Origin of the sequence: Rhizobium leguminosarum, assembly GCF_004123835.1 — a bacterium.
Taxonomy (GTDB): Bacteria; Pseudomonadota; Alphaproteobacteria; order Rhizobiales; family Rhizobiaceae; genus Rhizobium; species Rhizobium leguminosarum_M.
The window spans coordinates 1-57,671 of the sequence record NZ_MZMU01000025.1; the positions used below are offsets into that span (position 1 = coordinate 1).

Here is a 57,671-nt window from a genome sequence, read left to right on the forward strand (position 1 = left end):
GCCGACCTGGTGGTTATGGCGGGGTGGCTGCACCCGTTCCCTTTCCGAACACGGCCGTGAAACGCCCCTGCGCCCATGGTACTTCGTCTTAAGACGCGGGAGAGTAGGTCGCTGCCAGGTCTGCAAAACGCAACTTAACGCATGCGCCCGAAGCCGTCAGGCTTCGGTAAGCTGCATGCGTCAACAAAGATAATCTTCTCATTCACAGCCAACGGCCCAAAGCCGAAACAAAGGGCCGCTCACAAAGCGGCCTTTCGTGTTATAATACTGCAGCAAATCCCAAGGATTTGCGCTGGCGCGGGGTGGAGCAGCCCGGTAGCTCGTCAGGCTCATAACCTGAAGGCCGCAGGTTCAAATCCTGCCCCCGCAACCAAATCTTCCAAATAGACCACCATAGACACAAACACCAAAAGCCCGCCTCGTGCGGGCTTTTTGAATTAAGCCAAGGCTTCATCGCGCAGATCCGATCCTTCAGCCCAATCCGTTCTGAGCCAGGAAGTCCGCTGCCTGCATTGTGTCCAAGGCGCCGGCCGTCTCTCTGAAGTAAGGCAGGCCTTGCCAGAGGTTGCGATCGCCGACGATATAGAATCGCCGCTGGGCGCGGGTGAGGGCGACGTTCAAGAGGTTTGGCTTCGATGCGGCCCAGCTCGCCGCCCCGTGATGGTCGGCATCGGCGCCGAGCACCATGAAAACGATGTCTTCCTCCTTGCCCTGGAAGGTATGCACCGTGCCGATCCGTTCCTGCAGCCATTTCGATAGTCTCGGTGGAGACGACCGCGTATTTCCGTTCCAATCACCCCATGCTGCATGGGCCAGAGCCTGCCTCAGACTGTTCTTGATCTCCTTGAACGGCGAGATGATATAGAGATCCGGCAATGCGCCGTCCCGGCGATAAGTGGCAGTGAGGAGATCGACAATGAAACCCGTCTGTTCTGGAACGGCCTGTTTGCCTGACACACTTCCCTTGACGTCGATCCAGGCGCTGTCGCCATAAAACGGTGGAGCGTCGCCGGCCGGCCGGCGCTCTTCCAGCCCGAAGACCATCTTGTTCTGATAGGCGATCTGGTTGGCAAGACTGAACATCGGGTCGATGCAGCGACGATGGACCCTGAGGGGGCTGCCGATCCAGAGCCCGTCCGCTTCCTCTCCCTGTACGGTCGTTCCATAGCGGTTGGCGGCATCGGCCAGCATCTGCACCGACGCCCTGTTCGGCGAATATTGTCCAGTCGCCGTGTGGGGCGAGAGCGCCGAGGTGGCGGTGATCAGCGCACTGGGAAGCGTGAAGACCGGTTCGATCTGCTGGGGATCGCCGATCACCATGACGCGACGCCCCCGCAACAAGGCCCCGACGGCCGCTTGCGGCACCGCCTGACCGGCTTCATCGATGAAGACCCAGCCGATCGAGGCGGCTTCGAGACCGCGGAACTGCCGGGCAAAGGAGGCAAACGTCGTCGACACGATCGGAACGATCATGAAAAGGCTCTGCCAGATCAACGCAATGTACTGGCTGTCGGCGGGACCGTTGTTGGAAAGCAGTTTGTTGATGGCGACGATGTTTCCGCCAAAACCTCCGCCCTTCTGGCCAACATCCGCCAGCCACGCTTCCTGCAGCGTCAACGCTGCTTCCAGCAATGCCGAACGCAGACCTGCCAGCTCGTCCTGATGCCACAGGCCGTCAATCTGGAAACGGTCGGTTTCGAGATCGGCGAGACGCCCGGGTAGGGTGGGATGACCGAGAATCGTCCCGAGACGACCGAATTCTTCTCTCTTCCGGGACCAGATTTCCCGTTGTGATCTGAGCGCCAGTTCGGCCCGCTGATGTCCGCGCAACGCCCGTTTCAGCGCAGGTCCATGAGTTTTTGCAAGTTGACGCTCGCATTCCGCCAGTGCCTTGCGCAGTTCCAGCTGCCCGCGCGCATTGGCGCCGACATCTTGCCGATGCTGCCGGGCAGGAGTGGTCGGCAACACTCTCTCCCACCACGCAGGAGCGCTGCGGTCGAGCAACTGTTCCTCCTCTTTCAGATGAGACAAACCTTCCCTGATACGAAGTATTTCGGCTTGGACCATGTCGCATCTGTCCTGCGCTTGCCGAAATTCGCTTTCGGCTGCTCTGACCCCTTCAAGGGCCTCGCGGCAGAAGGTATCCTGCGAAACCAGGGCGATCTCGTCATAGAGATCGGCATAGCGTGCACATTGGCCGATCTTGTCGCGGACCGCGCCGTCGGCGGCATGAAAAGCCGCCGACGCTTCGGCAAAGGTCGGTCCTTCATAGCTTTTCAGCCATTCCCAAATGGTCTGTGGCTTGTCACTGCCGGACCAGCCGGGCTTCGGCCTGTCGGCGATCTCCATGAAGGCAAAACGTTCCTTGAAGGCTCGGCGGTTCCTGGAGTTGCCGAGCGCACAAGCGATCAGCCCCCATGGGCGGTCGTCGTCGGAGAGCTTGACGGTGGCACCATTGTCCTTCTGGCAAGCGATCTTGTGTGCGACCGTCTGCAGATATTGGAATGAAGACGTGTCCGCGATCGCGCTCCGCTTGGGAAGGTCGCGCGAGATATTCTCCACGGCGGCGTTGTTGGAGGAGGCGACGACCATTTCGAAACCGGCAAGGGCCGGGATCAGCGCCGATATGGAGCTCGTGCTCCGGTCCGCGAAAGTGACGCGGCGCGCCGAACCGCCAAAGGCATCGCGCGCCGTCTTCAAAGAGGAGAGCACCCGGGCGCGCCGAACGATATTATCCGCGAACATGTCGCGAAGCAGGGTCGTCTTTCCCGTCCCTGGCGGGCCGTTGACCGAGGACAGTCCTGCTTCCGAAAGGTCGCCAATCGCCGAATTGATCGCAAACTGCTGCATGAGGCTCATTGCGTGGTGAGGTTCGCTGAGCCAACGTCCGCGGTTGAGTTTTCCAGGATGCAAGGCCCGAACGATCGCCCGGCGTCCCTCCTCCGAGTAGAGGTCGATCCGTTTCTCACGCGCCAGCGGGGTGAGATATTGCCTGAGCGGCGCGGGGATATCGCCATGCGTGACGCGTATCATCGCCTGCTCGATGTCCTCGATGAAGAAGCTGTTCAGGATCCCGATCTCTTCTTCGGTGTTTGCACTCTCGTCCTCCTCGTCGTCGGCATCGGGCACATTGCTCTCCTGTGGTGGCGGCAGGGAGAGGACCTCGGGTTTTTCCACCCCGTCTCGATAGCGTATTTCGACGGCGGCGATGGGCTTTTCCTGGCGCGAAGCAAAGCCGGCCCAATCGCAGAGCAGTTCATGCAGCGTCAGGATTTCGCCGGCGTCGATCGGCTGATCGTCCGTGTCCTCGGAAGATGAAGATCTCAGATGCCGCTGTGCCCGAAAGTTTTGGAGTAGTTCCGACAGCTGCCGCTTGCTGTCGGCAAATGCCTCGTGGCTGAGCGAGGAGAGGCCGGATTTGCGCACCCGCCCCAGAGCCCATGGCAGCGTCGAAACGGAAAACGTTTCGAACATCGGCTGTCCCAAGGGGGAGAGCTGCAGGCTGGCAAAGCAGGTATCGCCGTCGAGGTCGCCGCGTTCGGCATCCTCATATTCGGCGATATCGGCTGCAACGCTGTCGAAATGCCTGCGGATGTCGGCAATTTCCGATTTGCTGAAAACGCCGAGGAACAGGGTAAAACCCGTGATCTGCTTCTCCTCGGGGATCGCTGGACGGCTGAGTGCGGCACCGTCATCCTCAAGTGTCTTCGCATGCAGCCAGAAAACAGTTCGGCCTTCACCTGAGGCGATACGACTGGAGAGATCGTAAGGAATGAAGAACTCGATTTTGTGCCAGAAATCGAGAATGGCCAGAAGCCGTTCCCTTTCGGCGCCATCTGCATTCGTCTGCATGACTTCTCACTGAGGAGTTGCAAAAATAGGCTCGCGCTTTCTTTTAGCAACGATTGCAGCTCAAAATCAAAGACCATGGTGACTGCGCGTCCCGGAGCCGCCGGACCGCATTTCCGCACCATGGCAAAACCGCGTCAATGCAGACGCGGTCGGCGTCGTTCGCTGAGTTGCCGTCCCCGGTTCCAGCGGGCGATGGTCTCCGGCACGACGTCCGTCTTGCCAACGGCGGGTTCGCCGATCGAGCGCAGGCGTTCGAGGGCAACACCCGCCTTGGCGGCATATTCGAGCGAGGTCGGATCGTCCGAATGCACGTCCTGGATCGCGGCGAAGACGGCCTCCGCCTCGGTCAGCCGTTTGCTGGCCGCAAGGGCGATGCCACGCTTGTAATGCGCCTGGATGAGATGCGGCCCGATCTCGCCGACCTGGCGGAAAGTCTCCGCGGCCTGGTCGTATTGATGCAGGGCGAGCTGCGTGTCGCCAAGCCGCATTTGGATCGGTGTCGGATCGGGCGCTCGCTCGACGAGAGCCTTGTAGGCAGCCAGTGCCTCCGTCAGCTTTCCTCGGTCGAACAGCAAATTGGCGAGCCCGAATTCCGCACCGGTATGGCCGGGAGCAGATTGCAGGACCTGGTTGAAGGCGATCTCCGCTTTACCACGAGCGCCGTTGCGGTACATGTCGAGCGCCTGCTCGTAGACGAAACGAATGCTGCGTGGGTTGAGCACGCCGTGCAGGTTCTGGCCGTTGCGGGTGCGGAACAGCGTGCAGCTGATCCGCCGTTCCTCCACCCCGAACATATATTTATAGGGTTCGTTTCCGCGCAGGAAATCATAGGTCTTGAAGCCGTGCTCGATCGCCCGCCGGATGCAGTAGCCATGCAGGATGAGGCCGGGAGACGGCGTCTTCCAGTTTTCGTCGCGGCCGGTGATATAAAAGAGGATCGCCTTCTTCTGCCGGTCGACGATATTCGCCAGCGCGCCGAGCGGCTGATCGCCATACCAAAAGACCGGCACTTCGAGATTGCCGCTGTTGAAACAGTCCATCAGCATTTCGCGCGTGGTGATGATCAGACGTTCGGTCCGCTCCGTGCCTTTGCGGGCACTCCACTTGATCCGCCAGAGATTGAAGAGGATGTCCAAGTCCCGATCAACAGTCTCGGCGGTTGCCATCGTGATCCGGTAAATATCACCGCCTTCGACCTTGCGCAGGAAGCGCCGGAGCTTTTGGCGCGTCTGGCTGCTCATGCTCTGTTCGAGATAGTCGTCGAAGCTCGCCGGCAGGGGGACGATCGGGCAGATCGTATTGTCGATATTCTCGCTGTTCTTGGGTGAGCTGTCGCGAAACATCACCTCCGGCCCCTGCAGCGCCTTGATCATCTTCTCGCGCCGGCCGGCGGGGCCGCTGAAATATTCGAGCTTCAGGTCGGTCCAGTTCTGATGTTTGAGAAACGAAGCAAAGCCGGCAATGGCATGCTGCTCGTAATCCGGCCTGACGATGAAACCGGTATAATCGGCCGCAAAATTCCCGGCCATGATGATTTCGTCGTAGAAGAGCCCGGTCTTCTCGTTCAGATGCGTGATGAGGCGCAACGGAAAGAAGGCGACATAGGGTGCTTCGGGATCGCGTTCGCGAAGGGCGAGGATGAACCAGCGGCGCCGGCGGGAGAGATAATTCTTCAGCCATATCCAGGAGAGGAAATGCTGCGCGTCGGGATCTTCCAGGAAGACCTGATCCCAGTTCTCGCGTACCGCCTCGAACCCGGCAATGGTGTCGATAATATCTATGCGCATGTCCGCCCCCCAATACCCCATACGTCACTCGGGAGGTTTCATTCTAGTGGGAAACACCGATCTTCAAATAAACCGTCCGGATGATTTAAGTGGCCTAAATGGGATTAGTCCTGAGCCGGCGCATAACCCAAAATCGCAATCGGTTTTGGTGAAAATGATGCACAGATTCAAAGTGATAGAGCGCAACGCGTCCTGAAGGATGCTGCGCTTCAACGACCTCGCCCGAAAGTGTGCAGCGGTTTTGAGAACCTCCATACATAAGGATTAGATCAGAGCTCGCCGGAGATCTGCGGGCTCGCATGGATGAAGGCCCAGAGCGTCCGGCTGATGGCGACGATCTCGGCGATCGACTTTTCCAGATGCTCGATCTCGCGCGCGTCCATCTGTTCGATCTTGCCGTAGCGGATCTCCTTGTCGTCCTCGACGAGCCGCATCAGCTGCGTGCTCGAAATCTCTCCCTTTTCGTCGAAAGAATAGATGCAGTGATTGTACTTGTTGCGGACCTTGGACTCCTTCTTCAGCCGCGACATGGCTGAAAGGATCGCCTTGCGGTCGGAAGGGGAGGTCGAAGCGAGCTTGGACAGCCGTTCGATGAGATCGATCCTGGCACGCGTGGTGTTGAGCGTCAGGAACACGACGATTGCCGCATCCTTTTCGACCCGGAGAAGATGGGCGATGATGTAGATCAGCAGGCTTTCGGTGTTCGTCCAGACATAGTTCAGGCGGCCGACCCGCAGCAGGACATCGGACATCGCCGCCATGCTTGACCCTTTCTCCCCGGAGGGAATCCCATCCCTCAAGGGATGACATGTGGACATTACATCAGAGCAACGGGCAAGTCCGTCATATTTACCGGATCGCCCATGCCGGATCGCCAGCGATCAGCGCTCCTTGAAAGCCCGGGACATGCTGTCGGTGATCGGTTTGCTCAGATATTCGAAGAAGGTGCGTTCCGACGTCTGAATCAGCACTTCGGCCGGCATGCCGGGAACGGGATGGAAATTGTGCACCCGCGCAATCTCGGAATCGGGTATTCCGACGCGGACGATATAGACGTCCTTGACCGAAGCTCCCGAATTTTCCTCGATCGAATCGGCTGAGACGTAGAAGACCTTGCCCTGCAGAACAGGGGTCGTGCGCCGGTCGAGCGCCGTGAGGCGGATCGAGGCCGTTTCTCCCTCATGCAACTGATCGATCGAGGTACGCAGCACCTGCGCTTCCAGGATCAGCGGCACATGCGCCGGCAGGATCTCCATGATCGGCTTTCCTGTCGTGATGACACCGCCGGCTGTGTGAAAATAGGAGCGCACCACCGTGCCCGACACCGGCGAGCGGATAGTGGTGCGTTCGAGCACGCCGGCGGCCTCGCGCATCTGTTCGCGCACACTGTCCAGATCGGTTTCGGCGGTCTCGAGCGCATCGAGTGCCGCCTGCTTGTTGGAGTTGACGGCGATGACGGCTTCCTGGCGGAATTTGGCGATCTCCGCCTCGCTCTCGTTGAGCTCGCCGTTCAGTCGAGCAATGTCGCCCATCGCATCGGCGATCGCCCGCTCGATTGCCAGCAGATCCGTCTTGCGCATATAGCCGACCTTAACCAGCCGAGCCTTGGAGTCGCGTTCCTCGGTCAGCAGCGACAGCTGCCTTTCGAAGGATTCTCGCTGGCCCCTATAGCCGGCGAACCGGAATTCGAGCGATGCGATGTTCTTCCCGATCAGATTGAGCTGCTCTTCAAGCTTGATCTGCTTGCTGTGGAAGACGACGTTCTGGCTCTGGATGATCGCGTTGATGTCGGGATCGCTGGCCTCCTTCGTCACGATATCGGGAAGCTGGAATTCGCGCAGGCCCTGCGCTTCGGCACGGAGCCTGGCGACGACGGCTTCCAGGCGCAGGCGGCGAAGCTGCAGCATTCTCTCGTTCGAGCGGGATGCTGTGGGATCGAGGGTCAACAGGATGTCGCCTTCCTTGACCGTGTCGCCTTCGCTGACGCGCATCTCCTTGATGATGCCGCCTTCCAGATGCTGGACGATCTTGTTATTGCCGGTTGCGACGAAACTTCCCTGCGCGATAACGGCGGAGGCGAGCGGCGCCGTCGCCGCCCAGAAGCCGAAGCCGCCGAACGACGTGAAGAGAACCGTCAGGCCGACGATGCTGTGCACACGGATCGAGCGCGGCACATCGCTATACCATTCGAGCTGCGCCGGACCGGTTGTCTCCCGATTTTTCCGTCCCATGTCGTTCATCCCTCAATGCGCGGTGCTTGTTGACCGTTATTACTGTTGTTCTTGGAAAGCGCCTGCAGCACCTCGATCCTTTCCCCGAACATGGCGACAGTGCCCTCCTTGAGCACGAGGATCTTGTCGACGCATTGGAGAAGAGCCGGGCGCTGGGTAATGGTGACGGTGGTGATGCCCTGCTTCTTGGCGTGGATCAGCGCCTTGGCAAGTGCTGCCTCGCCCTGGGTATCGAGGTTTGAATTAGGCTCGTCGAGGACCACGAATTTGGGATTGCCGAAGAAGGCGCGAGCCAGCGCGATGCGCTGCTTCTGGCCGCCCGAAAGCGGAGCGCCGTCGGCCGCCACGATGGTTTCGTAGCCCTGCGGGAAGCCTGCGATGAGTTCGTGCACGTCGGCCAGCACCGCGGCCTCGTAGATCTGGTGATCGTCGACGTCGTCGCGCATGCGGCAGATATTGGCCTTGATCGTGCCGGGAAAGAGCTGCACGTCCTGCGGCAGATAGCCGATGCTTTCGCCGAACTGGCGCTGGTCCCAGTTGCGCAGATCCATCAGGTCGAGGCGCACATTTCCCGATGTCGGGACGATCGAGCCGACGAGCATCTTGCCGAGCGTCGTCTTGCCGGACCCGGAATTACCGATGATCGCAAGCGATTCCCCCTTCCGGAGTGAGAAGGAGATGCCGTTGAGAATGACCTTCTTTTGCGGTGGCGGCACGAAGAGAATGCGTTCGACATCGAGCCGGCCTTCGGGATTCGGGAGACGCAGGCGCGGAAAGTTCAATGGGGAATTCAACAGTAGTCCCTTGATCCTGCTATAGGCGGCTGCCGACCGGTTGAACTGGTTCCAGCCTTCGATGGCGCCTTCGATTGGCGCCAGCGCGCGTCCCGAGATAATCGAGGCCGCAATTACCATGCCGCCTGTCAACTCGCCGGAGAGCGACAGATGCGCGCCCCAGCCGAGCAGGGCAACCTGGGTGATCATGCGGCAAGCCTTCGATATGCCGGAGAAGATGATGTTACGGTCCTGCGCCTCGACTTGCGATTTCAGCGATCCCGCCGTTTCCCGGCCCCACATCTTCACGGCCTCAGGGATCATCGCCATCGCGTTGATGATCTGCGAATTGCGCGACATGGAATCGAGATGGAAATTCGCCCGGCTGAGATAGCCGTTGGATTCGGCGAATTGGCGGGCGGTGAATTTTTGGTTCAGATAGGCGATGACGAAAAGCACCACACAGCAGACCATGATGATGATGCCGAGATGCGGATGCACGAAGTAGACGACGACCACGAAGAACGGCATCAGCGGCGCATCGAGAAACGCGATCAGCGTGCCTGATGTCAGGAAGCCGCGCAGCAGCTGCAGGTCCTGCAGCGTCTGATAATCCTTGCCGCTGCCATGCAGCGATGCCCTCGCCGCAGCGCTGAGGATCGGCGCGCCGAGCTGTACTTCGAGCTCCACCGCGGTGCGCATCAGGATGAAGCGACGCACCGAATCCATGAAGGCCTGCAGCAGCACGGCGCCGAGCACGGCAATCGAGAGCATGACGAGCGTGTCGATGGAGCGGCTTGTCAGCACCCGGTCGGATATCTGGAAGAGATAAAGCGGTATCGCCAGCAGAAGGACGTTGATGGCGATCGTAAACATCATGACGACCACCATGTTGCGTCGTACCGCCGCCATGCCGCGCGAGAGGCTGGCGGCGAAATTCACAGGCTCGCTGCGCTTGTGAAAACCGCCGCCGCTTCCGCCGCCCCCGCCCCCGCCGCCCCCGGGATCGGAATCCTTGCCGTTTCCGCCGCCGGTGCGCAGTCGCCTGTCGTTCTCGCTGATCGGACCGCTGTCGCCTTCGATGGTCTTGCCGAAAGGCATCGTCGGGCTCGATTTAAGCTCGGTCTTCTCTTTCGGCAGTTCGGGAGCCACCCGCGCTTCGATCTGCGGTTGGGCCGGCGCTTCCGCCGGTTTTGCTGTCGCCGGGCCCTGCGCCACCGCGACAGGAGGTGCCGTTTCTACTTTAGCTTCCGGCACCGCCGTCTTTTCCGGGAGGGGCGCCTGCGTTGCGCTTGCGCGTCCGGTATCGGCAGCCTCGTTTGCCGCAGCTTCGGACGTCTCCTTGCTGCCATCGGGAGGCGAAGCAGCGGCGCCGCTCAGCCTGCGAAGGTTCTCGACCGCCTCGTCGATCGCGGAGATGCAAAGATCGGTCATCGCCGTTTCCGAGGCGGCAGCGGAGGGAATAGTGCCCGACCTCAGATCGAGGGCGCTGCCTGCCGCAAAGACTTGTTTCGAAATCTGGTTCATCGTGGTTCCTTCGCAATACTCAAGGTCACGCGACCATGGCTTGCATTACGTCGGCGGGATGCGTCGACGACCATGAAAAATCCTGCCCGGCATTGATGACGCCGTCAGCACAATCGCAGCCTGCCGGATCGTCGTTGTCGAGAAAGGCGATGACCTCGTTGGCGAGCCTGTCGTCGGCCGGCTGCGGCTGTGTCGTGTCATGCTCCACCAGCCCGCCCTGAATGAGGATGGCGTCTGAATAGAGCTGGCCTGCCAAATAGGTCGTCTGGCCGAAACTGTCGTAGTCGACGATCTCGGCGACGTTGACGACCGCATTGCTGCCCGTGTCGATCGTAACCGTTGCATCGGGATTATTGTCGAGGAGCGTCGATGCCGCCTGGGTGACATCGTCGGAATCGCCGAGGACACTGACCTGCTTTATGATTGTCATGTCATAGAAATTGCCGGTGATGTAGAGCACGTTCAGCCCGGCATATCCTTGGAAATTCGCATCGAACGACAGCCCCTCCGGCATATTGGGATCGCGATCTTCGATCGCCTTCTGCGTGTCGACCATGTAGTCGGGCATGGTCTCGAACGGGCCGCCCGTTCCGACATTGTGGATCGAGGCGAAATTCCAGATCAGGTTGTTGCCCGTTTGTATGTCGGCGCCGGGATCGAGGTCGCCCTCTGCCCGCACCCAGTCATTGTCGTAGAGCAGCGAGACCTGGGTGATGCTGTTGATATCGAGCACATTGCCGCCGATGATCACCAGATCATATTGCAGGCCCATCTGGAAAAAGGAGGAGAAATTGATCGAAGTATTGCCGCCCATCAGAACCGTGGCTTCGGACCCTGAGGTGGTGACCGTCATCGTGTCGTTGTCGGTGACGAAGTGATACTGCTCGATCCACTGGACGAAGGAGACGTCGCCGTCGATGACGCTGACGCGCCAGCTGTTGGGGAACGTCGGATCGGCATGATCGGGTTCGGCATAGCTCGATGCTTCGAAGGTGCTTTGTTCGAAAACGGCGATGTTCTTGGCGATCGTTCCGGCTTCCTCGGCCGAGTGAACGGATGAGCGCAGCGCCGAGGCGATCTCGTCATTGTCGCTATAGACGAAGGCCTGGGAGACCGCGTCGATCTGATGATAGTTGCCCATGACGGCGGTGACAGACGCAATGACGCCGGTATGGATCACGGAGGCGACGTTGACGACGACGTTCGCACCGGCAGTCACCTCAAGGCTGTTGCCGCTGGGGTCGTTCTGCTCGACGGATGTTTGGGTGTCGTCGGGCTCTTCGGGGAGCTTGGCGAGACCGCGATCGGGCAGGAAGTCGTCGAGGACCGGTATATCGGTCTCGGCCTTGCCGTTGATGTAGACGGTGTCGTTGACCTCGGGGTCGAGGCGGACAAAATCATGCGGCGCGTCGGTGCCGAGCGAGGTTGCGCCGCTATCCTCGGTATTCTGGGCATTCTGGATATAGTTTTTGAGATCCTCGGCGATCTTCAGGGCACCATCATACGTATCCGTGCGGTGGAGGCTCGCAAAAGGCGTGAAAATCTCGGCCTTGGTGCTGAAATCCGCCAGCCGCTCGATGACGAAACTCGTGTCTCGAGGCGCATGGACGCCGTCGGTCATATCGAGATAGTCGTCGTCATAGAGGGCGTTGACCTGGAGGACATGACTGATCGCCGAACCAGGCCCGGCAAAGATTGTCAGTTCCGGCTCATCCGTGAGCACGATATCCGTAGGATCGCCGAAATGCGGTAACGGGATGTCCTTTCCGGCAATCGCCGCCAGCTTCTCGAGGCTCTCTTCGAAGACGCGGCCGAAATGGCGCGTCGGGCCATATTCGATTTCGTAGCTGCCGCTTTTGTAAATGATGCCCGGATCGTAGTCCTTGAGCTGGAGATCGGAAGAGAAGGCGGCGGTAAAGGCATCCTGATCCGGCAGAGCCGGTCCATCCGCGCCCGGTCCTGCGCCTTCGGCATAGTTGGTGCGTAACCTCATCTCGTCGGTCGTCATCTCGAAGAGACCGATGAAGTGCGCAATGATTTCCGAAATCTTCTCGATATGCATGGTTCGGCCCTCCCATTCGAAATGACGATCGGCCTTGGAGGCACCCGCCGGGAGGCGTGGTGTGGTCGTCAAATCGTTTTCAAGCAGTCAAACTGCACCGGCTTGAGCCGGTGCAGTTCGTCTTGGTCGCTGGAGGTCAGTGTCAGGTGCTGGTATCCTCGCCGACGTCGGAGGCACGAGAGTTGCCGCCGATGACGCTGGAGTCGACCGTATTGCTGAGCAGGTTCGCACCCTGAACGAGCTCAAGGTGGAAGCCGGAATTGGCAAGGATCGCCGAAGCATCGGCCGCGCTCGAACCAGCGGCGTCGTCGCCGGCCTTGAGATCCCAGCCTTTGCCGTCCATTTCCATGCCTTCTGCGCTGTCGGCGGTGCCGCCATTGGCATTCAGGTGGTTCTGAGCTCCTGCGTTGTCCATCTTGGTGTTCCAGGCGCTATCCTGGTCGGCCAGATGGTTCGCCTGGACGGCGCTGAAGCCGCTGTCATTGCCTTCGCCGGTCAGCGAATTGTTCAGGATGCTGTCGACGTCGAGAGTGAAGGAGAAGTCGTCCCCGAGGTTGAAGGTGAGGTCGTGTCCGGCAACGCCGAGATTGGAGTCCTTGACGTCCTCGATGACGGCGAAGTCTGTGTCCGTCTTGTTGAAGCTGTCGGAGGTGTTGAAGCTGTCGGAGACCGTCTTCGTATCCGTCTCCGTCTCCGTAACGGTCTTGATATCGGTGTCGGTCACGGTCTTCGTGTCGGTGTCCGTGATCGTCTTGGTGTCGGTGTCGTTATCGCTGTACGACTTGCTGTCATAGCTCCAGTCGTAGTCGGTCTTGGTGTCGGTATCGGTGATCGTCGTGGTCTTGGTGCTCGTATCGTCGTCGGACTTGTAGCTCCAGTCGTATTCGTTGTCTCGGTTGTCGCCGTTGTTGGCGGAGACATCGATCTCAGCCTTGACGTCCACGTCGACGCTGTTGTCTTTATTGTCGCGATTGTCGCCATTGGCGACGCCGACATAACCGGTCGAGCCGTCGTCGACTTCAGTTGAATTGACAGCGCTGTTGGCAAAGCCGTCGGCAAGCGCCCCGACCTTCGTGATTTCGGTTTCGTCAGACATTCAAGTTTCTCCAGAAAAAAACCGGAGCAGCTTTTCGAAATCCCTCTCATCTCAAATGGGATTTTACTCGCGCTCGCTCCGATGCGGTTAACATCGGCAGATGTATTCGATACTAGTCATCTGCAGCTTCTCGCGATTTGTTGATCAAACCGTTGGTATTGGGAACGTACGTACTCAGTACAAGGCCGCACATATCCGGCTCCGAATCCTGAAAAGGATAGGGAGTAGTCAGGTGTTCTTTTCGTTGAGTTGCCCTATATGGAGGCCGTGTATCAAAAACGCATGCCGATACATGGCTTTTCCATGCCGCCACTTGGACGACGACCACAGAATGCTGGAAAGAATGTGGATCCGATAGATACCAATTCGGGCTAAGGCCGATTTGCCACGTCCGGCTAGCCCCTGTCGTTGGTTGAGACTTCTTCGGCCGGGGCGTCGCTAAGCTGCGAGAATCCAGGACTTCCGGCATTCGCCGCTGGGCTGAGGAGCAGCTTTCGACGTCTGCCTGTCTCATATCCGACACTTCATGCATGACGAAAATATAACAATCTGTACTGAAATATTACATTCAGCTCTCATCTATAGTGAGCGCAAATATAGCCTCGAAGTATATATCGCAGTAAGAATGCAACCAATGCTTGGTATCGTATCGCTTTTAGTCCGCTAAAACTAATTATTTTGGGCCATTTCCTTCCTTCTCAATCCGTATTAACATAATTAAGAAATGTCTAAAAAATAAAGCGATGACATCCGGGGTCGGCATTTCTTACTATCTAATACCCGCCATCGCACCAAGTTGAGTAAAGTGTAACGCTAGGGGAGGCGTATATGTTCATGACAGGCTCAGGAATGGAGAATGCGGACCAGGGAAGGAAGTTGGGTTCGTCCGGAGATACTATACTAGTGGTGGCCAAGGCGGATCTGTTTTCAGAATGCATGGTAGAAGCACTGGCAAAGAAATTTCCGAACTGTGAAGTGGCAAGCATAACGAGTACAAAGCCGATACTGGAAAAAGATGCCAGCGATCTGAAACTCGTTTTATTCTATCATATACCCGGCCCGGAGCTTCATGAAGCGCTGCAGGCTGCCCGCGAAAACCACCCTGAAACCTCGATCGGACTTGTCGTCGAAGCTATCGACATGCTCGAGCCCTATGTCAGCCGGCTGGTAGAAGCGCGGATCATCGATGGCGTCCTGCCACTCAACCTGCGGCTCGATGTCTTCATGGCTGCAGTGGATCTGCTGATGAAGGGCGGCGAACATTTTCCGTCAGCACTTCTGAATCGTCTCACCAACAAAAACGCCCAGCTGGAGCCTTCGCTCTATCAGACAAAATCGGTCGATGCGGCCCGCAGCAATGCGCTCAAGCTGAGACGCGACAGCATGTCCGCTTTGACCACCCGGGAGGTTCAGATCCTGGATCTCATATGCAAGGGCACGCAGAACAAGATCATTGCCGACAAGCTGCATCTTTCCGAAAATACCGTGAAGGTTCACGTCCGCAACATCTACAAGAAGATGAACGTCCGAAACCGCACGGAAGCAGCATCCCGTTTCTTCAACGAGCATCCCGCCGGTGATGACGATATGTCCGGCCGTTGGCGCAATTGATCTGACGCTTTTGCTTCAGATCGAGGGGCGTGCAAAGCAGCGTGACTTCTGTCCGAAGCCGCTTGGAGAGCAGATATAGGGCGCCGAGCCATGATAGGCTACGGTGCGGACCGTTGCCCCCGCCGGGCGCGCGGCCCGATTTGCCGGATAGGCATAGGCCTTGGAAACGCGCGGCGCCTCGACCACGGCGATATTCTTCTTCGCGACGACCGCGATATCGTCGTCGACGACCGTGCAGGCCGTCAGTCCGATCGCAAGAAGCGCCGTTCCCCAGGCAAACATCGCCGAGCGGATACGCCGGCCTTTCAGCTGCGCTGCATCTTGTTTTTTCAACATGCCAAAACCCCTCGCATATGGCGCTTCCGGATGCAAGACCAGCGGTGCAGTTGAGCTCGGCCAATCTCCCGCCTTCCCTTTTATATTAGCTGCATTGAGTGAAGCTTGAGCGGCAGGTGAAAGCTTTGTGGCGGAGAAGAGTTAAGTGTGATTAATCATTCGTTACCTTGAAGAATACTTGTGTAATTATTTTGGATACTAGAACTTTTTAAAGTTGACCTTCACGCTAATCGTCTTATTATTTGAGTAGTAAATCAGTTATCCCAAGAATAACTACAAAGTTATTCATATCTTAATAGGAGAGTTAACGAGCATCCAGACGGATAGGGAAGACTTGAGGCGCATAAATAAATCAAAAGACTAAATACATGGGAAGGAGTTTGTAATGCGTAGTTTCGTTCCCAGCGAAGGCTATTCCGAAGTGTCAGGCATACCGGTAGCGCAAGCGTTGCGCACCGTTCTTGTGAATGGCGGGGGAGGTTTCCTCGGTTCACATCTCTGCGAGAGGCTTCTGCAGCGCGGCCACCGTGTCGTATGCCTCGATAATTTTTCCACCGGCCGCCGTGCGAATGTCGATCACCTTGCGTCGAACACTCACTTCCACATCGTCGAGCATGATGTTCGCCAGCCCTTCGACATCGAAGCGTCGCTCATCTTCAATTTCGCCTCTCCGGCCTCTCCGCCCGACTATCAGCGGGATCCTGTGGGAACGCTGCTCACCAATGTGCTCGGCGCCGTCAACACCCTGGATTGCGCGCGAAAGACCGGTGCGATCGTCGTCCAGTCGTCGACGTCGGAGGTTTATGGCGACCCGATCCACAGCCCGCAGCACGAATCCTATTGCGGCAATGTCAACCAGATCGGGCCGCGCGGCTGCTACGACGAGGGCAAGCGCAGCGCCGAAACCCTGTTTTTCGACTATCACAGGACTTATGGCGTCGACATCAAGGTCGGCCGCATCTTCAACACTTACGGACCACGCATGCGCCTGGACGACGGGCGGGTGGTTTCCAATTTCATCGTGCAGGCCCTGCGCAACGCGGATCTGACGATCTATGGCGATGGCCAGCAGACCCGTTCTTTCTGCTATGTCGACGATCTCATCGAGGGTTTCCTGCGTTTTTCGGCTGCCGGCAGCGCCTGCAACGGCCCGATCAACCTCGGCAATCCAGCCGAAATGACCGTTCGACGCCTGGCGGAAATCATCCGGGACCTGACGAACTCGCGATCCCGGATCGTCCACCTACCGGCGGTCACCGACGACCCCCGCCAGCGGCGGCCGGATATTTCCCGGGCCATGGCCGAGCTGGGCTGGCAGCCCCGCATCGGGCTCGAAACCGGCTTGGCTCGCACCGTCGAATATTTCGACGGCCTGCTTGCCAGCACAGAGAAGGCGGAGGTCGTATGAGATGCCCCGCTACATTCTCGTCACCGGCGGCGCCGGTTTCATAGGCAGTCATATCTGCAAAGCGCTGTCGCGCGCCGGCATGATCCCGGTTACCTACGATAATCTCTCGACGGGACATGCCGACAGTGTCCGCTGGGGGCCGCTCATCCGGGCGGAACTTGCCGACGCAGCCACGCTGCGCCGGACTCTTGCGGAGTTTTCGCCCGATTGCGTCATCCATTGTGGTGCCAATGCCTATGTCGGCGAATCTGTCGACATGCCCAGGAAATATTACCGGAACAACGTCGTCGGCAGTCTGACACTGCTTGAGGCCTGCCTCGACCAGGATATCGACCGGATCGTCTTTTCGAGCAGCTGCGCCACCTATGGCGTTCCCGCCTCGTTGCCGATACGCGAGGAAAGCCCGCAGCATCCGGTTAACCCCTATGGCCGCACCAAGCTAATCTTCGAGATGGCGCTCGAGGATTTTGCCGCTGCCTATGGCATCCGCTATGCCGCGTTGCGTTATTTCAACGCGGCCGGAGCCGATCCCGATGGTGAGCTTGCCGAGCGTCATCAACCCGAGACCCACCTCATTCCGCGCGCCCTTCTCGCCGCCGCCGGCAGGCTGGAGCGGCTCGATATCTTCGGAGCGGACTATGCGACCGAGGACGGAACCTGCGTTCGCGACTATATTCATGTCAGCGATCTCGCGCAGGCGCATCTCGCCGCCGTCAATCATCTGATGGCGGACGGCGGCTCGCTCAGCGTCAATCTCGGCTCCGGTCGGGGTACCTCGGTGCGGGAGATTCTCCAGGCGATCCATCGCGCGAGCGGCTGCGAAGTCCCCGTCCGTTATTGCGCGCGCCGCATCGGCGACCCGCCGATCCTCTTTGCGAATACTGCAAGGGCGCAGGCGGAACTCGGCTTCGCGCCGGTTTTCTCGGATATCGATACGATCATCCGCACCGCTGGTCCCACCTTCGGACTGGAGATGAGAGCATGAGCGACGCTTCGCAAATCGGCCACGGCGTCAGGACGGCCAAAGCCGTCACTGCTGATGCATTCGATCCTGTTTTCACCGGCTGGAACCGGGTCGCCTATGGCTTCGGCATTCTCTGCTGGCTGACGGCACTCGGTTATTTCTGGATCTGGTGGTGCCAGTCCGCCCATATTATTTCCTGGGCCGCCTTTGTGCTCATCACCCTCGTGCTTGCCTGGATCACGCTCGTGCCGGCCTATTTTATCCTGATCTTCCTCGATGCGAGGACGGTCAGCCCTCGCGCGCGGCTGCCGGAAGGGCGGGTGGCTATGGTCGTCACCAAGGCGCCGTCCGAGCCCTTTGCCGTCGTCCGCACCACGCTGCAGGCGATGCTCGACCAGATCGGCGTCGATTTCGATGTCTGGCTCGCCGACGAGGACCCTTCGGAGGAAACCAGGCGCTGGTGTGCGGCGCACGGCGTGCTGATCTCCACACGAAAGGATGTGGCGGAGTATCATCGCACCACCTGGCCGCGCCGGACGCGTTGCAAGGAAGGCAACCTCGCCTATTTCTATGACCACTTCGGCTATGCGCGCTACGATTTCGTCGCCCAGTTCGATGCCGACCATGTGCCGACGCCGACCTACCTCCGTGAAGTTCTGCGCCCCTTCGCCGATCCTGAGATCGGCTATGTCTCCGCTCCGAGCATTTGCGATGCCAATGCCGGGACAAGCTGGGCGGCGCGTGGCAGGCTCTATGCGGAGGCAAGCCTGCATGGTTCGCTGCAGACGGGTTACAATAATGGCTGGGCGCCTCTTTGCATCGGCTCCCATTATGCGGTCCGCACCGCCGCCCTTCGTCAGATCGGCGGCCTCGGCCCGGAACTTGCGGAAGACCATTCGACGACGCTGATGATGAATGCCGGCGGCTGGCGTGGCGTGCATGCCGTCGATGCGATCGCGCATGGCGACGGACCGGCGAATTTCACCGACCTCGTCGTCCAGGAATTTCAGTGGTCGCGCAGCCTGGTCACCATTCTGTTGCAGCATTCGCGCCGCCACATCATGCACCTGCCCTGGCGGCTGAGGTTCCAGTTCGTGTTCTCGCAGCTCTGGTACCCGCTCTTTTCCGCCTTCATGGCCATGATGTTCCTGCTGCCGGTTGCCGCGCTGCTGACGGGCCGTGTCTTCGTCAATGTCACCTATCCGGATTTCCTGCTGCATTTCGTGCCGATGTCGATTGTCTTGACGCTGTTTGCCTTCTTCTGGCGGGCAACGGCAACCTTCAGGCCGCAAAATGCGAAACTGCTCGGCTGGGAAGGGCTTGCCTTCATCTTTCTGCGCTGGCCATGGTCGCTCGCCGGCAGCCTTGCCGCTGTTCGCGACCATATCTCCGGCTCCTTCGTCGATTTCCGCATCACGCCGAAGGGAAGGCAGCAGCAGCGGTCTTTGCCGCTGCGCGTCATCGCGCCCTATATCGGGCTCGCCGGCCTTTCCGCCGCCGCAATGATGTTTGCGACCGATGCCGCGGCCGCCCAGGGTTTTTATGTTTTCGCCATGATCAACCTCTCGGTCTACCTGTCGCTGACGGTACTGATCGTCGTTCGCCATGCGGTCGAAAACGATCTGCCGCGGCTGCCGCAATCGCGCGGGCTGTGGCTTGCGACAGCCACCGGGCTTGCGATTTTTGTCGCCGGCGGCACGCAGGCGGGGAGCCACGGCCTGCGCGGCCTCGAAGCTCTTTCGCACGGCCAGACGTTCGTCAGTTTCACCGAAACGCAATTTGCCGTGGCCGGCGCCGGCCTCGGCGGCGGCAAGACCAGGATCGTGAAATTCCACCTGAGATGGAATGGTTTCGGCAGAACCGGCCGAGACGAACAGGGTGCGTGAGCCGGCGGAACCGGCAAGTGTCGAGTATGGAGGAAGTAATGAGTATCGGATCGAGACTATGGGGAGCAGCGCTTGCTCTCAGCCTGTGCCTGCCGGTGGCAGCGCACGGCGCCGAGGTCGCCAAAAAGAAGGCGCCGACGCCGCTCAGCGCCTATGAGCTCTATCGGATCTACGGCGACAAGACCTGGACCTGGAACACCGGCGGCGGCCGTTTCTTCGATGACGGCCGGCGGTTCGTCGCCTGGAGCAACGACAAGGGGAAGCCATCCTTTGCTGAAGGCAGATGGGTGGTCGACGATCTCGGCCAGCTCTGCATGCGCGCCACCTGGACGAATACCGAGGGCGCGGCCCGCGCCAGCACCTGTTTCGGACATCGCAAGATCGGCAACACGATCTACCAGCGGCGCCAGCCGAACGGCGAATGGTATGTCTTCCGCCACGCATCGGTTCGTCAGGATGATGAGTTCCAGAAGCTTGTTCCCACGGATACCGTGAGCGCGAAGGCAAGCGAACTGAAGCAGATCCTGCTGAGGCAGGAAGTAGCCCGAAAAGGAGGGTGAGCCATGAAGAAACTGATGAAAAAAAACCTCTCGACCGCCGCAATAGCGCTGCTGCTGCTGTGTGTCGCGGATCTGCCGGGCCGAAGCGAAGTGCAATATGCCGGCATTGCTCCGAACCCGGCGGCGGCCGTGCGGACGATCATCGACAAGCGCCCCGTGCTTCATGCCGAAGGCATCAAGTTCGGCGCCTACGATCCGCATGGCGATTTCGGCGCACAGGCGAATGTCGCCACCGAAGCCTTGTTCCTGCCCTGGGAGGACGTCGACCTGGAAACCTTGCGCGTCGCCGATGCCTACGCGCTGGCGAGGGGCCGCAACCTGCTGATCACTGTGGAGCCCTGGTCCTGGGACGTCGATTGGCGGCTGACCTCCGCTGAGCTCCGCGCAAAGGTCCTGCGCGGCGACTACGATGTCAACATGCGCGCGATCACGCAGATGATATCCCAGCTGAAAAGCCCGGTGATCGTCCGCTGGGGGCAGGAGATGGAAGACAAGTCGGGGCGGTTTTCGTGGTCCGGCTGGAGCCCGCAGGACTATATCACCGCCTATAAGCGGATGATGGATATCGTCCGCGAGGAGGCGCCCGGCACAGAGATCATGTGGTCGCCGAAGGGAGAGCCTGGCCTCGAGGCCTATTATCCCGGCGACGATTATGTCGATCTCGTCGGACTCTCGGTCTTCGGCCTGCAGCGCTATGACGAGCTTGCCTATAATGAGCACCGGACGTTCTCGGAAGCGTTGAAGCAGGGCTATGATCTCGTCGCCGGCTACGGAAAGCCCGTCTGGGTGGCGGAACTCGGTTATGAAGGCGGCGACGCCTATATGAAGCCGTGGATCGAAACTGTCACGTTGAAGCAGAGCGCCTTCCCGAATCTGCAGGAAGTGGTCTATTTCAACGACCGGGATGTGCACGCCTGGCCCTTCGATCTCGGCCGGCCGGACTGGCGCGTGGTCAAAAGTCTGGCTAACTGATAGCCAGAATACAAAAAGGCCCGCCGGGGTGTTGCGGGCCTCTCCTCTCATGTCCGGCGACCGATCATCCCTTGATCGTTGCCTTACCCTCTTCGATCAGCCGCGTTGCCGCATCGGCGGGCGAGACCCGTTCGAAGGCGAGTTCGTCACAAATGGGGCGCAGCACGCGCTGGTCGAACTGGGTTGCGCCCATCGGCACCGGCGGCGGATATTCGCCGACCTGATCCTTGAGCATGTTCACGTATTTGACCGTCTCCTGCTCCGTCGGGTTAAGCTGCGGCAGGATGGCTTCGCGCACGGTAGGCGACATTGGCACGCCGCGTTCCACACCGAGAATCTTGCCGGCTTCGGGATCGTTGACAAAGAAGCTGATGAACTTCGCGGCAGCTTCGCCCTGCTTGGTCGTCGCCCCCACACTCCAGATCAGTGCGGGACGGTAATAATGGCCGGATGGACCGCCCTTCTTTTCACGCGGCAGCATGGTGATGCCGAGCTTGTTCTTGATGATCAGCTGATAGCCGATCATCTGGTTTGAATAGGCCATGCCGATCACCGATTTACCGAGACCAAGCGCATTGGTGTCGATGGTGTTCTGATCGAGCGTCTGGACGTCGGCGGCGACGGTGCCGCCCGCCTTGCGCAGCTTCTCCCAGTAGTCGAACCATTCCCTGGCATCGTCGGCCGTGAAGCCGAGCCCAACGCTTTCCTTGGCAAAGAGACTCTTGCCACGTTGGCGCAGCCAGGCATCGAACACATAGGCGTAGCGTGCCGCATAGGGGCCGCCGCTCTTGCCGGAGGACTTAGTGAGTTCTACGGCGAGCTTGGCATACTCATCCCAGGTGAGGTCGGGGGTCGGCAGAGGGATGCCCGCCTTTTCGAATTCGACTGTGTCGAAGAACATCGAGAAGGAGTTGAGCCCGAGGCCGACACCATAGAGCTTGCCGTCGATGGTGGTCAGTTTCAGCATGTCGGCGCCGAAGGACTGGACGTCCAGCGCGGAGGGAACGAATTCATCGAGCGGCAGGCAGGCGCCGCGCTTCGAATAGTCCGAGATTGTCCCCGGCTCGAGCTGGAAGATGTCGGCGATCGAGCGGCCGGCCATCTGCGTTGCGAGCTTCGTCCAGTAGCCGTCGCCCGAAAGCGATTCACCGACGACGGTGACGCCAGGCGACTTCGCCTGATAAAGCTTGGCAACCTCGAGCGTGCGCTTGGCGCGGTCGTTGGACCCCCACCACATGGCGCGTAGCTGTGCGTCTTCGGCAAAGGCCGGAATGGCGCTTCCGGCGCCGAAGGCGAGGCCGGCGGCCGCACCGGCTGAACCCATCAGGAATGAACGGCGGTTGATCTGCATGATATCCTCCTTGTTCCAATATGCCCGGAGCCATCCTCCAATGGCATTACCGGACATTTCAGCAAACAGAGTACGCAAAAAATATTTTATTGCAAGAACCAACCATTTTCTTGCAAATTTGCATTATTTGCATAATGTTTGTTGTATGAACGACCAAAAAATCAGACGGCCGCGTCAGGCCGATATAGCCACATTGGCCGGCGTCTCGGTCTCCACGGTGTCACGCGTGCTCGCCAACGAACCTGGTATCAGCGAAAGCGTGCGCCGGCAGATTTTGAAGGTGGCGGCCGAGAACGGCTATCCTGTCAAGCCCGCTTCCGAAGCCGTTGCGGGGGGACTGGCGCTGATTGCCAGCGACGGCGTCACCGGCACTCTCAGCGTCTTTTATGAAGCGATCGTCGACGGCCTGCGTGTCGGCGCGGCCGAAGCGGGCATGCCTTTCGAAGTCCGGCTGGTCCGCGAGGATCGAACCACGCCGGACGCCGTGCGCGACTATATGCAGACGGCGAGCGCTGAAGGTCTCTTTCTCGTCGGTATCGATCCGAATGAGATGTTGCGCGACTGGCTACAAGCCAGCGTGATCCCCACCGTTCTTGTCAACGGCACCGATCCCAGGATGCAGTTCGATGGCGTTTCGCCGGCTAATTTCTTTGGTGCCTATGAGGCGACCAGCCGGCTGATAAAGGCCGGCCATCGCCGCATCCTGCATTTGAGCGGCTCTCACCGCCATACGATCCGGGAGCGTGTGCGCGGTTTCGAGGCGGCGATCGCCGCCGTCGCCGGCGCCGAGGGCCGCCTCGTGTCCCTGACCCTTCAAGGCAGCGCCAGCCGGGAGGCGCATGAACGCACGGCAGAAGCACTTGCCGAGAATGCCGGTTTTACCGCCGCCTTCTGCATGAATGATTTCATCGCCGTCGGCGTGCTCGAGGCCGTCACCGAGGCCGGGCTGCGTGTGCCGGAGGATTTCGCGATTGTCGGCTTCGACGATCTGCCCTGCGCGCTGATGACCAATCCGGCGCTTTCCACCATGCGTGTCGACCGCGCCGCCCTCGGGCGCGAAGCCGTTTTGCTGATGCTATCCCGTTTCCGCAACAGGACGGCCTCGGCGCGCCACATCTGCCAGGCGGTCGTTCCCATTCCGGGAGGAACCGTTCCGAACACCTAGAACAGGATGATTTAGGCTGAGTCGGCCTAAAATCTGAATCCTGTTCTAAATTATATAGTTAGAGCATGATGTCGTCCGAAAACCGCTCACACTTTTCGGCATCATGCTCTAGAACCCGTGAGTGATGCCGATGACCCATGATCCCGCCAGCGCCAACCCGCTCGCCGGCAATCCGCTGGAAACCCGCGCCGATATGAGCCGCGCCCTGCTTGCGCTCTTCGATCCGCTGCTTGCCTGTTTCTCGAAGGGCAATGCCCGCGTCAGGCTCAATGGCGGCGGCGCCCATTTCGACCGAGCGGCGGCCGATCTCGAAGGCTTTGCCCGCCCCCTCTGGGGATTGGCGCCGTTTGGCGCCGGCAACGGCGACTTCGCCCACTGGCATCGTTTTGCCGAAGGCCTCGCAAACGGCACAGACCCCGCCCATCCCGAATATTGGGGAACGGTCAATGGCCGCGATCAGCGGATGGTCGAGCTTGCCGCTCTCGGTTTTGCCCTGGCGCTGGTGCCGGAAAAGATCTGGGAGCCGCTCGATCAGCGCGCCCGCAGCAATGTCGTCGCCTATCTCAAACATGTCAGGCAGTTCGACTATGCCGACAACAATTGGAAATTCTTCCGGATTTTCGTCGATATCGCGCTCGATCGCCTCGGCGCCGATTTTGACCGCAGCCTGACGCGGCAATATCTGCAGGAGCTCGAAGGCTTCTATATCGGTGACGGCTGGTATCGCGATGGAAACGTGCGCCGTATCGACCACTACATTCCCTTCGCCATGCATTTCTATGGCCTGATCTATTCGAAGCTCGTCGACGACGATTATGCGAAACGCTACCGCGAGCGCGCGGTCCTCTTCGCCCGGGATTTCCGCCACTGGTTTGCCGCTGACGGTGCCACCATCCCCTTCGGCCGCAGTCTGACCTATCGTTTCGCCTGCGCCGGCTTCTGGTCGGCGCTCGCCTTTGCCGATGTCGAGGCTCTGCCCTGGGGCGAGGTCAAGCATCTCTGCCTGCAGCATCTGCGCTGGTGGAAGGATAAGCCGATTGCCGATCGAGACGGCGTGCTGTCGATCGGTTTCGGCTATCCGAACCTGCTGATGTCGGAGAGTTACAATTCCGCCGGCTCGCCCTACTGGGCCTTCAAGGCCTTCCTGCCGCTGGCGATCGCTGAGGATCACCCATTCTGGACGGCGAAGGAAAAGGAGCCGGAGCAGGCGCCTGATGTCGTCCCCCAACGTCATCCCGGCATGGTGATCATGCGGGCGGGCGGCGATGTTGTGGCGCTTTCTTCTGGCCAGGAAAACCTGCAAATGCGGTGCGGCACGGAAAAATACGCGAAGTTCGCTTATTCCGCCCGCTACGGCTTCAGTGTCGAGGCCGATGAGCGCGCCTTTGCGCTTGCCGCCTTCGATTCAGCGCTTGCCTTCAGCGATGACGGCCTGCACTACCGCGTGCGCGAAACGAACGAGGAGGCCAAGATCGCAGGCGAGGTGCTGTTTGCGAAATGGTCGCCTTTTGCCGATGTCGACGTCGAAACCTGGCTCGTGCCCGCCGCACCCTGGCATATCCGCCTCCACCGGATCAGGACAAGCCGGCCGCTGCGGATTGCCGAAGGCGGATTTGCCATCGGCCGCCAGGACTTCGAGCTGGATACGCTGTCCGCTTCGGCTGGGATTGCCTATGCGATCGGTGAAACCGATTTCACCGGCATTCTCGATCTCGGCTCTTCGGTCAAACGTTCGGGCCTCGTCCAGAAGGCAATGCCCAACACCAATGTGATCGTCGCGAAAACCCTGGTGCCGCAGCTGCGCGGGCAGATTCCGGCCGGTGAAACCATCCTGGTGACGGCAGTGCTGGCACTTGACGATCCCGCCGCCCTCTCGTCTGCGTGGACGAGACTGCCGAAAGCGCCTGAGATTGCGGCGCTGGAGGCCCTGGTGAGGGAAAAGGGCGTGACAGTCAGCGCCATCGAAGCGCCCGGACAAATGCCATGAGCCAGCCGGCCATTATCCTTGCCATGCAACCGTCGCGCACGCAGCATGTCCTGTCGGATGAGGTTCTGCGGCGGCTGGGTGGCATCGGTCGCCTGCTGGATTCCAAGCCGCTGCAGCACTTCGACGACGAGCGTGCGAGACGTCTGCTGGCTGAGGCGGAAATCCTGATCACCGGCTGGGGCGGACCTTATGTCGGGCCTGAAATTCCCGCCGCGGCGCCGCATCTGAAGTTCATCGTCCATGCGGCGGGCACGGTAAAGGGCGTCATCGACGACGCCATCTTCGAAGCCGGTATCCCGGTCAGCCATGCGGCCGAGGCCAACGCCGTGCCGGTGGCCGAATTCACGCTGGCGGCAATCATTTTCGCCGGCAAGCGCGTCTTCCGTTTCCGCGATCTCTATGTTGCCGACCGAAACCGCAACCGGACACATTTGATGCAGCGTGAAGCGATCGGAAACTACCGCCGCACCGTTGGCATCGTCGGCGCTTCGCGCATCGGGCGGCGCGTGATCGGGCTCTTGAAACCCTTCGACTATAGGCTGTTGCTCTCCGATCCGACGCTTGATGCCGCCGAGGCAGCCGGCCTCGGAACGGAAAAGGTCGATCTCGATGAATTGATGCGGCAAGCCGATATCGTTTCCCTGCATGCGCCGTCGCTGCCGTCGACGCAGCATATGATCGATGCGCGCAGGCTGTCGCTGATGAAGGACGGCGCGACGCTCATCAACACGGCGCGCGGCATTCTCATCGATGAGGCCGCCTTGCTTTCGGTGCTCAAGACCGGCCGTATCGACGCGGTCCTCGATGTCACCGATCCGGAGATCCCGGAGGCGGGTTCTGCTTTCTATGATCTGCCGAACGTCTTTCTAACACCGCATATCGCCGGCGCCATCGGGCTGGAACGGGCGCGCCTCGGCGAGATGGCGGTGGACGAGATAGAGCGCTTCATGACCGGCCAGCCGCTGCTCTACCAGATCCACCAGGCAAATCTCGAAAACATCGCCTGATGCATGCCTCGCCGAGCGGGCTCATGCGGCAGGCATCAGCGCGACGTCCTCAGCGAATTTGGCGAACCGTCATTGGCAAGTTCGGGCATTAGGTCGGCAATATTGACCACCTTGCCGGTGCGCGAGCTCGTCAGCGCGGCAATGCCGCAGAGCACCGACATGGCGCCCGCCCGCGTGCCGGCGCGCTGGGCAAGCTTGTCTTCCATTTCGGGCTTGAAGATCATGTTGCGCATCCGGTCGTCGCCGCCGTAGTGGCCGCCGGTGAAATGCGGAACGACGATGCGCTCCACAGCCTCCCTGCCGTTCGGGAAATTGCGGATGAGGAGGATCGTGTCCTCCTTGGGCTCTTCCCAGGGCTGAGCCTCATATTGACGAAGCTCGATCCGCCCTTTGGTGCCGTTGAAGGCAAGGTGATGGCCTTCGATCGGCTGGAAGGTGTTCAGCGAATAGGAGACATGAACATTGTTGCGATAACGGAGCGACACCACCATCGTATCGGGAATGTCGATGTCCTCGCGGAAGACGCAGCCGTCTCGGAAGTAGCCGTCGATCTTCGAGGGATCCTCGTAGAGTGAATCGAGGAAGGGATCAGCCTCGAGATCGAGATAGTAGTCGCATTCATGCGCATGCGGACAGAGCTTGCAGCGCGGGCCGCGGAACGGGCCCTTGCGGCCGTAATTCTGCAGGTCGGCGAAGGAGGTAACGGCTTCGGGATCGCTGTCGAGATACCAGTTGAGCAGATCGAAATGATGCGTCGCCTTGTGGACGAACAGGCTGCCGGAATTTTCCATGTAGGCATGCCAGCGGCGGAAATAGTCGGCGCCGTGCTTGGTGTTCAGATACCAGTGAAAATCAACTGAGGTGACCCGGCCGATCTCGCCGGCATTCAGCAATTCCTTGATCTTCGCAGCCGTCGGCGCATAGCGATAGTTGAAGGACACGTCTACCCGGCGACCAGTGCGCTTTTCGGCATCCAGAATCCGGCGAATCTTTTCGACCGAGGTGGTCATCGGCTTTTCGGTAATGACGTCGATGCCGGACTCCAGCGCCCTCACGACAATATCGTCATGCGTATGGTCGGGCGTACAGACGATGACGAGATCCGGCTTCTGCTCAGCAAGCATCGAATCGATATTGTCATAGAGCGGCGCATTGCTGCCGATCATGTTGCGGGCGCGCTCGCCGCGCAGCGAATTCTTCTCGACGATCGCGGTCAGGTCGACATGTTCGCGCCAGCCGGCAAGCAGATCCTTGCCCCACATGGTGGTGCCGCGGTTTCCCGTGCCGATCAGGGCAAAACGGCGTTTCTCCATCGAATGATCCTCCTGCATGCGTGATGAAACAAATACTGAAAATCAGGCCTGGCAGCAGCTCCTGAAGCGCTCGACGCAGGTGGCGATCACTTCTTCGGCCGGGCGTTTCCACCAGTTTTCGGCCGAAAAGATCTCCACCTCCTGAGCGCCGAAGAAACCGGCAGCCTCGATCATCCGTCTTATGCCTTTGAGGTCGATCACACCATCGCCCATCATGCCGCGGTCGAGCAGCATGTCCTTTGTCGGCACCAGCCAGTCGCAGATGTGATGGGCAAAGATGCGTTTCATGCGGCCGGCGCGGGCGATCTGGTTGGCAAGATCGGGATCCCACCAGACATGGTAGACATCGACCGCAACGCCGACATCCTCCCCGAGCTGCTCGCACATATCGAGCGCCTGACTGAGCGTGTTCACGCAGGCACGGTCGGCGGCATACATTGGATGCAGCGGTTCGATGGCGAGCTTCACGCCGGCAGCCTGCGCATGCGGCAAAACGGCGGCAATGCCGTCGAACACCATTCGGCGCGCGGCGACAATGTCCTTCGAGCTGCCCGGCAGACCGCCGACGACGAGCACGAGGCAATCGGCGGAAAACGCTGCTGCCTCATCGATGGCCCGTCTGTTGTCATCGAGGTTTTTCTGCCAGTCGGCGTCGTTCGCCGCCGGGAAGAAGCCGCCGCGGCAAAGGCCGGTCAGCTTGATGCCGTTCGATTTGACGATACGCACCGCCTCGTCGAGACCGACCTTGGCGACCTGGTCGCGCCAGGGGGCGATCGCGGTGATGCCGTGTTTCAGGCAGATATCGACGGCCTGCGCAAAACCGCATTGCTCGCGGATCGTCGCCAGGTTGATCGAAAGTCCTTCGACCTGCATGTCATTCTCCTCCCGTTCCGCGTGCTTCAGTTGACGCCGTGGACGGCAAGCACCTGTTTCATGCGCGTCGTTGCGAGTTCCGGATCGGCGAGAACCCGGGCCTTGTCGGCCAGGCGGAAGAGTTCGGCCAGATGCGTCAGCGAGCGGGTGCTCTGCTGGCCGCCGACCATGGTGAAATGGTCCTGCAGGCCGTTGAGATAGGCGAGGAAGACGACGCCGGTTTTATAGAAGCGGGTCGGCGCCTTGAAGATGTGGCGCGACAGCGGCACGGTCGGCTCCAGCAGATCGAAGAATTCATGGTTGCTCTTGCGGCCGAGCGCTTCGAGGGCTGCCGAGGCAGCCGGCGCGATCGCATCGAAAATGCCGAGCAGTGCGTCGGAATGGCCCTCTTCGTCGCCGGCGATCAGTTCGGCATAGTTGAAATCGTCGCCGGTATACATGCGCACGCCTTTCGGCAGCCGGCGGCGCATCGTCACTTCCTTCTCCTTGGAGAGCAGCGAGATCTTGATGCCGTCGACCTTGTCGGCATGGGCCTCGATCACCTCGAGGCAGGTGGACATGGCTTGGATATGATCACTGTTGCCCCAATAACCCTGAAGCGCCGGATCGAACATTTCACCGAGCCAATGGATGATGACGGGTTCCTTGACCTGGCGGAGGATCCGGTCATAGACGCGGATATAGTCATCCGGCCCTTTGGCGGCGGCGGCAAGCGCCCGGCTTGCCATCAGGATGATGCGGCCGCCGGCCGCCTCCACGGTTTCGATCTGCTCCTCATAGGCTCTGAGGATCGTGTCGACGGTGACGTCGGGTCCAGGCGTCAGATGGTCGGTGCCGGCGCCGCAGGCGATCAGCGCGCCCTTGCGGCTGGCCGCCTCACTGAGCGCCCGGCGGATGAGGTCGCGCGCTTCCGGCCAGCCGAGGCCCATGCCGCGCTGCGCCGTATCCATCGCTTCGGCGACGCCGAGGCCGAGATCCCAGAGCCGGTGGCGGAAGGCGAGTGTGCGCTCCCAATCGATCGCCGGCGTCAACCACGGATCGTTGTCGGCGAGCGGATCGGCGACGACATGGGCGGCGGCAAAGGCGATGCGCGGAAAGGCCTTGGCGTCGCGCTTGGCGAGCGCGATCGGCGTGCCGGTCAGCGTGTAGGGGACGATCTTGCCGTCGAGAGGGAGATTGATCGTCGTCACGGCTCAGAACTCCAGTGCGGGGACGTCGAGCCAGCGACGCTCGGCCCAGGATTTCAGGCCGAGTTCGGCAAGCTGCACACCCTTGGCGCCGGCTTCCAGCCCATAGGGCCACGGTGCGTCTTCGACGACATGGCGGATGAACATTTCCCACTGCGCCTTGAAGCCGTTGTCGAAGGCCTGCGTATCGGGAACCTCATCCCAGGTCTTGTAGAAGTCGATCGTCTGCGGCTGGTCCGGGTTCCAGACCGGCTTCGGCGTGTTGACACGGTGCTGGCTCCAGCATTTCGTCAGACCGGCGACGGCCGAACCATGCGTGCCGTCGACCTGGAAGGTGACGAGGTCGTCGCGGCGGACGCGGACGGCCCAGGAGGAATTGATCTGCGCGATCGCGCCGCCTTCGAGCTCGAAGGTCGCATAGGCCGCATCGTCGGTGTCGCAGTCATAGGACTTGCCCTGCTCGTCGATGCGGCGCGGAATATGCGTAGCACCGAGGCAGGATACGGCTTTGACTTCGCCGAACAGATTGTCGAGTACGTAGCGCCAGTGGCAGAGCATGTCGAGGATAATGCCGCCGCCGTCGCCCTTGCGGTAGTTCCAGGAGGGGCGCTGGGCGGGCACGCCCCAATCGCCCTCGAAAACCCAGTAGCCGAATTCGCCGCGCACCGAGAGGATCTTGCCGAAGAAGCCGGAATCCCTGAGCAGCGCCAGCTTGCGCAGGCCGGGCAGGAAGAGCTTGTCCTGCACGACGCCATGTTTGAGGCCGGAGCCGCGCGCCTTGCGGGCAAGGTCGAGTGCCACCTGCAGATCGTCGGAGACCGGCTTTTCGCAATAGACATGCTTGCCGGCATCGAGCGCCTTGGACAGAAGTTCGGCGCGCATCAGCGTCGTGCCGGCGTCGAAGAAGATTGTGTCGTCGGGATTGGCGAGAGCGGCATCGAGATCGGTCGACCAGCGCTTGATGTTATGCTTCTTCGCCAGCTCTTCCATCTTGGCGCCGTTGCGGCCGACGATGATCGGGTCGATCTCGAGTTTCTCACCCGATTTCAGCGTGATGCCGCCCTGGTCGCGGAAGGCGAGAATCGAGCGCACCAGGTGCTGATTGTAACCCATGCGGCCGGTGACGCCGTGCAAGATGATCCCCAAGCGTGCCATTTTTTCCTCCCAGCAAATTTTTGCGGCGGGAGCGGGCATCCTCGTCCGGTCCTCCCGAGCCGGTAACTAAACAGTTACTTGATGGCAGAAGAGCAACGCGGCTGTCAATAGTCAAATCCGATTTTTGAGATTCAGCGCTTGATCGAGGTCAGCGTGACGTGGACGATATGCCTTTCCCAGGCATTGAGATGGGTCGGCTCCAGCAGGTCGCGGCCGAAGATCGTCGAAAGCGTGTATTGGTTGGACAGGTAGAAATAGCCGAGCGAGGCGATCGTCAGGTAGACATGCAGGGGATCGGCGGTCTGGATGAAGACGCCCTGCTTCTTTCCCTGCTCAAGCACATCCGAAAGCTCGCCGATCAGATGCGAATGCAGTTCCTTCAGCCGGACGGACTGGCGCAGCCAGCGGGCGCGATGCAGATTTTCCGTGCCGAGCAGGCTCAGGAATTCCGGGTGCTGGAGAAAATAACGCCAGGTGAAGAGCGCCAGTTCGCCGATGCCTTCCTCCGGGCTGCGATCGCCGATATGCAGCGCGCGCTCGGCGGTGCGGATGCTGACATAGGCCTCTTCGAGCACTCTGAGGTAGAGCTGCTCCTTGTCGCCGAAATAATGATAGAGCATGCGCTTGTTGGTGCCGGCGCGCTCGGCGATGGCGTCGACACGAGCCCCGCCCATGCCGTTTTCGGCAAATTCCCGGGTTGCCGCGTCAAGGATCGCAGCGCGTGTCCGCTCCGGATCGCGTTGGGCCGTCCGTTCCGCAGGTGGGCGCCGAGACCTTTTCTTTTCCCCGTTCTCGCCGCTGTCGTTCATTTCTCCACCTCCGCCTTCCCATGTTGCGCTCATAAGCCTTCGGTGCGAAATTGTAAAAACCGAATTTGAAAGGCCCGCGAGCGACACCCGCTTGACACGCTCGCCGCTTTGCTCGTAGCTTGTAACCAATTAGTTATTTATGCAAGGGTAACTAGGTTCGGAAGCGTGTGGAGGCGCTTCCCTTTGGAGGAGGAAAAGAAATGACATTCCGTGTAAGCAGACGTAATTTCGTCGCGGGAGGCGCCACGCTTCTCTCGCTTTCGGCGCTGGGAACCAGCGCTATGGCACAGGAAACGCGACTGCGTCTCCTGTGGTGGGGCTCGCAGCCGCGCGCTGACCGCACCAACAAGGTATCGCAGCTCTATCAGTCGAAGAATTCGGGCACCTCGATCACCGGCGAATTCCTCGGCTGGGGCGATTACTGGCCGCGCCTTGCGACCCAGGTCGCCGGCCGCAACGCGCCCGATGTCATCCAGATGGACTATCGCTATATCGTCCAATATGCGCGGCGCGGCGCGCTCGCCCCGCTCGAATCCTATATGCCGGCCAAACTCAACCTCGACGATTTCGACAAGGCGCAGATCGAAGGCGGCAGCGTCGACGGACATCTCTATGGCGTCAGCTTGGGCGCAAATTCGGCGGCTACGGTCCTGAACACCGCTGCCTTCAAGGAGGCCGGCGTCGATCTGCCGACCCAGGCGACCACCTGGGAAGAGTTCGCCCGCATGGGTGCGGAGATCACCAAGGCAGGCAAACGCAAGGGCATGTTCGGCATCGCCGACGGCAGCGGCGGCGAACCGCTGTTCGAAAACTGGCTGCGTCAGCGCGGCAAGGCGCTTTATACCGCCGACGGCAAGATCGCCTTCGACGTGGACGATGCCTCCGAATGGTACGACATGTGGGCCAAGTTCCGTACGGCCGGCGCCTGTGTTCCTGCCGATATCCAGGCTCTCGACAAGAACGATATCGAAACCAACACGGTCTCGCTCGGCAAGTCGGCCGCTGGTTTTGCCCATTCCAACCAGTTCGTCGCCTATCAGGCAATGAACAAGGACAAGCTGGCTCTGACCAACTACATGCGCATCAAACCGGAATCGAAGGGCGGCCACTATCGCAAGCCTTCGATGTTCTTCTCGGTCTCCGCCCAGTCGAAAGCCGTGGATATGGCCGTGGACTACGTCAATTTCTTCGTCAAGAACGCCGAGGCAGCGCTGCTTCTGGATGTCGAACGCGGCATTCCGGAATCGAGCGCCATGCGCGAGGTCGTCGCGGCGAAGCTTGATGAGAACGGCAAGGCTGCGCTGGCCTATGTCAGCGGCCTCGGCGATCTCGCCGGCAAATTGCCGCCGCCGCCGCCAGCCGGTGCCGGTGAAGGTGAGCTGATGTTACGCAACATCGCCGAACAGGTCGGCTTCGGACAGCTGTCTCCCTCCGACGGCGGCAAACAGCTTGTCGCTGAAATCACGCAGATTCTCGCACGAGGCTGATCCCGTATGAGCAATGCGATGCGCACGCCCGCAGGGGCCATCAATGTGGAAAGTTATCAGGGGGCCGTGGCCGAAGGACGCTTCAGGCGTCTCTGGAATGCCAATGCTCCCGGCTATCTCTTCCTTCTTCCATGGCTCATCGGCTTTTTCGGGTTGACGCTCGGGCCGGCCCTGATTTCGCTCTACCTTTCCTTCACCGACTTCGACATGCTTCAGTCGCCACGGTGGGTGGGAATGGCGAATTACGTGCGCATCGCCACGGCGGATCCGAAATTCTCGGCCGCCATGTATGTCACCCTGACCTATGTCGTCTTCTCGGTGCCGTTCAAGCTGACCTTCGCATTGCTGGTCGCCATGGCGCTGAACCGCGGCCTGCGCGGGCTGTCGGTCTATCGTGCCATCTTCTATCTGCCATCACTGCTGGGCGGTAGCGTGGCGATCGCCGTGCTCTGGCGCCAGCTTTTCGCCAGCGATGGCCTCGTCAATGCCGCGCTTTCGTATTTCGGTATCGAAGGTCCGAGCTGGATCTCGCATCCGAACTATTCGATCTATACGCTGGTGGCGCTGTCCGTCTGGCAGTTTGGCTCGCCGATGATTATTTTCCTGGCCGGCCTGCGCCAGATCCCGCAGGATATGTATGAGGCCGCGAGCCTAGACGGCGCCTCCAAGTTCCGGCAATTCTACAAGATCACGCTGCCACTTCTGACGCCGGTGATCTTTTTCAATGCCGTCGTCCAGACGATTGATGCCTTCAAGGCCTTCACGCCGGCCTTTATCATTTCCGGCGGCACCGGCGGCCCGATCAACTCGACGCTGTTCTATACGCTCTACCTCTATCAGGAAGCCTTCGGCAATTTCCGCATGGGCTATGCCTCGGCGCTCGCCTGGATCCTGGTGGTGATCATCGCGATCTTCACCGCCTTCTCCTTTCTGACCTCGCGTTATTGGGTGCACTACGATGACTGAGATGACCGCTTCCGTCACTGCGGCCAGGCCGCCATCGGACATCACCAAACGCAGCCTGCCGGCGTCGCTCATCATCCACGCCCTGCTGATCGCCGCTTCACTCCTGATGCTCTATCCGCTGTTATGGATGGTTTCGGCATCGGTCAGGCCGGAAACCGAGATCTTCTCGTCGACCTCGCTCATCCCGTCGTCGATCGATTTCTCCTCCTATGCGCGGGGTTGGGTCGGCCTCGATGTCAGCTTTGGCCGGTTCTTCTGGAATTCGCTGGTCATCTCGGTGCTGGTCGTGATGGGCAATGTCATTGCCTGTTCGCTGACGGCTTTCGCTTTTGCGCGGCTGCGTTTTGCCGGCCGGAATTTCTGGTTCGCGATCATGCTCGGCACGTTGATGATCCCCTATCACGTGACGCTGATCCCGCAATATGTGCTCTTCCTCGATCTCGGCTGGGTCAACACCATCCTGCCGCTCGTCGTTCCGAAGTTCCTGGCAAGCGATGCCTTCTTCATCTTCCTGATGGTGCAGTTCTTCCGCGGTATACCGCGCGAATTGGACGAGGCGGCAATGATGGACGGTTGCAGCGCTTGGCGCATCTACTGGAAGATCATGCTGCCGCTGTCGCTGCCGGTGCTGGCAACGGCCGCCATCTTCTCCTTCATCTGGACCTGGGACGATTTCTTCGGTCCGCTGATCTACCTGAACGACATGAACACCTATACGATCCAGCTCGGCCTGCGCACCTTCGTGGATTCCACCAGCGCATCGGATTGGGGCGGTTTGTTCGCCATGTCGACCCTGACGCTCGTGCCGGTGTTCTTCTTCTTCCTGTTCTTCCAGCGCCTGCTGATCGAGGGCATCGCCACGACGGGCATGAAGCGTTGATGGCGATAACGGGAAAGAGCGACATGAGCATCAGGACGGTCGCGATCGTCGGCTGCGGTATCGGCCGCTCCCACATCGTCGAGGGTTACCTGCCGCATTCCGACAAGTTCAAGGTCGTGGCGATCTGCGACCTGAACGAGCAGCGCATGGCAGCGGTCGGAGACGAGTTCGGCATCGAACGGCGCACCACCTCCTTCGCGGAATTGCTGGCCGACGACACGATCGACATCATCGATATCTGCACCCCTCCCGGCATCCATCTGGAACAGGTGGTCGCAGCACTTGCCGCCGGTAAACATGTCGTCTGCGAAAAGCCGCTGACGGGCTCGCTTGCGGCCGTCGATACCATCATGGAAGCGGAAAAGACCGCCAAAGGCGTGCTGATGCCGATCTTCCAGTACCGTTACGGCGACGGCATCCAGAAGGCCAAGCGGATCATCGACGCCGGTATTGCCGGTAAGCCCTATACCGCTTCGGTCGAAACCTTCTGGCTGCGCAAGCCCGAATATTACGCCGTGCCGTGGCGCGGCAAATGGGCGACGGAGCTTGGCGGCGTTCTCGTCACCCATGCCCTGCATCTGCACGACATGCTGATGCATCTGATGGGGCCGGCGGCAAGGGTCTTCGGCCGCGTCGCCACCCGCGTCAACGATATCGAGGTCGAGGATTGTGCCTCCGCCAGCCTGCTGATGGAAAGCGGCGCCTTTGTCTCGCTTTCCTGCACGCTTGGTTCGCAGGAACAGATTAGCCGGCTCAGGCTACACTTCGAGAATGTCACTTTCGAAAGCAGCCACGAGCCCTATACGCCCGGCAAGGACCCCTGGAAGATCATCGCCGCGAATGACGACGTGCGGGAGCAGATCGACAAGGTGGTTGGCGACTGGCAGCCGGTCGCGCCACGTTTCACCACGCAAATGGGCCAGTTCCATGCCTTTTTGAGCGGCCATGCGCCGCTGCCGGTAACGACCCGGGACGCGCGCCGCGCGCTGGAACTCGTCACCGCCATCTACCAATCTTCCGACAGCGGCGCTGACGTGTCGCTGCCGGTCGGTCCCGATAGTCCGAAATACGCCGATTGGCGCGCAAGAACGAAGTAACCGACAAGATAAAAAGAGAGGGTTTTGAGAAGATGGCAACCAGTGTCGTTCTTCAGAAGGTCGAGAAGCGCTACGGCGCGATGGATGTGATCCATGGCATCGATCTGACGATCGATCCCGGCGAATTCGTCGTTTTCGTCGGCCCCTCCGGCTGCGGAAAATCCACCCTTCTGCGCATGATTGCCGGCCTCGAGGAGATTTCGGGCGGCGCGCTTTTGCTCGACAGCGAGCGTATGAACGAGGTGGCGCCGGCCAAGCGCGGCATCGCCATGGTTTTCCAGTCCTACGCGCTCTATCCGCATATGTCGGTTTACAAGAACCTCGCCTTCGGCCTGGAGACGGCGGGTTACAAGAAGGCCGAGATCCAGCCGAAGGTGAAGCGCGCCGCCGAAATCCTGCAGATCGAGAAGCTGTTGGAGCGCAAGCCGAAGGCGCTCTCCGGCGGCCAGCGCCAGCGCGTCGCGATCGGCCGCGCCATCGTGCGTGAGCCGCGCATCTTCCTGTTCGACGAGCCGTTGTCGAACCTTGACGCCGAACTGCGCGTGCAGATGCGCGTCGAGATCTCCCGCCTGCACCGCAGCCTCGGCAATACGATGATCTATGTCACCCATGACCAGGTCGAAGCCATGACGATGGCGGACAAGATCGTGGTGCTGAATTCGGGCCGTATCGAGCAGGTCGGCGCGCCGCTCGATCTCTACAACAACCCGGCCAACCGCTTCGTCGCCGGCTTCATCGGCAGCCCGAAGATGAATTTCCTGAAGGCCCGCATCGAGCAGGTCGGCGAGGCCGAAACCAGCATCCATGTCTGCGGCAATTCCGTCCGCCTGCCGCGCCGGCTGAGAGGCGAGGCGGGACAGGAGGTCACCTTCGGCATCCGTCCCGAGCATCTTTCGCTGGCCGAAGGCGCAATCACGCTCTCGACCGTCAACGTCGATCTCGTCGAAAATCTCGGCGGCGCCACCATGCTTTACACCACGACGCCGGATAACCAGCTCCTGACCGTCGCACTCGACGGCCAGCAAAAGGTGGAACGCGGCACCAATGTGAAGGCTTCCTTCGATCCGGCCCGCTGCCACGTCTTCGATGCCTCGGGCAAGACGATCTAATCCCGCTGCTTGACAGTCGATCCCCCTCTGTCCCATCATTTCCAGAGGGCAAGGGGGATAGCATGACGCCTGAAGATAGGATTCATGCGCTCGGCATCTGGCAGGGCCTGATCGACATTTCGCCGATAGCAGGCGGCATCACCAATCGGAACTATCTGGTCAGCGATGCCGTCGCGCGTTGCGTGGTGAGACTCGGCACCGATATCCCGATCCATCACATCAACAGGCAGAACGAGCTTGCCGCAAGCCGTGCGGCCCATGCCGCCGGCATATCGCCTGCCGTCATTCATCATTCGCCGGGCGTGCTGGTGCTCGAATATATCGAGGCGCGGGCGCTTTTGCCGGAGGATATCAGGACGCCGCACATGCTCGCCCGGGTCTTGCCGCTGGTCCGTGCCTGCCATCGCGACATCGCCCGGCATTTCCGCGGTCAGGCGATGATCTTCTGGGTCTTCCACGTCATCCGCGATTACGCCGCCAATCTGGAGGCGTCGGAGAGCGCCTACCTTCCTCTGCTGCCGGGGCTCGTTGGCAAGGCCGAGACGCTGGAAGAGGCGGCAGGACCTTTCGAGATCGCCTTCGGCCACAACGACCTGCTGGCCGCCAACTTTCTCGATGACGGCAAGCGGCTCTGGCTGATCGACTGGGACTATGCCGGTTTCAACACGCCGCTTTTCGATCTTGGCGGATTGGCCTCCAACAATGAACTCTCGCAAGCGGCCGAGCGCACGATGCTGGAGACCTATTTCGACCGGCCACTGACCGATGATCTCGCCACGCGCTATGCCGCGATGAAATGTGCCTCGCTGCTGCGCGAGACGCTCTGGAGCATGATTTCGGAAATTCATTCCAGCATCGATTTCGATTACGCCGGCTACACGGCCGAAAATCTCGCGCGCTTCGAACGCGCCTATCAAGCCTTTGAACGGGATCAATAAATGACGAAGGAATTACCGAAGACGGCGAAAGCCGTGGTCATCGGCGGCGGCATCATCGGCTGCTCGACAGCCTATCATCTCGCTAAACTCGGCTGGACCGATACCGTGCTGCTGGAGCGCAAGAAGCTTACCTCGGGCACCACCTTCCACGCCGCCGGCCTCGTCGGCCAGCTGCGCACCAGCGCCAATATCACCCAGCTTCTCGGCTATTCCGTCGATCTCTACAAGCGGCTGGAAGAGGAAACGGGTCTCGGCACCGGCTGGAAGATGAATGGCGGCCTGCGCCTTGCCTGCAACGAGGAACGCTGGACCGAGGTCAGACGCCAGGCGACCACGGCGCAGTCCTTCGGCCTCGAAATGCAATTGCTGACCCCGCAGGAAGCCTTCGATCTCTGGCCGCTGATGACGATCGACGATCTCGTCGGCGCCGCCTTCCTCCCGACCGACGGCCAGGCCAATCCCTCCGACATCACCCAGGCGCTGGCCAAGGGCGCCCGCATGTCGGGCGTTTCGATCTTCGAGGACACCGAAGTCCTCGACCTTGAAATCGACAAGGGGAGAATTCGTGCCGTCGTCACGGCGCAAGGGCGCATCGAATGCGAGCGCGTCGTCGTCTGTGCCGGTCAATGGACGCGCGCCTTCGCCGCCCGCTTCGGCGTCAACGTGCCGCTGGTCTCCGTCGAGCACCAATACATCATCACTGAATCCTTCGGCGTGCCCTCGAACCTGCCGACGCTGCGCGATCCCGATCGCCTGACCTATTACAAGGAAGAGGTCGGCGGCATCGTCATGGGCGGCTACGAGCCGAATCCCATTCCCTGGGCGAAAAACGGTATCCCCGAAGGTTTCCACTACACGCTGCTGGACAGCAATTTCGACCATTTCGAGCAGATCATGGAACAGGCGCTCGGCCGCGTCCCGGCGTTGGAAAACGTCGGCGTCAAGCAGTTGCTGAACGGCCCGGAAAGCTTCACGCCGGATGGCAACTTCATTCTCGGCGAGGCGCCGGAGCTGAAGAATTTCTTCGTCGGCGCCGGTTTCAACGCCTTCGGCATCGCTTCGGCCGGCGGCGCCGGCATGGCGCTTGCCGAATGGGTGACGAAGGGCGAACCGCCCTATGATCTCTGGCCGGTCGATATCCGCCGTTTCGGCCGGCCGCATTTCGATACCGACTGGGTGCGGACACGCACGCTCGAAGCATATGGCAAACATTACACCATGGCCTGGCCGTTCGAGGAACATTCGAGCGGCCGCCCCTGCCGCAAATCGCCGCTCTATGACCGGCTGAAGGCGCAGGGCGCCTGTTTCGGCGAAAAGCTCGGCTGGGAGCGGCCGAACTGGTTTGCCGATCTCTTCGCCAACGAGGAGCCGAAGGATGTCTACAGCTACACCAGGCAGAACTGGTTCGGCGCCGTCGGCCGCGAGCATAAGGCGGTGCGCGAAGCGGCCGTCATCTTCGACCAGACCTCCTTTGCCAAATTCGTGCTGAAGGGCAGGGATGCCGAGGCAGCCTTGTCCTGGATCGCCGCCAACGATGTCGCAAGGCCTGTGGGATCGCTTGTCTACACGCAGATGCTGAACGACAAGGGCGGCATCGAATGCGACGTGACGGTCGCCCGCATCGCCGAGAACGAATATTACATCGTCACCGGTACCGGCTTTGCCACCCATGACTTCGACTGGATCGCACGCAATATCCCGGCGGCGATGCATGCCGAGCTGGTCGACGTCACATCCGCCTATTCCGTGCTGTCGCTGATGGGACCGAATTCCCGCGCCGTGCTGGAAAAGGTGACGGGCAGCGACGTCTCGAATGCGGCCTTCCCCTTCGGCAAGGTCAGGACCATCGGCATTGCAGGCTGCCCGGTGCGGGCGTTGCGCATCACCTATGTCGGGGAGCTCGGCTACGAACTGCATGTTCCCGTCGAGTATGCGACCACGGTCTATGACGTGCTGATGGCAGCAGGCGGTGAACTCGGCCTCGTCAATGCCGGTTACCGCGCCATTGAGAGCTGCCGCCTGGAAAAGGGTTATCGCGCCTGGGGCTCGGATATCGGTCCCGACCATACGCCTGTTGAAGCCGGTCTCGGCTGGGCGGTGAAGATGCGGAAGAATATTCCGTTCCGCGGCCGTGAGGCGATCGAGCGGCAGCTTTCGGGAGGCGTCAAGAAGCGCCTCGCCTGCTTCATTCCCGAGGATGCCGATGCCGTGCTGTTCGGCCGTGAAACGATCTATCGCGACGGCAAGCGCGTCGGCTGGCTGTCGAGCGGCGGCTTCGGTTATACGCTGGGCAAGCCGATCGGCTACGGCTACGTCCGCAATCCCGACGGGGTGACCGAGGATTTCGTCCTCTCAGGCACCTATGAGCTTGACGTCGCGCGGGAACGCATCCCTTGCAAGGTATCGCTGTCGCCGCTCTACGATCCCGATATGGCGCGGGTGAAGGCCTGACCATGCGATTTGGGTTTGCCGTGTCTCAGCGTCAAAGCGGGACGGTCGCGGCTTGACCCCTCTTCTCCCCAGCGGGGAGAAGGTGGCCCGAAGGGTCGGATGAGGGGGCCACACGGCACACCATTCATTGCCCTTCGCTTGCGCTCAGCGCATTCGCGGCTTCGCCGCTCACCCCCTCAACCGCCTGCCGGCACCTTCTCCCCGCTGGGGAGAAGAGACGTGTGGCAACGCTTTGCGATCTCCTTAGTCAGCGCAAGACGTGCCCCCGAGGAAGAGGACAGGATGAGGAAGAGATAGAATCTGCGCCAGAAGCCCCAAACCTCAGAACAGCGGCAGCCGGTCGTCCTGGATCAGGATCTCCAGCTTGTCAGCCACATCCTGCGTCCAGGCCCGGTGGCCTGTCAAAGCCGCCGGGAACAGTCCGGGAAGGGTGAATAGAGCAGCCGAGATCGCCAGGCCGGTGTGCGGGATATCGGCGATGAGAGCGGCGATTTCCGCAGCCCTGGGATCGCGCAGCTCATAACGCTCGCCGTTGCCGTGTTCGCCGATCGCGTAGCGCATCCACGCCGCTACGGCGATCGCATAGGTCTCCGCCCTGTCGCCATGCGCCAGCGCCTCGCTTGCCGGCTCCAGCAGCCGCTGCGGCAGTTTCTGCGTGCCGTCCATGGCGATCTGATAGGTGCGATGTGCGATCGCCTTGTTTGCAAAGCGCGCTATCAATTCGTTGGCATAATCATCGAGATCGATGCCGGGAACTGCATCGAGTGTTCTGGCGGCCGCATGTATGTGCCGGTAGGCCAGTGCTGCGAGGCCGGTATCGTCCATGACGTCGCGGATGAATTCATAGCCGCCGATATAACCGAGATAGGCAAGCAGCGAATGCGCGCCGTTCAGCATCCGCAGCTTCATTTTCTCGTAGGAGGAGACCTCCTCGACCATCAGTGCGCCGCGCACCTTTTCCCAGGCCGGCCGGCCATTGGCGAAATGGTCTTCGATGACCCATTGCGTAAAGGGTTCGGTCTCGATCGCCGCCATATCCGTGCGGCCCGTCAGCCGTTCGGCATCGGCATAGGTCGCCTCGGTGCTGGCCGGCGTGATGCGGTCGACCATCGTCGACGGGAAGGGCACATTCGCCTCGATCCAGCCATGCAGGTCGGGATCGATGCGGGAGGTGAATTCCAGCACCAGGCGCTTCAGCACGGCGCCGTTGCTCGGCAGGTTGTCGCAGCTCAGCGGCGTGAAGGGCGCGATGCCCTTCTGCCGGCGGCGGGCGAGGCCTTCGACTAGATAGCCGATGACGCCGCGCGGCGCATGCCGGTTGGCAAGGTCGGCGACGATATCGGGGTGTTTCAGGTCGAGGCCGCCGGTTGCGGGATCGAAACCATAGGCCTTTTCCGTCACCGTCATGCTGACGATGCGGATATCGGGGTCTTCGAGCCGCGCCAGCAGGCCGGCCGGATCGCGCGGCGCCACATGTGCCTTCAGGATCGAGCCGACCACCTCAGCCGTCGTGCCTGAGGTATCGCGGATCAGCGTCGTATAGAGCCCGTTCTGGGCGCTCAGATTGTCGGCGACATCGGGCGTGCGCAGACTTGCCACCTCGATGCCCCAGTCGCCGCCTGCGGCTGCGAGCGCGCCGTCCGTGAAGGGTGCGAAATGGGCGCGGAAGAAAGCGCCCGGCCCGAGATGCAGGATGCCGGCCTTCAGCGCATTCCTGTCATAGGCGGGAAGTTTCGCCGTCGGCGCAAGGCCGGGAAGGGTCTGCAGTCGTTCGGTCACAGCTTGTAGGCCTTCTTTGCATTGTCATAGGAGAGCTCGCCTGCGACGATCTCGGCTTCCCGCCTGGAAATCCGGTGCTCGGCGGCAAGCTGGGCAAGGAAGCGGCAGACTTCGCGGCGCCAGACGTCATGCCGCGCCGGGATCGATAGCAGCGCGCGCGTATCGTCGTTGAAACCCGCCATATTGGCAAAGCCTGCCGTCTCGACGACCTGGTCGAGGTAACGGCGGATGCCGAGCGGGCTGTCGTGGAACCACCAGGGCGGGCCGATCATCAGGCAGGGCCAATGGCCAGCCATGGGCGCCAGCTCGCGTGCATAGGTCGTCTCGTCGAGCGTGAACAGCAGCACCCTGAGCCCCGGCGCATGGCCGTACTTGGAAAGCAGCGCATTCAGGCCGCCGACCCAGTCCGTGCGTGTCGGAATATCGGCGCCCATATTGGCGCCGCGCGTCACAAACAGCCCGCGGTCGGTATTGCGCCTCGAGCCGGCATGGATCTGCATCACCATGCCGTCCTCGGCCGAAAGCCCGGCCATCTCGGTCATCATCTGGCCACGGAAGAGCTCTGCCTCCTCAGGCGAAAGCGGACCCCTCAGCGCCTTGTCGAGCAGCGCCTGTTTTTCCGAAAGCGGCAGGTCGGCGGTGAAGGCGGTGGGCACGCCGTGATCGGTCGCGGTGGCGCCGAACTGGCGGAAATAGGCGCGCCGGCGCCGATGCGCCTCGATCAGGCCGTCCCAGCGCGTGACCTCAGTGCCGGTGATCTCCCCGAACTTGACGAGATTGTCGCGGAAGCCGACGGCGTCCGGATCGGTGACGCTATCCGGCCGGTAGGTGGTGCGGACCTTGCCGATCCAGCCGTCGGCCGCCATCTTCTGGTGATGCGCCAGAGGATCGAGCGCTCCATCCGTCGTCGCGATCGTTTCGATGCCGAATCGCTGATGCAGCGCCCGCGGGCGGAATTCGGGACGGGCAAGCTGGGCATTGATATGGTCGTAGAGCGCATCGGCATTGTCTGGCGTCAGCGGCTCGGTGCAGCCGAGCACGGCCGACATGGCGTGATCGACCCAGAGGCTCGAGGGCGTCCCGCGGAAGAGATGGTAATGCGCGGCAAAGCTCCGCCAGATCGCCCGCCCCTCAGCCACAGGCTTGCCGTCGAGCCGCGGCACGCCGAGATCGTCCAAGGCGACGCCGACGCTGTGGAGCATCCGGAAGAGATAGTGATCGGGAATGACCAGCAGCGAGGCCGCGTCTTCGAAGGGCTTGTCGTCGGCGAACCAGGACGGTTCGGTGTGCCCATGCGGGCTGACGATCGGAAGATTGCGCACCGTCTCGTAGAGCTCTCGCGCGATGGTCCGTGTTGCCGGATCAGCCGGAAAAAGCCGGTCCGGATGAAGAAAGCCGTTTCCTGCATCCATCAGTATTCCTCCCTGATGGATAACGGCCTACCCCACAACATCAGGCGCGGCAAGGTCTTTTAGTAACCAAACGGTACAGTTTTGCGCGTGGCCGCGCCGGGCATGGAAAGCATTGACGCGGCGGCCTATTTCCGCTTTGGGAGAACCATCTGTTCTGCCGGTTTCGGCAAAGGAGGATGTAGAGCCTTTCCGGGTTAGATTGTAGTATTCTGTTGGCTCAAACGGAGTCGGATGGTCGACCGGCCGGCGCGCGTCGTAGCCCGGCTCTACGGCCAAGCCGGCCGGTCGAGCAGGCGGCCCGTTTCAGCCAACCCTCCCGCAGATTTGCGAGGCAAATCTGCAAGACTTAAAATCGCCGGACGCACTTGTCGCTTCGCCATGGCGAAGCGGTGCGGCCGGTGGGCCGGGCATCTTTGCGCCAGGATCAGAGGCGATCGGCTCGGACGTACCAAGGGGTATGCCCGTCGCCAATCGCCTCTGCCCTGACGAAAACCTGCTCCGGCAGAATGCTGCAATCTAACCCGGAAAGGCTCTAATGTCCGACGAGACGAACCGCATCACCCAGCTGGAAGAAATGCTGGCTCACCAGGCAAAGACGATCGAAGAGCTTTCCGATCAACTCGCCGAGCAATGGAAGACGGTCGAGCAGATGCGCACCAAGCTCGACCGCCTGACCGAACGCTTCCTGTCGCTGGAAGAGCAGTCGCTGGAAGTGCCTGGCATCACCCGGCCGCCGCATTATTGACGGCACGCGGCCCAATGCCGCGTGCCCTCGGTGCAATCAAACGCCGCCGATGCAGAGATATTTCATTTCCAGATAGTCGTCGGCGCCGTGCCGCGAACCTTCGCGGCCAAGGCCGGATTGCTTGATGCCGCCGAAGGGCGCCGTCTCGGATGACATCAAGCCGGTATTGATGCCGATCATGCCGTATTCCAGCGCTTCCGCCACCCGCCAGACCTTCTTCAAATCGCCGGCGTAGAAATAGGCGGCGAGGCCGAACTCCGTGTCGTTGGCTTGGTTGATGACATCCTCGACCGTGTCGAAGCGAAAGAGCGGCGCCACCGGCCCGAAGGTCTCCTCGCGCGCCACCTTCATGCCGCGCGCAACGCCTGTCAGCACCGTCGGCGTGAAGAAGGTGCCGGCACCATCGATGCGCTTGCCGCCGGTTACCACCTTGGCGCCCTTGGCAACCGCGTCGCTGACATGATCTTCGACCTTGGCAAGGCCTTGCGCGTCGATCAGCGGCCCGATCACGACACCCGGCTTGAAGCCGTCGCCGACCGGCATCTCGGCGACCTTCGCGGCAAGCTTGGCGGCGAAGGCGTCATAGACGTTCGACTGGACATAGAGGCGGTTGGCGCAGACGCAGGTCTGACCGGCATTGCGGTATTTGGAAGCGATCGCGCCTTCGACGGCAGCGTCGAGATCGGCATCGTCAAAGACGATGAAGGGGGCGTTGCCGCCGAGCTCCAGGCTCACCTTCTTGATCTGGTCGGCGCACTGCCGCATCAGGATGCGGCCGACTTCCGTCGAACCGGTGAAGCTGATCTTGCGCACCTTTTCATTGCCGCAGAGCTCGCGGCCGATCGCCGGACCGTCGACCCCGACGATGACGTTGAAGACACCGGCGGGAATGCCCGCCTGCTCGGCGAGCACGGCAAGCGCGATCGCCGTCAGCGGCGTCTGTTCGGCGGGCTTCGAGACCACGGTGCAGCCGACGGCAAGCGCCGGGGCGATCTTGCGGGTGATCATCGCCGCCGGGAAATTCCACGGCGTGATCGTGCCGACGACGCCGACCGGCTGCCGGATGACGATCATCCGTTTATCGTCGGAAGGCGCGGGGATCGTCTCGCCGTAGATGCGCTTTGCTTCCTCCGCATACCATTCGATATAGGCCGCGGCATAAAGGATCTCGCCGCGCGCTTCCGGGAACGGCTTGCCCATTTCGGCGGTGAGGATTGCCGCGAGTTCGTCGGCATTGGCGACCATCAGGTCGAACCATTTGCGCAGGATCGCGCTGCGCTCCCTGGCCGGACGGGCAGCCCAGCCGGGCTGGGCGGCATGGGCCGCGTCGATTGCCGCCCGCGTCTCGGCCGCACCCATATCGGGCAGCGAGGCGAGCAGTTCGCCGGTTGCCGGGTTCAGCACGTCGAAAGTCTTTGTGGCATCGCCTGACGTCCAGACGCCGTCGATATAGCCGGCATCGCGCAGCAAGGGCGAGGAGAAGGGAACGTGCTTGGTCAGTGCGCTGGTGAAAGCCATGTCATATCCTCCTTGGGAGTGCGGCTGCCGGTTGCCGGCAGCCATTGAAATCCGGTTCGGGTGCGCTTAACGGCCCGCGCTTGCTTCGAGCATCGAAGCCTCGAGAATATCGAGCGCCTCGCCGAAGATCTCGTCCTGGATGGTGATCGGCGCGAGGAAGCGGATGACGTTTCCGTGGACGCCGCAGGTGAGCAGGATCAGGCCCTTGTCGAGCGCGATCAGCCGCACCCGGTTGGCGAATTCCGCGCTCGGCAGTCCCGTCGTCCAGTCGTTGAATTCGACGGCGTTCATGAAGCCCGGTCCGCGGATATCGACGATCTCCGGCACCGTCTCGCGCAACGATTCCAGCCGCTGCTTGAGCCGTCCGCCAAGCTGGTTGGCGCGGTTGCAGAGATCTTCGTCAGCAATGACGTCGAGCACGGCGTGGGCAGCGGCGATCCCGAGCGGATTGCCGCCATAGGTGCCGCCGAGCCCGCCCGGTCCTGGCGCATCCATGATCGCGGCGCGGCCGGTGACGGCGGCGAGCGGAAAGCCGCCGGCGAGGCTCTTTGCCATCGTCGTCAGGTCGGGCGCTACCTCGTGGTGATCCATTGCGAACATCCTGCCGGTGCGGGCAAAACCGGTCTGCACCTCGTCGGCGATCAGCAGGATGCCGTGCTGGTCGCAGAGCTCGCGCAGCGCCTTCATGAAGGCGGCGGGTGCGGAGTAGAAGCCGCCTTCGCCCTGTACCGGCTCGATGATGATGGCCGCGACGCGCTGCGGATCGACATCGGCGGCGAAGAGCTTCTTCAGCGCCGCCAGCGACTGATCGGCGGTGACGCCGTGCAGCTCGATCGGGAAGGGAATATGAAACACGTCGCCGGGCATCGCGCCGAAGCCGACCTTGTAGGGCACGACCTTGCCGGTCAGCGCCATGCCCATGAAGGTGCGGCCATGGAAGCCGCCGCCAAAGGCGATGACGGCCGAGCGGCCGGTTGCGGCGCGCGCGATCTTGACGGCGTTCTCGACAGCTTCGGCGCCCGTCGTGACGAAGATCGTCTTCTTCTCGAAATCACCAGGCAGCAGCGCGTTCAGCCGTTCGGCAAGGTGAACGTAGCTTTCGTAAGGCACCACCTGATGGCAGGTATGGGTGAAGCGGTCGAGCTGATCCTTGACCGCTGCGATGACCCGGGGATGGCGGTGGCCGGTATTGAGAACGGCGATGCCGGCGGCGAAATCGATGTAACGCCGGCCTTCCTTGTCCCAGATCTCCGCATTCTCTGCGCGATCAGCATAGATCTGAGTGGTCACGCCGACGCCGCGTGAAATAGCGGCGTTCTTCCGGTCGGTAAGGCTTGTCGCGTTCATCGATGGCTCCTGCGCTGAAAGGGTTTGAAAGCTATCTTGTATAATTTCTGCAAGATGTATATAAAACACCTACATTTTTCCTGCAAGAAAGCAAGAGGCATTTTTTGCTTCAAACATCACGCTTTTTGATGGAGGTTCTGGGGCGATTGGAATCGGAGATAGTTTCGCATGGATGATAATGGGCCTGTACGCTACAAGGTGGCGGAAGCCGCGCGGCTGGCGGGCGTTTCGGCCTCGACACTGCGTCTTTGGGAAAGCCAGGGTCTGGTGGTTCCCGGCCGTTCGGAAACCGGTCACCGGCAATACAGCGCCGACGATGTGGCGCGGTTGAAGCGCATCTCCTGGTATCGTGTCGAGCGCGGGCTCAATCCCGCGGCAATCCGCGAGGCGCTGGAGAGCGAGGAACCTTCCGCCGATGGCGCCGAGACAAGCCAGGATACCGGCCTCGGCCGCAAGCTCCGCAGCCTGCGCCATGCGAGCGGCAAGACACTCGATCAGGTGGCCGGCGACATCGGCATCACCTCGTCGACGCTGTCCACGCTGGAGCGCACCTCGCAGGGCGTCGGTTTCAAGACGCTGCACGATCTGGCAGAGTATTACGGCACCACCGTCTCTCGCCTCTCCGGTGAGGAAAGCGCTGATGTGCCGGCGCTAGTACGCGCTGGCGAATGGCGCAACTGGCCGGAAACGACGCCGGGCCTCACGGTGCAGCTCCTCGCCGAAGGCCGTAGGATGATGGACTGCCATCGTTTCGTGCTGGCGCCCGGTGCTGCCAGCGAGGGCGCCTATCGCCACGAGGGCGAGGAATTCATGCATGTTCTGTCCGGCCGGCTCGAACTGGTGCTCGACGGCGATCAGTTCTTTGATCTCGGCCCCGGCGATTCACTCTATTTCGAAAGCCGCCGCGATCATTCCTGGCGCAACCGTCACGATGGCGAAACCGTGCTTCTCTGGATCAATACGCCGCCGACATTCTGAACGGTCCGCGGCAGGAAAGCGGTTTCGTATTCTGCGTCTTTGCGTTATAGCGCTGCTGCATAAAGTTATGCAGCCATTCAAGTGCTAGAGCGTCCTTTGCGGCTCTCGAAAAGACGTGCGGCGCTGTAGGGGATGCATCGAACGAAAGACAGTCTCATGGCAGCGACCATACGTTATCACGAAGGCGATATTTCAGCGGCCGACATTGCCCGCTACACCGGCGCGATTGCGATCGACACCGAAACGCTCGGCCTGGTGCCGCGCCGCGATCGGCTCTGCGTCGTCCAGCTTTCGCCGGGTGACGGCACCGCCGATATCATCCGCATCGCCGCCGGTCAGAAAAGGGCACCCAATCTTGTCGCCCTGCTCGAAGACCCCACCCATCAGAAGATCTTTCATTACGGCCGCTTCGATATTGCCGTGCTCTTCCATACCTTCGGCGTCACGACGACCCCGGTTTTCTGCACCAAGATCGCCTCGCGCCTGATCCGGACTTATACGGATCGCCACGGCCTCAAGGACAATCTCAAGGAGATGCTCGACGTCGATATCTCTAAGGCGCAGCAATCTTCCGACTGGGCGGCCGAGACGCTGTCTCCAGCCCAGCTCGAATATGCCGCCTCCGACGTGCTTTATCTGCATGCGTTGCGCAATAAGCTGACGGAACGCCTGATCCGGGACGGCCGCTATGATCATGCGACGGCTTGCTTCGAATTCCTGCCGACCCGCGCCAAGCTTGACCTGCTCGGCTGGGAAGAGGCCGATATCTTCGCCCATAGCTGAGCGAATTGCCTTCATTCTGCGTTTGCCAATAGCCGTACGGCAGACTTGCCGGCGGCCGTTAGCGATTCGTTAACGCCTGTTCATTAATATTCCTGTTAATTTTTATGCATTTCGATGGCGCCGGAACTGCGTCATGCGGACAGGAGGATCTGCTGGGATGCAAGGGGACCGGATGAGCGCGGTCCTTTTCTAGAGCCTGCTTTCATCGTCACTTTACGAAAGGAGCATGCCATGTTGACTCCCGTTCGTGCAGCGTCCAATGCAAGCTTTTCGTCCCAGGGTCAGACAGCGGCGATCGTCGCCAGTGGTCTCGGCCACTCGGTGATTGCCCCCGCGCCTGTCAACGCCGTCGAAGCCGCAGACCTCAATTCCGCCATTGCCGGCAAGCTCAATATTCTGCTCCTTGCGGCGCGCGAGCGCATGGTCGAAGCCCTTTTCGATGTCATCGATGCGGCAGGCCGCTCGCTCTCGCTGGATCGTGGCGAGGACGAGAGCAATCTTGCCTTTGCCTCTCGGCTCGCCGATGCCATCCGGCGGCTGCCAGCCGCCAGGATCGACGAGGTCGAGCGTCAGCTCACCGAGCAGGGGCATAGCGTGCCGCTCCGGACGATCGCCGAGGCCCTGAAAAACCCGACTGGCCCTGAAGCCGCCCGCATCGTCGCCTATCTGGAAATCGTCCGCTACAAGGATCGTGATCTCGCCGCCCGCGCGGTCGTGCGCTCCTATCGCCAGAACGACGCCTCGCCGATGCGCGCCGAAGCTCGCCCCGAGATCCGGCTGCATGAGGACAACAGGCCGGCTGCCGCCACGCGCCAGCTGGCGGAAAAGGTGCCGGTATTGGTCGCTCCGTTGACCGAGGCTGCAGCGCTCGTGACTGCCGAAGAGCCGCTTATCGCCGAAACTGTCGAGGCCGCCGATCCGGAAACGCCACAGCCTGAAGAAGCCCCGGCCCAGCCTGCCCCGGTGGCGGCAGCGGAAGTCGCCGCGGAAGAATCCCTGCCGCAGGAGATCGAAGCCCAGCAATTATTGTCAACGGATCTGGACAAAATCGAGGATACGCAGGAAGCGGTGGAGCAATCGGCCGTTCAGCCCCGCATAGTGTCCGACAAGGCCGATCCCGTCATTCCCAGGAACTGGGCAGGGATCGTCGCCTCCATGACCGAAGAAGCCTCGGAGATGATCGCCACCCTCATCCGCGAGCAGGAAATCGAAACCGTGCTGGAGGATGTTCCCGTCGAGGCGGCGGTGGAAATCGATACGATCCTCGATGACGCCGTCATCAGCGAGGCGACCGGGAGCTTGACTAAGCAGCCGGTGGAACTTGCCGCGCCGGACGTCCGCCAGACCGCAGCGCTCCGCCCGTCGCAGCCGGATATCCCGCCCTTGGTTGTCGAGACCCGCCAGCCGAGGGAAGTCTCCGCCCAAGCGGAAATGATACCGCTCCCGGAGACGATCGAATCCCCCTATGTGCCGCTGGCGGCAAGAATGCCGGAGGGACTTGCCTACACCCAGCTGCCCTATCAGTTCGCCAAGGATATCCTGTCGAACGAAAAGGCAGGCGAAACCCACCACCAGCACCATCGCGACGGCGCCCCACAGGATCAGAATCAGGACGAGCAGCAGGCGCAGTCCGGCGGCGAGGATGCCGAGCCCGACGGCGAAGAGACCGACGCAGCACCCGCGCGGAGGACCCCGAGGATGATCGATTCCGAACCAGTGGCTCATCAGCCGGCAGGCGCGGCCGCCGATCCGGTCTATGCCCTCTATCAACGCATGGTCGGCTGGGAATAGCTTTTTTTAAAGCCTGAAAATGAAGAACCCGCCGGATCGCTCCGGCGGGTTCTTCAATTCAAAGGCGGTGAGGCTTATTCGCCGCCGCGGTTCTTCAGGGCTGCGCCCAGGATGTCGCCGAGCGAAGCGCCGCTGTCGGACGAACCGAACTGGGCAACGGCTTCCTTCTCTTCCGCAATCTCCAGAGCCTTGATGGACAGCATGATCTTGCGGTCCTTCTTGGAGAAGTTGGTGACGCGGGCGTCGAACACCTGGCCGACCGAGAAGCGCTCGGGGCGCTGCTCGTCGCGATCGCGGGCGAGGTCGGCGCGACGGATGAAGGAAGTGATGTCCTCGTGGTTGACGAGCTTCACTTCGACGCCGCCGTCGTTGACCGCGATGACTTCGCAGGAAACGACTGCATTCTTGCGCAGGTCGCCAGAAGCAGCGGCGTCGCCGACTGCATCCTTGCCGAGCTGCTTGATGCCGAGCGAGATGCGTTCCTTCTCGACATCGACGTCCAGAACGACGGCCTTGACGACGTCACCCTTGTTGAACTCCTCGATGACCTGTTCGCCCGGACGGTTCCAGTCGAGGTCGGAGAGGTGCACCATGCCGTCGACATCGCCGTCGAGGCCGATGAACAGGCCGAATTCGGTCTTGTTCTTGACTTCGCCTTCGACTTCAGTGCCGGCCGGATGGCTGCGGGCGAATGCTGCCCACGGGTTTTCCAGCGTCTGCTTGAGGCCGAGCGAGATACGGCGCTTGGACGGATCGACTTCGAGAACGACGACTTCGACTTCCTGGCTCGTGGACAGGATCTTGCCGGGGTGAACGTTCTTCTTGGTCCAGGACATTTCCGAGATGTGGATCAGGCCTTCGATGCCCGGCTCCAGCTCGACGAATGCACCGTAGTCGGTGATATTCGTAACGGTACCGGAAATCTTCTTGCCTTCCGGATACTTGGCCTGGATGCCATCCCACGGATCGGACTCGAGCTGCTTCATGCCGAGCGAGATACGGTGGGTTTCCTGGTTGATGCGGATGATCTGAACCTTGACCTGCTGGCCGATGTTCAGGATTTCCGACGGATGGTTCACACGGCGCCATGCCATATCGGTGACGTGCAGCAGGCCGTCGATGCCGCCGAGGTCGACGAACGCACCGTAATCGGTGATGTTCTTGACGACGCCGTCGACAACCTGGCCTTCTTCGAGGTTCTGAACGATTTCAGAACGCTGCTCGGCACGGGATTCTTCCAGAACCGTACGGCGCGAAACCACGATGTTGCCGCGGCGCTTGTCCATCTTGAGGATTTCGAAGGGCTGCGGATTGTGCATCAGCGGGGTCACGTCGCGGATCGGGCGAATATCGACCTGAGAGCGCGGCAGGAAGGCGATCGCACCGTCGAGGTCGACGGTGAAGCCGCCCTTGACCTGGTTGAAGATCACGCCTTCGACGCGCTCGCCAGCTTCGAACTTGGCTTCGAGCTTGACCCAGCTCTCTTCGCGGCGAGCCTTCTCGCGCGACAGAACGGCTTCGCCAAGCGCGTTTTCGATGCGCTCGACGTAAACTTCGACTTCGTCGCCGACCTTCAACAGGCCGTCCTTGGCGCGCGCGCCGAATTCCTTGAGCGCGATGCGGCCTTCAACCTTCAGGCCGACGTCGACAACGGCGACGTCCTTCTCGATGCCCGTGACGATGCCCTTGGTGACATAGCCTTCGGCCAGGTCGTTCTTGGCAAAGGACTCTTCGAGAAGAGCCGCGAAATCCTCGCGGGAGGGGGTAGCTACTGACATAAAATCTCCTGCGTGTCCTGAAACGGAAGCGGACACGTATGCGCCGGTTGGTTTGCGTTGAATGGGCCTGAACCCAGTCCGCCTTCTCTTACGAAGGCAATCCGGCGCTTGGACGGAATTTCAGGCTTGCTGTATTAGCAGCGATCCATGCTCAGAGCACGCAAAATCGCTTGAATTTAGGCATTTCGGCTCAAGACCGCATCGATGATCGATTGAGCAGCTTGAAACGCGGCCTCTATACTCATTTCCGACGTATCAAGCAAGTGCGCATCATCAGCTGGTTTCAAAGGGCTGTCGGCCCGTCCCATGTCGCGTTCGTCGCGCCGCTTGACGTCCTCGAATATCGCATCGAAATCCGCCGTCAGGCCCTTGCCGAGGATCTCGTCATAACGGCGTCTTGCGCGGACTTCCGGCGACGCCGTTACATAGAATTTCACCGCCGCATTCGGACAGACGACCGTGCCGATATCGCGCCCGTCGAGCACCGTTCCCGGCGCTTTCGTCGAAAACCGTCGCTGCGCCTCGACCAGCGCCCGGCGCACCGCCGGCATGACGGCAATCTTCGAGGCCGCTTCGCCGATCTCATGTTTCGAAAGTATATCGCGATCCAATCCGGCGAGTTCAACCTCTCGCGCGATCTTTTCCGCCACCGCCACGTCGTCGAGCGACAGGCCGGCATCGAGCAGCGCCTTGGCCGTGGCGCGATAGGTCAGGCCGGTATCAAGATGGTGATATCCGTAGCGCTCTGCGATGAGGCGCGAGAGCGTGCCCTTGCCCGCCGCCGCCGGGCCATCGATGGCGATGGTGAAGGTCTCGTTCGTCATCAAATCAATCCTGCGGCAGCGCACGATCGCGGCGAAGGAGATCGTCTTTGCGGAAACTCGGCAGCTGGTACCATTATTCCGGCACCTCTTCGATCCTTGCCCCGAGACCCTTCATCAACGTCATGAATTCGGGAAAGCTGGTCGCGATCATCGCCGCGTCGTCGATCGTCACAGCATGCTCCGCGGCAAGCCCCATGACAAGGAAGCTCATGGCGATGCGATGGTCGAGATGTGTGCTGACCCTGCCGCCGGCAGCGTTGCCGAGGCCCTTGCCGTCTGGCCTGCCGCGCACGATGAGAAAATCCTCACCTTCGTCGCAGTCGACGCCATTGAGTTTCAGGCCATCGGCGACGGCCGAAAGGCGGTCGGACTCCTTGACCCGCAGTTCCTCAAGCCCCTTCATGACGGTCACGCCCTCGGCGAAACAGGCAGCGACGGCGAGGATAGGATATTCGTCGATCATCGACGGCGCGCGGTCTTCGGGGACGGTCACGCCTCTGAGCTCCGAATGGCGCACGCGCAGATCCGCCACGTCCTCGCCGCCGGCAAGACGTGCATTCGCCACCTCGATATCGGCCCCCATCTCCTGCAGCGTCAGGATCAGCCCGGTACGGGTCGGGTTCATCAGCACGTTGACGATGGTGATGTCGGAGCCGGGGACAAGCAGCGCCGCAACCAGCGGGAAGGCGGTGGAGGAGGGATCCCCCGGAACGTCGATCACCTGGCCCGTCAGCTTGCCGCGCCCTTCGAGCCGGATCGTGCGCACACCCTCGCTATCCGTCTCGACGGAAAGGGCAGCACCAAAGCCCTGCAGCATCTTTTCGGTATGGTCGCGGGTCATCACCGGCTCGATGACCGTGGTGACACCCGGCGCATTGAGGCCGGCAAGCAAGACGGCCGATTTCACCTGGGCGGATGCCATCGGCACGCGATAACGGATCGGGCTCGGTGTTCCCGGGCCTCTGAGCGTCACCGGCAGCCTGTCGCCTTCGGAGGCGCTGACCTGCACGCCCATTTCGCGCAGCGGATTGAGCACGCGGCCCATTGGCCGTTTCGAAAGCGAGGCGTCGCCGATGAAGGTGGAGTGAAAGTCGTAGGTGCCGACGAGGCCCATGGTCAGCCGTACGCCGGTGCCGGCATTGCCGAAGTCGAGCGGCGCGTCGGGCGCAAGCAGCGCACCGTTGCCGGTGCCGTCGATCACCCACTGCGCGCCCTCTTTGCGAATCCTGGCGCCCATCGCCCGCATCGCCCGGCCGGTATTGATCACGTCCTCGCCTTCGAGCAGGCCGGTGATCCGGGTTTGCCCGGAAGCAAGCCCGCCGAACATGAAGGACCGATGCGAGATCGACTTGTCGCCCGGAATACGGACGCTGCCCGTAAGACCGGCGGATTTGCGGGCGGTGGCGGGCCTGGGCGCAGAGCCGTGCAGCATGCGTAATCCTTTGCAAACGCAGTTTATTTTTGCCATAAGACAGGCTTGGCCGGTCGCAATTCCCGGCCGCTTCTGCAGCTGTTGCGGCTCGTTAACATAAACGCGCCGGGCGGTCATCCGTCGGCTTGCCAAAAACCCCGCGCTCCGATCGCAAAGTTTGGCTTTGACATGGGAAGCCACAGCGATTAAGGGGACCGGCTTATAAATTCCGATGGAACGCCGGCTTGATCGGCATTTGCCGAATCTCGCATTCGGTCATTCACACGAGGCTTATAGTGGCGAAAGCGGAACTTGGAACCAAGCGTACCGATCCGGAAACCGGCAAGAAGTTTTATGATCTGAACCGGGATCCGATCGTCTCTCCTTACACCGGCAAATCCTATCCCCTCTCCTTCTTCGAAGAAACCTCGGCGATCGCCGAGGTTGCCGAGGAAGACGAGGTCGCGGAAGTCGATACTGAAAACACCGAAGTCGAACTGGTTTCGCTTGAGGATGCCGATGACGCCGCCGCTGGCGACGACATCCCCGATATCGGCGATGACGATGTCGAAATCGAAGGCGATGACGACGACGATACCTTCCTCACACCCGACGAAGACGACGATGATGACGACATGAGCGACATCATCGGCGTGACCGGCGACGAAGACGAAGTCTGAGACCGCATTTCGGCCCGGTGAGGAAAAAATTCTCCGGGCCGCATTTTTTTAGGCTTGCTATCTCCGGAAACCGGAAGTAATAAGCCGCCACTCCGAAGGGCACGCGCCTTGAGGAGCATCCCAGGACCGGCCCTCAGCCGGACCACCTTGATGGGGCTATAGCTCAGCTGGGAGAGCGCTTGCATGGCATGCAAGAGGTCAGCGGTTCGATCCCGCTTAGCTCCACCAGCCTACGCTCTTCGAGCTTCGGCTCGGCAAGCCGGAAGGCTTGACGGGACGAAGACGAGAAGGAAGCGGAGGCTGCCGCGACGAAGTTGCAAAGCAACGTAGGCGGGCTATGAACCTTCCATGAAGTACGTCTACATTCTCCATAGTGCCGAATTTTCCGGATCGCTATTTGCGTAAGCGTGACGGGCGATCTGAAGTCGCGTCTGGCAAAACATAATGCCAGAAAAATACGTCCCTTGGTCTGTCAGGACGTATCTCGCTTTCTCCGACAAAGCGCAGGCATTTGCTTTCAAGAAATATCTGAAGTCGGCGTCGGGCAGGGCGTTCGCAAAGAAAAGACTGTGGCCGCCTGCGCGAAGAATTTCATACGGGATCGTTTTAGATTTCGGGAGGCAACTCAAATATTGCTTAAAGTTGTGCAATGCTTGTAAGAGCGTTCGATATATTACGGATGCCTGATAAAAATTGCCGTGCAGAACGGTGCTTGCAACTGACAGGGGACTGCGATGATCGAGATTAGGCTCTCTCGTGGGCTTTGGAGGCTTGACGATGGGCGTCCGCTTGGGCCCGCAGGAGGTTTCGGGGAAGTGTTTTATGGTGACGGCGAAGATGGGCCTGTTGCTATAAAACGGCTTAAAATTACTGCAGATGCGGCCGCCCATCGTGAGATGAACATAGGTCAGGCGTTATCCAGCCGCCGATTGGACCATGTGGTACCGATATTTGACCATGGTCAGGATGCGAACAGTGATCGCTATTATTTGGTGATGCCGGTTTGTGACTTCAGCCTCCAAGATCGGATCGGGAAAAGCGGCCCGCTGGGTTGGGAGCAGGCAAAAGACGTGGCGCTCGACATTATATCGGGATTGGAGGAGGTTGGCGATATCGTTCACCGTGATCTCAAGCCAGCGAATATTCTCTATCATGACGGACGCTGGAAAATTGCTGACTTCGGTATCGCCAAATTCGTTCAAGATAGTACATCCATCGAAACGCTTCGCCGCTCGCTTACTCCGACATATGCTGCGCCAGAGCAATGGCGGGGCGAACGGCCAGCAGGAGCGACGGATGTCTATGCGCTCGGCTGCATACTACATGCGATGATCAACGGCCGGCCGCCATTTCTCGGAACTGTCGATGATGTGCGGGAAGCGCACCTCAAGAGCGAACCCCCATCGCTGAACGGCGTCGATCAGCGACTAGAGGGTTTCGTAAGACTAATGCTCCGAAAAAATGCGGAAAATCGACCGTCGCTTGAACGTTGCCGAAAGGTGATTTCTGAAGTGAGCGCCCGTCCACTGAGGGCAGGAAGCGAAGGCTTGGCGATCGCCGGCGCTAAGGTGGTGCAGCAACAACTGGCTGCGGAGGCCGCGCGACGGGCAGAGGAGGATGCCAGACAAACCCGCCAGGTGGCGGCAGACGAAGCGATCTCAGAGCTGCGGGGAATCATGAGCCGCTTATTCGATGAAATTGCGGCGGCGTCAGAAGTCGTGGAAAGAAGCGATCGGGGCGTTAAATTAGGCACGGCGGAGCTGGCTTACGATCAACCCACTAGGT

At 60.8% G+C, this 57,671-nt stretch carries 43 protein-coding genes, 2 tRNA genes and 1 rRNA gene (1 of these 46 running past the window's edge); 25 read left to right on the forward strand and 21 right to left on the reverse strand.

Going from position 1 to position 57,671, the window contains the following annotated elements; all coding sequences use genetic code 11:
- The first annotated feature begins 5 nt into the window (after nucleotides 1-5).
- Together rrf and B5P46_RS31945 are read left to right on the forward strand one after the other, a co-directional pair.
- Nucleotides 6-120, forward strand: a 5S ribosomal RNA gene (gene rrf / locus B5P46_RS31940).
- A gap of 176 nt (nucleotides 121-296) precedes the next feature.
- Nucleotides 297-373: transfer RNA gene (locus B5P46_RS31945), tRNA-Met, on the forward strand.
- A gap of 98 nt (nucleotides 374-471) precedes the next feature.
- Here the strand turns inward: B5P46_RS31945 and B5P46_RS31950 are convergent.
- The 7 genes from B5P46_RS31950 to B5P46_RS31980 form a co-directional block, all read right to left on the reverse strand.
- The gene (locus B5P46_RS31950) at nucleotides 472-3,852 is read right to left on the reverse strand and encodes a DEAD/DEAH box helicase (RefSeq protein WP_129422211.1); all 3,381 of its coding nucleotides are present in this window, start codon (nucleotides 3,850-3,852) and stop codon (nucleotides 472-474) included.
- Between the two features lie 134 nt (nucleotides 3,853-3,986).
- On the reverse strand, nucleotides 3,987-5,639 hold the full coding sequence (locus B5P46_RS31955; protein ID WP_129422212.1) for a GNAT family N-acetyltransferase: 1,653 nt from the start codon (nucleotides 5,637-5,639) through the stop codon (nucleotides 3,987-3,989).
- 269 nt (nucleotides 5,640-5,908) lie between these two features.
- Complete coding sequence (locus B5P46_RS31960) at nucleotides 5,909-6,400, reverse strand: hypothetical protein (protein WP_129422213.1); 492 nt, start codon at nucleotides 6,398-6,400, stop codon at nucleotides 5,909-5,911.
- Nucleotides 6,401-6,520: 120 nt separating this feature from the next.
- A complete protein-coding gene (locus B5P46_RS31965; protein WP_129422214.1) occupies nucleotides 6,521-7,870 on the reverse strand; it encodes an HlyD family type I secretion periplasmic adaptor subunit in 1,350 nt (449 codons plus the stop codon).
- A 5-nt stretch (nucleotides 7,871-7,875) separates the two neighbouring features.
- Complete coding sequence (locus B5P46_RS31970) at nucleotides 7,876-10,170, reverse strand: type I secretion system permease/ATPase (protein WP_129422215.1); 2,295 nt, start codon at nucleotides 10,168-10,170, stop codon at nucleotides 7,876-7,878.
- Nucleotides 10,171-10,195: 25 nt separating this feature from the next.
- Nucleotides 10,196-12,232, reverse strand: a complete 2,037-nt coding sequence (locus tag B5P46_RS31975; protein ID WP_129422216.1) for a hypothetical protein — start codon at nucleotides 12,230-12,232, stop codon at nucleotides 10,196-10,198.
- 142 nt (nucleotides 12,233-12,374) lie between these two features.
- The gene (locus tag B5P46_RS31980; RefSeq protein WP_129422217.1) at nucleotides 12,375-13,328 is read right to left on the reverse strand and encodes a fibrinogen-binding protein; all 954 of its coding nucleotides are present in this window, start codon (nucleotides 13,326-13,328) and stop codon (nucleotides 12,375-12,377) included.
- 828 nt (nucleotides 13,329-14,156) lie between these two features.
- Between B5P46_RS31980 and B5P46_RS31990 the strand changes: the two genes are divergently transcribed.
- Nucleotides 14,157-14,939, forward strand: a complete 783-nt coding sequence (locus tag B5P46_RS31990; RefSeq protein ID WP_129422218.1) for a helix-turn-helix transcriptional regulator — start codon at nucleotides 14,157-14,159, stop codon at nucleotides 14,937-14,939.
- Between the two features lie 15 nt (nucleotides 14,940-14,954).
- Here B5P46_RS31990 and B5P46_RS31995 read toward each other — a convergent pair whose 3' ends face one another.
- The gene (locus B5P46_RS31995) at nucleotides 14,955-15,275 is read right to left on the reverse strand and encodes a hypothetical protein (RefSeq protein WP_129422219.1); all 321 of its coding nucleotides are present in this window, start codon (nucleotides 15,273-15,275) and stop codon (nucleotides 14,955-14,957) included.
- A gap of 385 nt (nucleotides 15,276-15,660) precedes the next feature.
- On the opposite strand from B5P46_RS31995, the gene B5P46_RS32000 reads away from it, so the two are divergent.
- From B5P46_RS32000 to B5P46_RS32020, 5 genes are read left to right on the forward strand one after another with little or no spacing between them, the layout of a single operon-like run.
- The gene (locus B5P46_RS32000; protein WP_129422220.1) at nucleotides 15,661-16,683 is read left to right on the forward strand and encodes a UDP-glucuronic acid decarboxylase family protein; all 1,023 of its coding nucleotides are present in this window, start codon (nucleotides 15,661-15,663) and stop codon (nucleotides 16,681-16,683) included.
- A gap of 1 nt (nucleotide 16,684) precedes the next feature.
- Entirely contained in the window at nucleotides 16,685-17,668 is a 984-nt protein-coding gene (galE, locus tag B5P46_RS32005; protein ID WP_129422221.1) for a UDP-glucose 4-epimerase GalE, read from the forward strand.
- Nucleotides 17,665-19,533, forward strand: coding sequence for a glycosyltransferase family 2 protein (locus B5P46_RS32010; RefSeq protein WP_129422222.1), 1,869 nt, complete (start codon nucleotides 17,665-17,667; stop codon nucleotides 19,531-19,533). Before galE ends, B5P46_RS32010 begins: the two co-directional genes overlap by 4 nt.
- Nucleotides 19,534-19,571: 38 nt before the next feature.
- Nucleotides 19,572-20,093: a DUF995 domain-containing protein gene (locus B5P46_RS32015; RefSeq protein ID WP_129422223.1), complete on the forward strand. Its 522-nt coding sequence runs from the start codon at nucleotides 19,572-19,574 to the stop codon at nucleotides 20,091-20,093.
- A gap of 3 nt (nucleotides 20,094-20,096) precedes the next feature.
- Nucleotides 20,097-21,065, forward strand: coding sequence for a glycoside hydrolase family 26 protein (locus B5P46_RS32020; RefSeq protein WP_129422224.1), 969 nt, complete (start codon nucleotides 20,097-20,099; stop codon nucleotides 21,063-21,065).
- A gap of 64 nt (nucleotides 21,066-21,129) precedes the next feature.
- Here the strand turns inward: B5P46_RS32020 and B5P46_RS32025 are convergent, their stop codons facing one another.
- Nucleotides 21,130-22,416 (reverse strand): ABC transporter substrate-binding protein, encoded by a 1,287-nt coding sequence (locus tag B5P46_RS32025; protein WP_129422225.1) that lies wholly within the window; start codon nucleotides 22,414-22,416, stop codon nucleotides 21,130-21,132.
- Nucleotides 22,417-22,561: 145 nt separating this feature from the next.
- On the opposite strand from B5P46_RS32025, the gene B5P46_RS32030 reads away from it, so the two are divergent.
- The 3 genes from B5P46_RS32030 (at nucleotide 22,562) to B5P46_RS32040 (ending at nucleotide 26,575) form a co-directional block, all read left to right on the forward strand.
- Nucleotides 22,562-23,581 carry a LacI family DNA-binding transcriptional regulator gene (locus tag B5P46_RS32030; RefSeq protein ID WP_129422226.1) on the forward strand — a complete coding sequence of 340 codons (1,020 nt, stop codon included), beginning with the start codon at nucleotides 22,562-22,564 and terminating at the stop codon, nucleotides 23,579-23,581.
- Nucleotides 23,582-23,711: 130 nt separating this feature from the next.
- Nucleotides 23,712-25,568, forward strand: a complete 1,857-nt coding sequence (locus B5P46_RS32035) for a DUF2264 domain-containing protein (protein WP_129422227.1) — start codon at nucleotides 23,712-23,714, stop codon at nucleotides 25,566-25,568.
- Nucleotides 25,565-26,575, forward strand: a complete 1,011-nt coding sequence (locus B5P46_RS32040) for a hydroxyacid dehydrogenase (protein WP_129422228.1) — start codon at nucleotides 25,565-25,567, stop codon at nucleotides 26,573-26,575. Before B5P46_RS32035 ends, B5P46_RS32040 begins: the two co-directional genes overlap by 4 nt.
- Before the next feature lie 35 nt (nucleotides 26,576-26,610).
- Here B5P46_RS32040 and B5P46_RS32045 read toward each other — a convergent pair whose 3' ends face one another.
- From B5P46_RS32045 to B5P46_RS32065, 5 genes are all read right to left on the reverse strand, one after another.
- Nucleotides 26,611-27,888 carry a Gfo/Idh/MocA family protein gene (locus B5P46_RS32045; RefSeq protein WP_129422229.1) on the reverse strand — a complete coding sequence of 426 codons (1,278 nt, stop codon included), beginning with the start codon at nucleotides 27,886-27,888 and terminating at the stop codon, nucleotides 26,611-26,613.
- A gap of 42 nt (nucleotides 27,889-27,930) precedes the next feature.
- Nucleotides 27,931-28,761, reverse strand: coding sequence for a sugar phosphate isomerase/epimerase family protein (locus tag B5P46_RS32050; RefSeq protein ID WP_129422230.1), 831 nt, complete (start codon nucleotides 28,759-28,761; stop codon nucleotides 27,931-27,933).
- A gap of 26 nt (nucleotides 28,762-28,787) precedes the next feature.
- Nucleotides 28,788-29,951, reverse strand: coding sequence for a dihydrodipicolinate synthase family protein (locus B5P46_RS32055; protein WP_129422231.1), 1,164 nt, complete (start codon nucleotides 29,949-29,951; stop codon nucleotides 28,788-28,790).
- 3 nt (nucleotides 29,952-29,954) lie between these two features.
- Entirely contained in the window at nucleotides 29,955-31,103 is a 1,149-nt protein-coding gene (locus B5P46_RS32060; protein ID WP_129422232.1) for a Gfo/Idh/MocA family protein, read from the reverse strand.
- Between the two features lie 131 nt (nucleotides 31,104-31,234).
- On the reverse strand, nucleotides 31,235-31,912 hold the full coding sequence (locus tag B5P46_RS32065; RefSeq protein ID WP_129422233.1) for a TetR/AcrR family transcriptional regulator: 678 nt from the start codon (nucleotides 31,910-31,912) through the stop codon (nucleotides 31,235-31,237).
- 200 nt (nucleotides 31,913-32,112) lie between these two features.
- Between B5P46_RS32065 and B5P46_RS32070 the strand changes: the two genes are divergently transcribed.
- The 7 genes from B5P46_RS32070 to B5P46_RS32100 all read left to right on the forward strand — a co-directional run bounded on the left by B5P46_RS32070 (nucleotide 32,113) and on the right by B5P46_RS32100 (nucleotide 40,840).
- Complete coding sequence (locus tag B5P46_RS32070) at nucleotides 32,113-33,399, forward strand: ABC transporter substrate-binding protein (RefSeq protein ID WP_129422234.1); 1,287 nt, start codon at nucleotides 32,113-32,115, stop codon at nucleotides 33,397-33,399.
- 6 nt (nucleotides 33,400-33,405) lie between these two features.
- Entirely contained in the window at nucleotides 33,406-34,365 is a 960-nt protein-coding gene (locus B5P46_RS32075; protein ID WP_129422235.1) for a carbohydrate ABC transporter permease, read from the forward strand.
- Complete coding sequence (locus B5P46_RS32080; RefSeq protein WP_129422236.1) at nucleotides 34,358-35,245, forward strand: carbohydrate ABC transporter permease; 888 nt, start codon at nucleotides 34,358-34,360, stop codon at nucleotides 35,243-35,245. Before B5P46_RS32075 ends, B5P46_RS32080 begins: the two co-directional genes overlap by 8 nt.
- Nucleotides 35,245-36,342 carry a Gfo/Idh/MocA family protein gene (locus B5P46_RS32085; RefSeq protein ID WP_206735441.1) on the forward strand — a complete coding sequence of 366 codons (1,098 nt, stop codon included), beginning with the start codon at nucleotides 35,245-35,247 and terminating at the stop codon, nucleotides 36,340-36,342. Before B5P46_RS32080 ends, B5P46_RS32085 begins: the two co-directional genes overlap by 1 nt.
- A gap of 32 nt (nucleotides 36,343-36,374) precedes the next feature.
- Nucleotides 36,375-37,451, forward strand: a complete 1,077-nt coding sequence (locus B5P46_RS32090) for an ABC transporter ATP-binding protein (protein ID WP_129422238.1) — start codon at nucleotides 36,375-36,377, stop codon at nucleotides 37,449-37,451.
- 62 nt (nucleotides 37,452-37,513) lie between these two features.
- Nucleotides 37,514-38,389: a phosphotransferase gene (locus tag B5P46_RS32095; RefSeq protein WP_129422239.1), complete on the forward strand. Its 876-nt coding sequence runs from the start codon at nucleotides 37,514-37,516 to the stop codon at nucleotides 38,387-38,389.
- A complete protein-coding gene (locus B5P46_RS32100; RefSeq protein ID WP_129422240.1) occupies nucleotides 38,390-40,840 on the forward strand; it encodes a GcvT family protein in 2,451 nt (816 codons plus the stop codon).
- Between the two features lie 321 nt (nucleotides 40,841-41,161).
- On the opposite strand, the gene B5P46_RS32105 is transcribed toward B5P46_RS32100, so the two are convergent.
- Together B5P46_RS32105 and uxaC are read right to left on the reverse strand one after the other, a co-directional pair.
- On the reverse strand, nucleotides 41,162-42,619 hold the full coding sequence (locus B5P46_RS32105) for a mannitol dehydrogenase family protein (RefSeq protein WP_129422241.1): 1,458 nt from the start codon (nucleotides 42,617-42,619) through the stop codon (nucleotides 41,162-41,164).
- Nucleotides 42,616-44,031 (reverse strand): glucuronate isomerase, encoded by a 1,416-nt coding sequence (uxaC, locus tag B5P46_RS32110; RefSeq protein ID WP_129422242.1) that lies wholly within the window; start codon nucleotides 44,029-44,031, stop codon nucleotides 42,616-42,618. Before uxaC ends, B5P46_RS32105 begins: the two co-directional genes overlap by 4 nt.
- Nucleotides 44,032-44,566: 535 nt before the next feature.
- On the opposite strand from uxaC, the gene B5P46_RS32125 reads away from it, so the two are divergent.
- Complete coding sequence (locus B5P46_RS32125) at nucleotides 44,567-44,776, forward strand: SlyX family protein (protein ID WP_129422243.1); 210 nt, start codon at nucleotides 44,567-44,569, stop codon at nucleotides 44,774-44,776.
- 36 nt (nucleotides 44,777-44,812) lie between these two features.
- On the opposite strand, the gene B5P46_RS32130 is transcribed toward B5P46_RS32125, so the two are convergent.
- On the reverse strand, nucleotides 44,813-46,294 hold the full coding sequence (locus tag B5P46_RS32130) for an NAD-dependent succinate-semialdehyde dehydrogenase (RefSeq protein ID WP_129422244.1): 1,482 nt from the start codon (nucleotides 46,292-46,294) through the stop codon (nucleotides 44,813-44,815).
- 66 nt (nucleotides 46,295-46,360) lie between these two features.
- Complete coding sequence (locus B5P46_RS32135; protein WP_129422245.1) at nucleotides 46,361-47,641, reverse strand: 4-aminobutyrate--2-oxoglutarate transaminase; 1,281 nt, start codon at nucleotides 47,639-47,641, stop codon at nucleotides 46,361-46,363.
- A 168-nt stretch (nucleotides 47,642-47,809) separates the two neighbouring features.
- Between B5P46_RS32135 and B5P46_RS32140 the strand changes: the two genes are divergently transcribed.
- The 3 genes from B5P46_RS32140 to B5P46_RS32150 all read left to right on the forward strand — a co-directional run bounded on the left by B5P46_RS32140 (nucleotide 47,810) and on the right by B5P46_RS32150 (nucleotide 51,193).
- Nucleotides 47,810-48,619, forward strand: coding sequence for a MerR family transcriptional regulator (locus tag B5P46_RS32140; RefSeq protein ID WP_129422246.1), 810 nt, complete (start codon nucleotides 47,810-47,812; stop codon nucleotides 48,617-48,619).
- A 156-nt stretch (nucleotides 48,620-48,775) separates the two neighbouring features.
- Nucleotides 48,776-49,402 carry a ribonuclease D gene (locus tag B5P46_RS32145; protein WP_129422247.1) on the forward strand — a complete coding sequence of 209 codons (627 nt, stop codon included), beginning with the start codon at nucleotides 48,776-48,778 and terminating at the stop codon, nucleotides 49,400-49,402.
- Nucleotides 49,403-49,633: 231 nt separating this feature from the next.
- Nucleotides 49,634-51,193 carry a hypothetical protein gene (locus B5P46_RS32150; RefSeq protein ID WP_129422248.1) on the forward strand — a complete coding sequence of 520 codons (1,560 nt, stop codon included), beginning with the start codon at nucleotides 49,634-49,636 and terminating at the stop codon, nucleotides 51,191-51,193.
- 74 nt (nucleotides 51,194-51,267) lie between these two features.
- Here B5P46_RS32150 and rpsA read toward each other — a convergent pair whose 3' ends face one another.
- The 3 genes from rpsA to aroA form a co-directional block, all read right to left on the reverse strand.
- A complete protein-coding gene (gene rpsA, locus B5P46_RS32155) occupies nucleotides 51,268-52,971 on the reverse strand; it encodes a 30S ribosomal protein S1 (RefSeq protein ID WP_003544285.1) in 1,704 nt (567 codons plus the stop codon).
- 176 nt (nucleotides 52,972-53,147) lie between these two features.
- Complete coding sequence (gene cmk / locus B5P46_RS32160; RefSeq protein WP_129422249.1) at nucleotides 53,148-53,795, reverse strand: (d)CMP kinase; 648 nt, start codon at nucleotides 53,793-53,795, stop codon at nucleotides 53,148-53,150.
- 73 nt (nucleotides 53,796-53,868) lie between these two features.
- Complete coding sequence (gene aroA, locus B5P46_RS32165) at nucleotides 53,869-55,227, reverse strand: 3-phosphoshikimate 1-carboxyvinyltransferase (protein WP_129422250.1); 1,359 nt, start codon at nucleotides 55,225-55,227, stop codon at nucleotides 53,869-53,871.
- A gap of 275 nt (nucleotides 55,228-55,502) precedes the next feature.
- Between aroA and B5P46_RS32170 the strand changes: the two genes are divergently transcribed.
- The 3 genes from B5P46_RS32170 to B5P46_RS32185 all read left to right on the forward strand — a co-directional run.
- On the forward strand, nucleotides 55,503-55,886 hold the full coding sequence (locus B5P46_RS32170) for a TIGR02300 family protein (RefSeq protein WP_129422251.1): 384 nt from the start codon (nucleotides 55,503-55,505) through the stop codon (nucleotides 55,884-55,886).
- A 152-nt stretch (nucleotides 55,887-56,038) separates the two neighbouring features.
- Nucleotides 56,039-56,114: transfer RNA gene (locus B5P46_RS32175), tRNA-Ala, on the forward strand.
- Between the two features lie 506 nt (nucleotides 56,115-56,620).
- Nucleotides 56,621-57,671 carry the 5' portion of a serine/threonine-protein kinase gene (locus tag B5P46_RS32185; protein ID WP_129422252.1) on the forward strand. It continues 419 nt past the right edge of the window, so 1,051 of the gene's 1,470 nt are visible here — the first part of the coding sequence; it begins with the start codon at nucleotides 56,621-56,623; its stop codon lies off the right edge, out of view.

What these genes read in the sequence shown, in the direction of transcription:
- B5P46_RS31995 (WP_129422219.1), bottom strand. Translation starts at nt 15,275, where the DNA reads ATGTTGAAAAAACAAGATGCAGCGCAGCTGAAAGGCCGGCGTATCCGC.
- B5P46_RS32000 (WP_129422220.1), top strand. Translation starts at nt 15,661, where the DNA reads ATGCGTAGTTTCGTTCCCAGCGAAGGCTATTCCGAAGTGTCAGGCATA.
- B5P46_RS32140 (WP_129422246.1), top strand. Translation starts at nt 47,810, where the DNA reads ATGGATGATAATGGGCCTGTACGCTACAAGGTGGCGGAAGCCGCGCGG.
- B5P46_RS32015 (WP_129422223.1), top strand. Translation starts at nt 19,572, where the DNA reads ATGAGTATCGGATCGAGACTATGGGGAGCAGCGCTTGCTCTCAGCCTG.
- B5P46_RS32020 (WP_129422224.1), top strand. Translation starts at nt 20,097, where the DNA reads ATGAAGAAACTGATGAAAAAAAACCTCTCGACCGCCGCAATAGCGCTG.
- B5P46_RS31975 (WP_129422216.1), bottom strand. Translation starts at nt 12,232, where the DNA reads ATGCATATCGAGAAGATTTCGGAAATCATTGCGCACTTCATCGGTCTC.
- B5P46_RS32095 (WP_129422239.1), top strand. Translation starts at nt 37,514, where the DNA reads ATGACGCCTGAAGATAGGATTCATGCGCTCGGCATCTGGCAGGGCCTG.
- B5P46_RS31965 (WP_129422214.1), bottom strand. Translation starts at nt 7,870, where the DNA reads ATGGGACGGAAAAATCGGGAGACAACCGGTCCGGCGCAGCTCGAATGG.
- B5P46_RS31950 (WP_129422211.1), bottom strand. Translation starts at nt 3,852, where the DNA reads ATGCAGACGAATGCAGATGGCGCCGAAAGGGAACGGCTTCTGGCCATT.
- galE (WP_129422221.1), top strand. Translation starts at nt 16,685, where the DNA reads ATGCCCCGCTACATTCTCGTCACCGGCGGCGCCGGTTTCATAGGCAGT.
- B5P46_RS31990 (WP_129422218.1), top strand. Translation starts at nt 14,157, where the DNA reads ATGTTCATGACAGGCTCAGGAATGGAGAATGCGGACCAGGGAAGGAAG.
- B5P46_RS32050 (WP_129422230.1), bottom strand. Translation starts at nt 28,761, where the DNA reads ATGCAGGTCGAAGGACTTTCGATCAACCTGGCGACGATCCGCGAGCAA.
- B5P46_RS31955 (WP_129422212.1), bottom strand. Translation starts at nt 5,639, where the DNA reads ATGCGCATAGATATTATCGACACCATTGCCGGGTTCGAGGCGGTACGC.
- B5P46_RS32010 (WP_129422222.1), top strand. Translation starts at nt 17,665, where the DNA reads ATGAGCGACGCTTCGCAAATCGGCCACGGCGTCAGGACGGCCAAAGCC.
- B5P46_RS32065 (WP_129422233.1), bottom strand. Translation starts at nt 31,912, where the DNA reads ATGAACGACAGCGGCGAGAACGGGGAAAAGAAAAGGTCTCGGCGCCCA.
- B5P46_RS32130 (WP_129422244.1), bottom strand. Translation starts at nt 46,294, where the DNA reads ATGGCTTTCACCAGCGCACTGACCAAGCACGTTCCCTTCTCCTCGCCC.
- B5P46_RS32100 (WP_129422240.1), top strand. Translation starts at nt 38,390, where the DNA reads ATGACGAAGGAATTACCGAAGACGGCGAAAGCCGTGGTCATCGGCGGC.
- B5P46_RS32145 (WP_129422247.1), top strand. Translation starts at nt 48,776, where the DNA reads ATGGCAGCGACCATACGTTATCACGAAGGCGATATTTCAGCGGCCGAC.
- B5P46_RS32045 (WP_129422229.1), bottom strand. Translation starts at nt 27,888, where the DNA reads ATGGAGAAACGCCGTTTTGCCCTGATCGGCACGGGAAACCGCGGCACC.
- rpsA (WP_003544285.1), bottom strand. Translation starts at nt 52,971, where the DNA reads ATGTCAGTAGCTACCCCCTCCCGCGAGGATTTCGCGGCTCTTCTCGAA.
- B5P46_RS32030 (WP_129422226.1), top strand. Translation starts at nt 22,562, where the DNA reads ATGAACGACCAAAAAATCAGACGGCCGCGTCAGGCCGATATAGCCACA.
- B5P46_RS32090 (WP_129422238.1), top strand. Translation starts at nt 36,375, where the DNA reads ATGGCAACCAGTGTCGTTCTTCAGAAGGTCGAGAAGCGCTACGGCGCG.
- B5P46_RS32125 (WP_129422243.1), top strand. Translation starts at nt 44,567, where the DNA reads ATGTCCGACGAGACGAACCGCATCACCCAGCTGGAAGAAATGCTGGCT.
- B5P46_RS32085 (WP_206735441.1), top strand. Translation starts at nt 35,245, where the DNA reads ATGGCGATAACGGGAAAGAGCGACATGAGCATCAGGACGGTCGCGATC.
- B5P46_RS32135 (WP_129422245.1), bottom strand. Translation starts at nt 47,641, where the DNA reads ATGAACGCGACAAGCCTTACCGACCGGAAGAACGCCGCTATTTCACGC.
- B5P46_RS31980 (WP_129422217.1), bottom strand. Translation starts at nt 13,328, where the DNA reads ATGTCTGACGAAACCGAAATCACGAAGGTCGGGGCGCTTGCCGACGGC.
- B5P46_RS32035 (WP_129422227.1), top strand. Translation starts at nt 23,712, where the DNA reads ATGACCCATGATCCCGCCAGCGCCAACCCGCTCGCCGGCAATCCGCTG.
- B5P46_RS31960 (WP_129422213.1), bottom strand. Translation starts at nt 6,400, where the DNA reads ATGGCGGCGATGTCCGATGTCCTGCTGCGGGTCGGCCGCCTGAACTAT.
- B5P46_RS32040 (WP_129422228.1), top strand. Translation starts at nt 25,565, where the DNA reads ATGAGCCAGCCGGCCATTATCCTTGCCATGCAACCGTCGCGCACGCAG.
- B5P46_RS32025 (WP_129422225.1), bottom strand. Translation starts at nt 22,416, where the DNA reads ATGCAGATCAACCGCCGTTCATTCCTGATGGGTTCAGCCGGTGCGGCC.
- aroA (WP_129422250.1), bottom strand. Translation starts at nt 55,227, where the DNA reads ATGCTGCACGGCTCTGCGCCCAGGCCCGCCACCGCCCGCAAATCCGCC.
- B5P46_RS32080 (WP_129422236.1), top strand. Translation starts at nt 34,358, where the DNA reads ATGACTGAGATGACCGCTTCCGTCACTGCGGCCAGGCCGCCATCGGAC.
- B5P46_RS32150 (WP_129422248.1), top strand. Translation starts at nt 49,634, where the DNA reads ATGTTGACTCCCGTTCGTGCAGCGTCCAATGCAAGCTTTTCGTCCCAG.
- B5P46_RS32070 (WP_129422234.1), top strand. Translation starts at nt 32,113, where the DNA reads ATGACATTCCGTGTAAGCAGACGTAATTTCGTCGCGGGAGGCGCCACG.
- uxaC (WP_129422242.1), bottom strand. Translation starts at nt 44,031, where the DNA reads ATGGATGCAGGAAACGGCTTTCTTCATCCGGACCGGCTTTTTCCGGCT.
- cmk (WP_129422249.1), bottom strand. Translation starts at nt 53,795, where the DNA reads ATGACGAACGAGACCTTCACCATCGCCATCGATGGCCCGGCGGCGGCG.
- B5P46_RS32075 (WP_129422235.1), top strand. Translation starts at nt 33,406, where the DNA reads ATGAGCAATGCGATGCGCACGCCCGCAGGGGCCATCAATGTGGAAAGT.
- B5P46_RS32060 (WP_129422232.1), bottom strand. Translation starts at nt 31,103, where the DNA reads ATGGCACGCTTGGGGATCATCTTGCACGGCGTCACCGGCCGCATGGGT.
- B5P46_RS31970 (WP_129422215.1), bottom strand. Translation starts at nt 10,170, where the DNA reads ATGAACCAGATTTCGAAACAAGTCTTTGCGGCAGGCAGCGCCCTCGAT.